Source organism: Paraliobacillus sp. JSM ZJ581, assembly GCF_044383835.1.
GTDB lineage: Bacteria > Bacillota > Bacilli > Bacillales > Amphibacillaceae > Paraliobacillus.
In genome coordinates this window covers 1-57,671 of record NZ_JBISEP010000007.1, presented here as the reverse complement: position 1 = coordinate 57,671, position 57,671 = coordinate 1, and the positions used below count along the sequence as shown (strand labels likewise).

Annotated in this window: 64 protein-coding genes and 1 pseudogene (1 of these 65 running past the window's edge); 60 read left to right on the top strand and 5 right to left on the bottom strand. The window is 35.7% G+C overall.

Annotation, left to right across the window (positions count from 1 at the left end; all coding sequences use genetic code 11):
- Nucleotides 1-659 carry the 5' portion of a hypothetical protein gene (locus ACH6CY_RS06315; protein ID WP_374066437.1) on the bottom strand. The gene continues 532 nt to the left of window position 1, outside the view, so 659 of the gene's 1,191 nt are visible here — the first part of the coding sequence; the start codon lies at nt 657-659; the stop codon falls past the left edge of the window.
- Nucleotides 660-1,061: 402 nt separating this feature from the next.
- Between ACH6CY_RS06315 and ACH6CY_RS06310 the strand changes: the two genes are divergently transcribed.
- The 43 genes and pseudogenes from ACH6CY_RS06310 to ACH6CY_RS06100 all read left to right on the top strand — a co-directional run bounded on the left by ACH6CY_RS06310 (nt 1,062) and on the right by ACH6CY_RS06100 (nt 38,289).
- Nucleotides 1,062-1,565 carry a sigma-70 family RNA polymerase sigma factor gene (locus ACH6CY_RS06310; RefSeq protein WP_374066436.1) on the top strand — a complete coding sequence of 168 codons (504 nt, stop codon included), beginning with the start codon at nt 1,062-1,064 and terminating at the stop codon, nt 1,563-1,565.
- A gap of 101 nt (nt 1,566-1,666) precedes the next feature.
- The gene (locus ACH6CY_RS06305; protein ID WP_374066435.1) at nt 1,667-1,870 is read left to right on the top strand and encodes a hypothetical protein; all 204 of its coding nucleotides are present in this window, start codon (nt 1,667-1,669) and stop codon (nt 1,868-1,870) included.
- A gap of 1 nt (nt 1,871) precedes the next feature.
- Nucleotides 1,872-2,189: an rRNA biogenesis protein rrp5 gene (locus ACH6CY_RS06300; protein ID WP_374066434.1), complete on the top strand. Its 318-nt coding sequence runs from the start codon at nt 1,872-1,874 to the stop codon at nt 2,187-2,189.
- On the top strand, nt 2,186-3,316 hold the full coding sequence (locus tag ACH6CY_RS06295) for a DUF2800 domain-containing protein (RefSeq protein WP_374066433.1): 1,131 nt from the start codon (nt 2,186-2,188) through the stop codon (nt 3,314-3,316). The genes ACH6CY_RS06300 and ACH6CY_RS06295 overlap by 4 nt, the downstream gene beginning before the upstream one ends.
- Nucleotides 3,317-3,318: 2 nt before the next feature.
- Entirely contained in the window at nt 3,319-3,873 is a 555-nt protein-coding gene (locus ACH6CY_RS06290) for a DUF2815 family protein (RefSeq protein ID WP_374066432.1), read from the top strand.
- Nucleotides 3,870-5,804, top strand: coding sequence for a DNA polymerase (locus ACH6CY_RS06285; protein ID WP_374066430.1), 1,935 nt, complete (start codon nt 3,870-3,872; stop codon nt 5,802-5,804). The genes ACH6CY_RS06290 and ACH6CY_RS06285 overlap by 4 nt, the downstream gene beginning before the upstream one ends.
- Before the next feature lie 89 nt (nt 5,805-5,893).
- Nucleotides 5,894-6,673 (top strand): phage antirepressor, encoded by a 780-nt coding sequence (locus ACH6CY_RS06280; RefSeq protein ID WP_483874860.1) that lies wholly within the window; start codon nt 5,894-5,896, stop codon nt 6,671-6,673.
- 18 nt (nt 6,674-6,691) lie between these two features.
- A complete protein-coding gene (locus ACH6CY_RS06275) occupies nt 6,692-9,037 on the top strand; it encodes a virulence-associated E family protein (protein ID WP_374066428.1) in 2,346 nt (781 codons plus the stop codon).
- A gap of 259 nt (nt 9,038-9,296) precedes the next feature.
- Nucleotides 9,297-9,587 (top strand): VRR-NUC domain-containing protein, encoded by a 291-nt coding sequence (locus tag ACH6CY_RS06270; protein WP_374066427.1) that lies wholly within the window; start codon nt 9,297-9,299, stop codon nt 9,585-9,587.
- A pseudogene (locus ACH6CY_RS06265) lies at nt 9,584-10,947 on the top strand (SNF2-related protein). Before ACH6CY_RS06270 ends, ACH6CY_RS06265 begins: the two are co-directional and overlap by 4 nt.
- Entirely contained in the window at nt 10,944-11,402 is a 459-nt protein-coding gene (locus ACH6CY_RS06260; RefSeq protein ID WP_374066426.1) for a hypothetical protein, read from the top strand. The pseudogene ACH6CY_RS06265 and the gene ACH6CY_RS06260 overlap by 4 nt, the downstream one beginning before the upstream one ends.
- Nucleotides 11,403-11,616: 214 nt before the next feature.
- Nucleotides 11,617-11,982: an HNH endonuclease gene (locus tag ACH6CY_RS06255; RefSeq protein WP_374066424.1), complete on the top strand. Its 366-nt coding sequence runs from the start codon at nt 11,617-11,619 to the stop codon at nt 11,980-11,982.
- A gap of 105 nt (nt 11,983-12,087) precedes the next feature.
- Nucleotides 12,088-12,639: a P27 family phage terminase small subunit gene (locus ACH6CY_RS06250; protein ID WP_374066423.1), complete on the top strand. Its 552-nt coding sequence runs from the start codon at nt 12,088-12,090 to the stop codon at nt 12,637-12,639.
- Nucleotides 12,640-13,833: a methionine adenosyltransferase gene (gene metK / locus ACH6CY_RS06245; protein WP_374066422.1), complete on the top strand. Its 1,194-nt coding sequence runs from the start codon at nt 12,640-12,642 to the stop codon at nt 13,831-13,833.
- The gene (locus ACH6CY_RS06240) at nt 13,814-15,052 is read left to right on the top strand and encodes a site-specific DNA-methyltransferase (protein ID WP_374066421.1); all 1,239 of its coding nucleotides are present in this window, start codon (nt 13,814-13,816) and stop codon (nt 15,050-15,052) included. The genes metK and ACH6CY_RS06240 overlap by 20 nt, the downstream gene beginning before the upstream one ends.
- Nucleotides 15,045-16,541 (top strand): DNA cytosine methyltransferase, encoded by a 1,497-nt coding sequence (locus tag ACH6CY_RS06235; protein ID WP_374066419.1) that lies wholly within the window; start codon nt 15,045-15,047, stop codon nt 16,539-16,541. The genes ACH6CY_RS06240 and ACH6CY_RS06235 overlap by 8 nt, the downstream gene beginning before the upstream one ends.
- A 93-nt stretch (nt 16,542-16,634) precedes the next feature.
- Nucleotides 16,635-17,285: a virulence protein gene (locus ACH6CY_RS06230; protein ID WP_374066418.1), complete on the top strand. Its 651-nt coding sequence runs from the start codon at nt 16,635-16,637 to the stop codon at nt 17,283-17,285.
- Nucleotides 17,282-17,509, top strand: a complete 228-nt coding sequence (locus tag ACH6CY_RS06225) for a DUF4314 domain-containing protein (protein WP_374066416.1) — start codon at nt 17,282-17,284, stop codon at nt 17,507-17,509. Before ACH6CY_RS06230 ends, ACH6CY_RS06225 begins: the two co-directional genes overlap by 4 nt.
- Nucleotides 17,510-17,612: 103 nt before the next feature.
- Nucleotides 17,613-18,512, top strand: a complete 900-nt coding sequence (locus ACH6CY_RS06220; protein WP_374066414.1) for an amidoligase family protein — start codon at nt 17,613-17,615, stop codon at nt 18,510-18,512.
- 43 nt (nt 18,513-18,555) lie between these two features.
- Entirely contained in the window at nt 18,556-19,017 is a 462-nt protein-coding gene (locus ACH6CY_RS06215; RefSeq protein WP_374066413.1) for a gamma-glutamylcyclotransferase family protein, read from the top strand.
- Complete coding sequence (locus tag ACH6CY_RS06210) at nt 19,010-19,183, top strand: DUF5049 domain-containing protein (RefSeq protein WP_374066412.1); 174 nt, start codon at nt 19,010-19,012, stop codon at nt 19,181-19,183. The genes ACH6CY_RS06215 and ACH6CY_RS06210 overlap by 8 nt, the downstream gene beginning before the upstream one ends.
- Before the next feature lie 47 nt (nt 19,184-19,230).
- Complete coding sequence (locus tag ACH6CY_RS06205) at nt 19,231-20,829, top strand: terminase large subunit (protein WP_374066503.1); 1,599 nt, start codon at nt 19,231-19,233, stop codon at nt 20,827-20,829.
- Between the two features lie 80 nt (nt 20,830-20,909).
- Nucleotides 20,910-21,239, top strand: coding sequence for a hypothetical protein (locus ACH6CY_RS06200; RefSeq protein ID WP_374066411.1), 330 nt, complete (start codon nt 20,910-20,912; stop codon nt 21,237-21,239).
- A gap of 68 nt (nt 21,240-21,307) precedes the next feature.
- Complete coding sequence (locus ACH6CY_RS06195) at nt 21,308-22,591, top strand: phage portal protein (RefSeq protein WP_374066409.1); 1,284 nt, start codon at nt 21,308-21,310, stop codon at nt 22,589-22,591.
- A complete protein-coding gene (locus ACH6CY_RS06190; RefSeq protein WP_374066408.1) occupies nt 22,560-23,246 on the top strand; it encodes a head maturation protease, ClpP-related in 687 nt (228 codons plus the stop codon). Before ACH6CY_RS06195 ends, ACH6CY_RS06190 begins: the two co-directional genes overlap by 32 nt.
- 11 nt (nt 23,247-23,257) lie before the next feature.
- A complete protein-coding gene (locus tag ACH6CY_RS06185; protein WP_374066407.1) occupies nt 23,258-24,454 on the top strand; it encodes a phage major capsid protein in 1,197 nt (398 codons plus the stop codon).
- An 18-nt stretch (nt 24,455-24,472) separates the two neighbouring features.
- Entirely contained in the window at nt 24,473-24,700 is a 228-nt protein-coding gene (locus tag ACH6CY_RS06180; protein WP_374066405.1) for a Head fiber protein, read from the top strand.
- A gap of 14 nt (nt 24,701-24,714) precedes the next feature.
- On the top strand, nt 24,715-25,023 hold the full coding sequence (locus tag ACH6CY_RS06175) for a head-tail connector protein (protein ID WP_061114369.1): 309 nt from the start codon (nt 24,715-24,717) through the stop codon (nt 25,021-25,023).
- Nucleotides 25,024-25,026: 3 nt separating this feature from the next.
- Nucleotides 25,027-25,362 carry a head-tail adaptor protein gene (locus ACH6CY_RS06170; protein WP_317944103.1) on the top strand — a complete coding sequence of 112 codons (336 nt, stop codon included), beginning with the start codon at nt 25,027-25,029 and terminating at the stop codon, nt 25,360-25,362.
- On the top strand, nt 25,355-25,786 hold the full coding sequence (locus ACH6CY_RS06165) for an HK97-gp10 family putative phage morphogenesis protein (protein WP_061114367.1): 432 nt from the start codon (nt 25,355-25,357) through the stop codon (nt 25,784-25,786). The genes ACH6CY_RS06170 and ACH6CY_RS06165 overlap by 8 nt, the downstream gene beginning before the upstream one ends.
- Nucleotides 25,783-26,130, top strand: coding sequence for a hypothetical protein (locus ACH6CY_RS06160; protein ID WP_123317344.1), 348 nt, complete (start codon nt 25,783-25,785; stop codon nt 26,128-26,130). The genes ACH6CY_RS06165 and ACH6CY_RS06160 overlap by 4 nt, the downstream gene beginning before the upstream one ends.
- Before the next feature lie 3 nt (nt 26,131-26,133).
- Nucleotides 26,134-26,730: a major tail protein gene (locus tag ACH6CY_RS06155; protein WP_374066404.1), complete on the top strand. Its 597-nt coding sequence runs from the start codon at nt 26,134-26,136 to the stop codon at nt 26,728-26,730.
- Between the two features lie 15 nt (nt 26,731-26,745).
- On the top strand, nt 26,746-27,129 hold the full coding sequence (locus ACH6CY_RS06150) for a hypothetical protein (protein WP_342293148.1): 384 nt from the start codon (nt 26,746-26,748) through the stop codon (nt 27,127-27,129).
- Between the two features lie 11 nt (nt 27,130-27,140).
- Complete coding sequence (locus tag ACH6CY_RS06145; RefSeq protein ID WP_320378185.1) at nt 27,141-27,317, top strand: hypothetical protein; 177 nt, start codon at nt 27,141-27,143, stop codon at nt 27,315-27,317.
- A gap of 50 nt (nt 27,318-27,367) precedes the next feature.
- Complete coding sequence (locus ACH6CY_RS06140; protein ID WP_374066403.1) at nt 27,368-27,823, top strand: hypothetical protein; 456 nt, start codon at nt 27,368-27,370, stop codon at nt 27,821-27,823.
- Between the two features lie 72 nt (nt 27,824-27,895).
- Nucleotides 27,896-30,517 carry a phage tail tape measure protein gene (locus ACH6CY_RS06135; protein WP_374066402.1) on the top strand — a complete coding sequence of 874 codons (2,622 nt, stop codon included), beginning with the start codon at nt 27,896-27,898 and terminating at the stop codon, nt 30,515-30,517.
- Between the two features lie 15 nt (nt 30,518-30,532).
- The gene (locus tag ACH6CY_RS06130; RefSeq protein ID WP_211651040.1) at nt 30,533-31,306 is read left to right on the top strand and encodes a distal tail protein Dit; all 774 of its coding nucleotides are present in this window, start codon (nt 30,533-30,535) and stop codon (nt 31,304-31,306) included.
- A gap of 7 nt (nt 31,307-31,313) precedes the next feature.
- Nucleotides 31,314-33,833, top strand: coding sequence for a phage tail spike protein (locus ACH6CY_RS06125; protein WP_374066401.1), 2,520 nt, complete (start codon nt 31,314-31,316; stop codon nt 33,831-33,833).
- An 11-nt stretch (nt 33,834-33,844) separates the two neighbouring features.
- Entirely contained in the window at nt 33,845-34,039 is a 195-nt protein-coding gene (locus ACH6CY_RS06120; RefSeq protein WP_057995379.1) for a hypothetical protein, read from the top strand.
- A gap of 9 nt (nt 34,040-34,048) precedes the next feature.
- Complete coding sequence (locus ACH6CY_RS06115) at nt 34,049-34,630, top strand: hypothetical protein (RefSeq protein ID WP_374066400.1); 582 nt, start codon at nt 34,049-34,051, stop codon at nt 34,628-34,630.
- Entirely contained in the window at nt 34,627-37,098 is a 2,472-nt protein-coding gene (locus ACH6CY_RS06110) for a glycosyl hydrolase family 18 protein (protein ID WP_374066399.1), read from the top strand. Before ACH6CY_RS06115 ends, ACH6CY_RS06110 begins: the two co-directional genes overlap by 4 nt.
- Before the next feature lie 76 nt (nt 37,099-37,174).
- Nucleotides 37,175-37,585: a phage holin family protein gene (locus tag ACH6CY_RS06105; RefSeq protein ID WP_374066398.1), complete on the top strand. Its 411-nt coding sequence runs from the start codon at nt 37,175-37,177 to the stop codon at nt 37,583-37,585.
- Nucleotides 37,582-38,289: an N-acetylmuramoyl-L-alanine amidase gene (locus tag ACH6CY_RS06100; RefSeq protein ID WP_374066397.1), complete on the top strand. Its 708-nt coding sequence runs from the start codon at nt 37,582-37,584 to the stop codon at nt 38,287-38,289. The genes ACH6CY_RS06105 and ACH6CY_RS06100 overlap by 4 nt, the downstream gene beginning before the upstream one ends.
- Nucleotides 38,290-38,387: 98 nt before the next feature.
- Here ACH6CY_RS06100 and ACH6CY_RS06095 read toward each other — a convergent pair whose 3' ends face one another.
- Nucleotides 38,388-39,074, bottom strand: coding sequence for a hypothetical protein (locus ACH6CY_RS06095; RefSeq protein WP_374066396.1), 687 nt, complete (start codon nt 39,072-39,074; stop codon nt 38,388-38,390).
- A complete protein-coding gene (locus tag ACH6CY_RS06090; protein WP_374066395.1) occupies nt 39,071-39,850 on the bottom strand; it encodes a phospholipase D-like domain-containing protein in 780 nt (259 codons plus the stop codon). Before ACH6CY_RS06090 ends, ACH6CY_RS06095 begins: the two co-directional genes overlap by 4 nt.
- 175 nt (nt 39,851-40,025) lie before the next feature.
- Between ACH6CY_RS06090 and ACH6CY_RS06085 the strand changes: the two genes are divergently transcribed.
- The 17 genes from ACH6CY_RS06085 to ACH6CY_RS06005 all read left to right on the top strand — a co-directional run bounded on the left by ACH6CY_RS06085 (nt 40,026) and on the right by ACH6CY_RS06005 (nt 55,895).
- Nucleotides 40,026-40,253 (top strand): SHOCT domain-containing protein, encoded by a 228-nt coding sequence (locus ACH6CY_RS06085; protein ID WP_374066394.1) that lies wholly within the window; start codon nt 40,026-40,028, stop codon nt 40,251-40,253.
- Between the two features lie 53 nt (nt 40,254-40,306).
- Complete coding sequence (locus ACH6CY_RS06080) at nt 40,307-41,869, top strand: recombinase family protein (RefSeq protein WP_374066393.1); 1,563 nt, start codon at nt 40,307-40,309, stop codon at nt 41,867-41,869.
- Nucleotides 41,869-42,285, top strand: coding sequence for a recombinase (locus ACH6CY_RS06075; RefSeq protein ID WP_374066392.1), 417 nt, complete (start codon nt 41,869-41,871; stop codon nt 42,283-42,285). Before ACH6CY_RS06080 ends, ACH6CY_RS06075 begins: the two co-directional genes overlap by 1 nt.
- Before the next feature lies 1 nt (nt 42,286).
- Nucleotides 42,287-43,855 (top strand): recombinase family protein, encoded by a 1,569-nt coding sequence (locus tag ACH6CY_RS06070; RefSeq protein WP_374066391.1) that lies wholly within the window; start codon nt 42,287-42,289, stop codon nt 43,853-43,855.
- Between the two features lie 256 nt (nt 43,856-44,111).
- Complete coding sequence (locus ACH6CY_RS06065; RefSeq protein WP_374066390.1) at nt 44,112-44,786, top strand: response regulator transcription factor; 675 nt, start codon at nt 44,112-44,114, stop codon at nt 44,784-44,786.
- Nucleotides 44,774-45,937: a HAMP domain-containing sensor histidine kinase gene (locus tag ACH6CY_RS06060; RefSeq protein ID WP_374066389.1), complete on the top strand. Its 1,164-nt coding sequence runs from the start codon at nt 44,774-44,776 to the stop codon at nt 45,935-45,937. Before ACH6CY_RS06065 ends, ACH6CY_RS06060 begins: the two co-directional genes overlap by 13 nt.
- Before the next feature lie 124 nt (nt 45,938-46,061).
- Nucleotides 46,062-48,155 carry a hypothetical protein gene (locus ACH6CY_RS06055; RefSeq protein WP_374066388.1) on the top strand — a complete coding sequence of 698 codons (2,094 nt, stop codon included), beginning with the start codon at nt 46,062-46,064 and terminating at the stop codon, nt 48,153-48,155.
- Between the two features lie 20 nt (nt 48,156-48,175).
- Nucleotides 48,176-49,045, top strand: coding sequence for an ABC transporter ATP-binding protein (locus ACH6CY_RS06050; RefSeq protein ID WP_374066387.1), 870 nt, complete (start codon nt 48,176-48,178; stop codon nt 49,043-49,045).
- Nucleotides 49,038-49,682, top strand: a complete 645-nt coding sequence (locus ACH6CY_RS06045; RefSeq protein ID WP_374066386.1) for a hypothetical protein — start codon at nt 49,038-49,040, stop codon at nt 49,680-49,682. The genes ACH6CY_RS06050 and ACH6CY_RS06045 overlap by 8 nt, the downstream gene beginning before the upstream one ends.
- A gap of 395 nt (nt 49,683-50,077) precedes the next feature.
- Nucleotides 50,078-51,139 (top strand): DNA cytosine methyltransferase, encoded by a 1,062-nt coding sequence (locus ACH6CY_RS06040; RefSeq protein WP_374066385.1) that lies wholly within the window; start codon nt 50,078-50,080, stop codon nt 51,137-51,139.
- A 316-nt stretch (nt 51,140-51,455) separates the two neighbouring features.
- Nucleotides 51,456-51,692 (top strand): single-stranded DNA-binding protein, encoded by a 237-nt coding sequence (locus ACH6CY_RS06035; protein WP_374066384.1) that lies wholly within the window; start codon nt 51,456-51,458, stop codon nt 51,690-51,692.
- Between the two features lie 15 nt (nt 51,693-51,707).
- Entirely contained in the window at nt 51,708-52,862 is a 1,155-nt protein-coding gene (locus ACH6CY_RS06030; protein WP_374066382.1) for a hypothetical protein, read from the top strand.
- Nucleotides 52,849-53,286: a hypothetical protein gene (locus tag ACH6CY_RS06025; protein ID WP_374066381.1), complete on the top strand. Its 438-nt coding sequence runs from the start codon at nt 52,849-52,851 to the stop codon at nt 53,284-53,286. Before ACH6CY_RS06030 ends, ACH6CY_RS06025 begins: the two co-directional genes overlap by 14 nt.
- On the top strand, nt 53,279-53,821 hold the full coding sequence (locus tag ACH6CY_RS06020; protein WP_374066380.1) for a hypothetical protein: 543 nt from the start codon (nt 53,279-53,281) through the stop codon (nt 53,819-53,821). Before ACH6CY_RS06025 ends, ACH6CY_RS06020 begins: the two co-directional genes overlap by 8 nt.
- A 51-nt stretch (nt 53,822-53,872) precedes the next feature.
- Nucleotides 53,873-55,045, top strand: coding sequence for a hypothetical protein (locus ACH6CY_RS06015; RefSeq protein WP_374066379.1), 1,173 nt, complete (start codon nt 53,873-53,875; stop codon nt 55,043-55,045).
- Between the two features lie 302 nt (nt 55,046-55,347).
- On the top strand, nt 55,348-55,521 hold the full coding sequence (locus ACH6CY_RS06010) for a hypothetical protein (RefSeq protein ID WP_374066378.1): 174 nt from the start codon (nt 55,348-55,350) through the stop codon (nt 55,519-55,521).
- A 134-nt stretch (nt 55,522-55,655) separates the two neighbouring features.
- The gene (locus ACH6CY_RS06005) at nt 55,656-55,895 is read left to right on the top strand and encodes a DUF961 family protein (protein WP_483874859.1); all 240 of its coding nucleotides are present in this window, start codon (nt 55,656-55,658) and stop codon (nt 55,893-55,895) included.
- Nucleotides 55,896-55,977: 82 nt separating this feature from the next.
- Here ACH6CY_RS06005 and istB read toward each other — a convergent pair whose 3' ends face one another.
- Nucleotides 55,978-56,736: an IS21-like element helper ATPase IstB gene (istB, locus tag ACH6CY_RS06000; protein ID WP_374066377.1), complete on the bottom strand. Its 759-nt coding sequence runs from the start codon at nt 56,734-56,736 to the stop codon at nt 55,978-55,980.
- Nucleotides 56,729-57,671 (bottom strand): IS21 family transposase (gene istA, locus ACH6CY_RS05995; RefSeq protein WP_374066376.1); only part of this gene is annotated, 943 nt, incomplete at its 5' end. The genes istA and istB, both read right to left, overlap by 8 nt.

Here is a 57,671-nt window from a genome sequence, read left to right as displayed (position 1 = left end):
TCATATTCATCTATAATTACTTCATTTATTCCTTCATCTAATAAGTAATCCTTAACCCTATAGGCAGGTATTGTACCACCATCAGTTCTAGGAATTTGCACAACGTTATCTTTGTTATCAAATCTTATTTTATTTGCATTAACTATGTTATGTAGTAAATCGTTATTTGAAGAACTGTAACAGATATTGTCTTCAATTATTATATCCTTTTTTTCATTTAACAAAAGAAAGAGTACAGAATCTAATAAAGATTTATAATTGATGTTGTCTGTGTCTTGAGCATTAAAAATGTTTATTAAAGCTTCTAGATTGTCTTTTATATAATCTACATCGTCTATTTGGAAAGTTACAAATTGCTCGTAACTATTTAATGGGAATAAAAATCCATATTTTTTAAAAAATGACATCATTGAATTTAAGCCATTCTTCTCAATGCCTATAAACTCTCCTAATATGTTGTTTTTTTCACCGCTTTTTTCTCTGCTAATTTCTTTTAAGCCTTCCCCATAAAGATATGCTGCGCGGAAATTTTCATTATTATTTCGTAAAACAAGTTCCTTTGTTTTATCCCCGGTATATGGATCTACAATTCCATTAAAACTAACTTCACATTTAAAACTTTCAAATGTAAATGCACTCATAAAAGCATCTTTTGTCATTTCACTCCACTACTTTCATTTGATAATTGGTAATATCTATAAAATTAATTACTTTATATATTAATAAGCTTAATAACATTATATCACTCATTACTTTTAATTAAAGTAATGAGTGATTTTTCATATTCTAATTATTTTTTTAAAAAGAGATAATAAAGTTAATAGAAATTTAGTTTTTTCTTTAAATTAGATTTCTATTAAAAAAATATCAAATGCCTGATTTGCAATAAGGGCAAAGGATACATATTGAAGTACGCAATTCACACCAGGATTGTAGTGTCTCAATATTAGTACCCTTACCTTGTTGCGCACTTTTTTAAGTAAAGGTCAGGTTACTAAAGGACAAGTTCTTCATTGTTTGCATCCTTTGCCCCTGCAAATTGGCGGAGAGGATGCCAAACAATGACAAAAAAGTACAAAACAAGCCAAAAGAACAGAGAATCTTATATTTACTATTCAGGAGGTAAAAAGATAGCAACTATCGTGCCAGGTGAAAATGGTGTAACAGAAGTTGATATTGAGATTTTACATTCTGAAGATAATCGAGAAGTAGATGAAGGTCGCCGCTATGATTACCGAATTGCTTGTAATCTTGATTCTTATGTAGATGAAAATGGAGAATCAAAAGCTGAGAACAATAAATTTTTAGCAGATTGGGATGCAAATCCGTTCAATGAAATTTTAAAAATAGAGAATAGCGAAGAGAAACAAAAATTAATCGAACAATTACATGAAGCAATGAAAAATTTAACAGATAAACAACTGAGAACGGTACAAAAGAAGTTTTATGAACAAAAAACAAATGTTGAGATTGCTGCCGAAGAAGGCGTGACCGAAGCGGCTATCAGAAATCGTTTAAATAAAATATACAGAAGATTAGCAAAACTGATAACAAAGGGCTCTTAATGAGCCTTTTAAATATAATTTCAAAAAAGGGGTTCGAAAAGGCAATATTTCTCGCTTACTACTAAGGGACGAAATCCCCCCCTAGAAAGGAGTGTTTCCAGATGAGTTTAAAACACAAAGTGATCATCAATGTTAAAGATGAAGAAGGTGGAAAAACGAGAGTGGTTGAAGGTAAGCGCAAAACAGTGCGTAGCCGAATACTAGATTTACTGTTTGGTAAGAAAGTAAATCTACTCGTGATAACACCTGGAGACTCAGTAGAAACAGTGGAAATAAAAGAGACTCGAAAAGGCGGTGAAGCTTAATATGAGTAGAACAAAATTACTTCTTGATTTGGTCACTGATTTACAGAATTTAGCTGGCTCACTTCAGACGATTGCTCAAGTGTTAGCGAGTAATGAAGAATCACCACGAACGGAAGAAAAAGCACGAGTTAAAAAAGCGAAGCCGAAAAAGAAAAAAATATCGCTTGAAGAAGTTCGTACGTTACTTGCACAAAAGAGCCAAGCAGGTTTTACAGCTGACATTAAAAAGTTACTTGAAAAGTACGGTGCATCAAAGCTAAGCGAAATTGATGCAAAAGATTATGAAGCATTGATGAAAGATGCGGAGGAATTTCAATGATGAAACATGCTATTTTATCCGCTTCAGGGGCACATCGTTGGATGAATTGTACACCATCTGCTCGGCTTGAATTAGAGTTTGAAGAATCTAGTGGTGAAGCGGCTAAGGAAGGGACAGCCGCTCATGAACTGGGAGAACATAAGCTTAGAGCCGCATTAAAGATCCCAACGAATAAACCAACATCTGTTTATGATTCTGAAGAGATGGAGCGTTATACCGATGAGTATGTTCAGTTTATTTTAGAAGAACTAGCGGCAGTAAAACAAATAACGAAAGATCCACTTCTTCTTATTGAACAACGATTGGACTTTTCAAATTATGTACCAGAGGGCTTTGGAACAGGTGACTGTGTGATTGTTGCAGATGATGTGGTTCATGTTATTGATTTTAAATATGGACAAGGTGTTTTAGTTGAGGCGGAAAATAATCCGCAAATGATGCTTTATGCACTTGGAGCACTAAATCTATTTGATGCGATTTATGACATCAATGCAGTAAAAATGACCATCTATCAACCGAGACGTGAAAACATCTCAACCTTTGAAATATCCAAATCAAGTCTAATAGATTGGGCAGAAAGCACACTTAAACCAAAAGCTGAATTAGCTTTTAAAGGTGAGGGTGAATTTAAGCCGGGTGATTGGTGTAGATTTTGTAGGGCATCTGTGGAGTGCAGGGCAAGGGCGGAAGAAAATTTGAAAGTAGCAAAATTCGAGTTTAAAAAGCCACCTTTATTAACAGATGATGAAATATCAGAAACCTTGCTTCATGTAAATGACCTTACTAAATGGGCGAATGAAATATTTGCTTATGCAACGAATGCTGCTGTTCAGCAAGGAAAACAGTGGGCAGGTTTTAAGGTTGTAGAAGGTAGGTCTAATCGTAAATACACAGATGAAGAAGCGGTAGCTGAAGCTGCAAAGAAAGCAGGCTATGAAGATATTTATAAGCAAAGTCTGCTGACGATAACCAATATGGAAAAATTGATGGGTAAAAAGAAGTTTAATGAAATACTTGGTGATTTCATTACTAAGCGAAGAGGGAAACCAACGCTTGTTCCAGTAACGGATAAGCGTCCAGAAATAAATATATCAACAGCAAAAAATGAATTTATGGAGGAAAAATAATTATGTCGAAAACAGTTAAAAATCCAACAAAGGTAATTACAGGGGTAGTGCGTTTATCTTATGCAAATGTGTGGGAGCCGAAGTCAATCAATGGTGGAAAAGAAAAATATAGCGTGAGTGTTATTATTCCGAAAAGTGATTCGAAAACATTAGAAGCAATTGAAAAAGCTGTAGATGCCGCAATTGAAGAAGGTCGCGGTAAATTTGGTGGGAAAATCCCAAACAAGCAGTCGTTAAAATTACCACTTCGTGATGGAGATATTGATCGTTCAGATGATGAAGCATATGCAGATAGTTTCTTTGTTAATGCAAACAGCATTACGCCACCACAGATTGTAGATGCCGATATTAATCCGATTTTAGAACGTTCGGAAGTTTACTCTGGTGTTTATGCTCGCGTAAGTGTTAACTTCTATGCCTTTAACTCAAATGGTAACCGAGGGATTGCCTGCGGTCTTGGTAACATCCAAAAGATTCGTGATGGGGAGCCATTAGGCGGAAGAACTGATGCATCGGTAGACTTTGCTACTGATGTGGATGATGACTTTTTATCATGAAAACATTAAATATTGATATTGAAACGTATAGTAGTGTGGACCTCGCTAAAAGCGGGGTCTATCGCTATGCGGAGGCAGATGATTTCGAGGTGATGTTATTTGCTTACAGTGTGGATAGTGGACCTGTTCATGTCATTGATTTAGCGAGCGGTGAGTCTATTCCATCTGAAGTTGAACAAGCAATATTTAATAAAGAGATAACGAAATGGGCCTTTAATGCTCAGTTCGAACGAGTCTGTTTAAGTAGGCATTTCAATGAACATCTTTCTCCTGACGATTGGCGTTGCACCATGGTGTGGTCTGCTTATTTAGGCTTACCATTATCTTTAGAAGGTGCTGCAATGGTAACGGGAGCAGATAAACAAAAGCTGTCAGAAGGGAAAGATTTAATTCGTTTTTTCTCTATTCCTTGTAGACCAACAAAAACAAATGGCGGCCGAACAAGAAATCTAAAAGAACATGATCCTAATCGATGGGAAAGATTTAAAGCATACAACAAACGTGATGTAGAAACTGAAATAGCGATACAAGAAAAGTTATCTAAATTTCCAATGCCTGAAGCGGAGTGGGATAACTATTATTTGGATCAATTAATTAATGATAGAGGGATAATGCTAGATTTAGAGTTAGTTGCACAAGCGATTAAGTGCGATGACTTAATTCGCGGTGAATTAATCAGTCGAATGAAAGAAATTACAAAGCTAGAAAATCCGAATTCTGTTAAACAAATGCGTGAGTGGTTACAAACAAAAGGTGTTGAAACAGATAGTTTAAATAAAGCAGCTGTAACTCATTTAATTGAAACCAGTGAAGGTGAAATTAAAGAAGTACTTCAACTGAGAAAACAACTCGCAAAATCGAGTGTGAAAAAATACGCGGCGATGGAAAATGTTGTTTGTCGTGATGAACGGGCGCGGGGCTTAATTCAGTTTTATGGGGCGAATCGTACAGGGAGATTTGCAGGAAGGTTAATTCAAGTTCAGAATCTACCGCAAAATCATCTCCCGGACTTAGACGAGGCTCGTGCATTATTGAAACAAGGAAACTTTGAAGCTTTGCAAATATTATATGATTCAGTTCCGAGTGTACTTTCCCAGCTTATAAGGACCGCATTTGTTCCTATTCGGAACAATCGCTTCATAATCGTTGACTTTAGTGCCATTGAAGCACGTGTGATTGCCTGGATTGCAGGGGAAACATGGCGAAATGAAGTGTTTGCATCGCATGGGAAAATCTATGAAGCCTCGGCTGCACAGATGTTTAAAGTGCCAATGAATGAGATTACAAAGGATAGTCCACTTAGACAAAAAGGGAAAATTGCTGAATTAGCACTTGGTTATGGAGGTTCTTTCGGTGCATTGAAATCAATGGGCGCTCTTAGCATGGGACTTGAAGAACATGAACTAAAACCACTTGTCGATGTGTGGCGGCAGTCGAATTCTAAAATTGTGAAGTTTTGGTGGGATGTTGATCGTGCTGCAAAAGAAACAGTTAAGCAACGAAAATCACATATGACGCATGGTATAAAGTTTGAATATCAAAGTGGAATGTTGCTGATTGGTCTACCTTCAGGAAGATGGCTTTCCTATGTAAAACCACGTATTGGGATAAACAGCTTTGGCAATGAGTCTGTTTTGTATGAAGGTATTGGTGCGACAAAGAAGTGGGAGCGAATATTTAGTTATGGTCCAAAGTTTGTCGAGAATATTGTGCAGGCAGTTTCGAGGGATTTATTATGTTTTGCTTTACAACGTGTTCATGATGAAGGTTTTCGAATTGTCATGCACGTACATGATGAAATTGTGATTGAAGCACCAGGCGATGTAACAGTCGATTATATTAGCGACTTAATGAGTGAAGCACCTCCTTGGGCAGAAACGCTAGAATTACGTGCAGATGGATTTGAAACAAACTTTTATAAAAAAGATTAATAAAAGGGGGTTCGAAATCCCCTTTTTCTTCGCATATAGGTGAGGGTAAATTTATTTACTCTACAACTATTTGTAGGAGGTTCATTAATATGATGAACAATATTAAAGTTTTTAACTTCGAAGGAAATGAAGTAAGAACATCTTTTAAAGACGGTAATATTTGGTGGGTTGCAAAAGATGTGTGCGATGTTTTAGGAATTAAAAATAATCGTGATGTTATCGCTCGTTTAGATACAGATGAAAAGGGTGTAGATACTATCGACACCCTTGGCGGACAACAGGAAGTATCAGTTATAAACGAGAGTGGGTTATACAATATTATCTTACTCTCAAGAAAACCAGAAGCAAAAAAATTCAGAAGATGGGTTACACATGACGTTCTACCCTCCATTCGAAAAAATGGATTGTATGCAGTAGATGAAGTGTTAGCTAATCCAGATATTTTGATTAAAGCGTTGGAAGAACTAAAAGCCGAGCGACTAAAAAGCAATCGACTATCAGAAACAGTGAAAGTCCAAGAACAGCAAATTATCGAAATGAAACCAAAAGCGAGTTATTACGATGTTGTTCTTAATTGTAAAGATGCAGTTGCGATTTCAGTGATAGCAAAAGATTATGGAAAGTCTGCCCGTTGGTTAAATAAATATTTACACGAACAAGGGGTTCAATATAAACAAGGGAAGATTTGGTTGTTATATCAAAACCATGCTGAGTTTGGATATACAACAACAAAAACTCACACATATAAAGATAGCAATGGCTATGATCGTTCAAAAGTTCATACGTACTGGACGCAAAAAGGTCGACTGTTTATTTATGACTTACTAAAAGCAAAAGGCATCTTACCTAAAATTGAAATGGACAGTTAAGCATTGGAGGTTATCAATATGAAAATAGCTGTCGGTAATAGTCGAATGGACAGAAAGTGGAAGAACAAAGATGTAACGTGGGACGAGTTTATTAATCTTGTAAATCAGACAATCCGTACAACTGAAACGGTAGATGAATATAGAAAAATGAATCGTGCAAAACAAGATGCAACAAAAGATGTTGGCGGCTTTGTTGGCGGTGCTTTAAAGCAAGGAAAAAGAAGGAACGGACATGTTTTGTCTCGTTCACTTCTTACCCTTGATATGGACTACGCAGTGCCTGGCATTTGGGATCAAATTGAACTTCTTTATGATTTTAAATGCTGCATATATTCAACGCATAAACACACTCCTGAAAAACCAAGGCTACGTTTAATTATTCTGTTTAAGCGTGATGTTTCGGAAGATGAATATCCAGCAGTAGCAAGAATGGTCGCAAAAGAAATCGGTATTGATTATTTTGATGACACAACATATGAACCTTCAAGATTAATGTACTGGCCATCGACACCATCAAATGGTGAGTTCTTTTTCGAGAAAAAAGATGGTGAATTATTAGATCCTGATTTCTATTTGTCGAAATATGACGATTGGAGAGATACGACAACGTGGCCTGTATCGTCAAGGCAATCCGAAGTAGTACACAGAAATATTAAAAAACAAGCTGATCCACTAGAGAAGGATGGTATTATAGGTGCTTTTTGTAGAGCGTATTCTATTGAAGAAGCGATTGATACTTTTTTATATAACGTCTATGAGCCCAGTTTGATGGAAGGAAGGTTTGATTACATTCCAGCTGATTCGTCTGCGGGGGTCGTCGTATATAACGGAAAGTTTGCTTATAGCCATCATGCAACAGATCCTGCTTCAGGGAACTTACTGAATGCGTTTGACCTCGTTCGATTGCATTTGTTTCAAGATTTAGATGATAAAACATCTTATTCAACCGCAGTAACAAAACTTCCATCCTTTAAGGCTATGACTGAGTTTGCTTTAAAGGATGAGCAGGTAAAGGTGCAGTTTGCGGAAGAACGTAAAGAACAAGCGGAGATTGAGTTTACAGAAGATGACTGGGAAGGTCAATTGGACCTTGATAAAACAGGTGCAGTTAAAAATACACTTAGAAATCTTACCTTAATATTGGAACATGATGAAAACCTTCAAGGTATTGTTTTTAATGAGCTATCAGACAACTTGGAGATTGTTAGTCCTGTTCCTTGGTCGCACCCATCTAAATATTGGCGAGATGCGGATGATGCTCAGCTTGTTAGTTATATCGATGCGCACTATGGAACGTTTTCAGCTAGAAATTATGATATCGCCATTGCGAAGGTTGCTGATGACAGATCCTATCATCCGATTCGTGATTATCTTGATGATTTGCCCGAGTGGGATAAAGTGCCACGTGTTGATACTTTGCTAGTTGATTACTTGGGAGCAGAGGATAACGCATATGTTCGAGCAGTAACAAGAAAAACATTATGTGCAGCTATTTTAAGAGTGCTAACACCTGGAGTTAAGTTTGATTCGATGCTTGTTTTAAATGGTCCGCAAGGAGTCGGTAAAAGTACGCTTATTGCAAGGCTTGGTGGTGAATGGTTTTCAGACAGCTTAAGTTTATCAGACACAAAAGATAAGACAGCTGCTGAGAAATTACAAGGTTACTGGATCATTGAGATCGGAGAACTCGCTGGACTTAAAAAAGCAGAAGTAGAAACACTGAGGAGTTTCCTTTCACGACAAAACGACATTTATCGAGCGAGTTTTGCAAAAAGAGTTACACCGCATTTAAGGCAATGTGTATTTTTTGGAACGACTAATGCTGAGAAGGGTTACTTAAGGGATACGACAGGTAACAGACGATTTTGGCCTGTGAAAACTCCAGGCGATGGAGTAAAGAAATCATGGGAAGTAACTGAAGAAGAAGTGCTGCAAATATGGGCAGAAGCACTTGAATATGTGAAACAAGGTGAAAAGCTATATCTCGAGCATGACATTGATCAGCTGGCAAAAGAAGAACAGCGAATGGCGATGGAATCGGACGAGCGAGAAGGGTTGGTTCGTGAATATTTAGAAACGCTACTTCCTGATGATTGGGACGATATGGACTTGTTTGAACGTAGGGCATTTATCAATGGAACTGAATTTGGAGATAGTCCAAAACAAGGCGTATGGAAACGAGAGTATGTTTCTAATATGGAGATTTGGTGCGAATGTTTCCAAAAGGAACGTTCCAATTTAAGACGGGTAGATGGAAACGAAATATCCACGATTATGGCAAGTATTGGTGGCTGGACAGGCTTATCCAAGAAAAAGAGACTTCCCATTTACGGAACGCAGTGGGTGTATGAATTGAAAAAATAACGTTCCAAAAAATCTAGTTTGGAACAAAAAGATGACTTTGGAACACGTGAAATTGTTCCTGGAACAAAAATAAAAGAGTTCGTCACATAGTTAGGAACAGTAATCAATCTATGTCATATAGAGGTTCGTGGAAAAGTTGTTCCAATGTTCCAAGAAAAATATGATATTAAGAAAATATAAGAATATCAGGTTAAATCACGCAAATACGCATATACGCGCGTAAGAAAGTTTAAAAACGTTTGGAACAGGAGAGTTTGGAATGCGAGAGAAAACAATTGAGTCGAAATTAACCGAGGCAGTAAAACATAGGAAAGGGTTATCTATCAAACTAGTCTCTCCGAGTTTTGATGGATTGCCCGATCGATTAATCTTATTACCAAATGGAAAAATAGGCTTTATTGAAGTGAAGGCACCTGGGAAGAAACTGAGACCGCTGCAAAAGAAAAGAAAGGAACAACTGGAGTTGTTAGGTTTTCAAGCCTTTGTTTTAGATAGTGAGCAGCAAATAGAAAAAATCATTGATGAAATTATTGGAGGTGATGCCGAATGAAGTTCATACCACATGATTATCAGAGATATGCAATCAGCTACATTGAGGAAAATCCTATCTCCGCTATCTTTTTGGATATGGGCTTAGGTTAGGAAAAACGATTATAACATTAAGTGCTATATACGAATTGGTATTAGAGCGATTTGAAGTTCACCGGGTTTTAGTTATCGCACCACTTCGAGTTGCTAGAAATACATGGCCAGAAGAAATCGAAAAATGGAGTCATTTGAAAGGATTAACTTATGCAGTTGCTGTTGGAACAGAAAAAGAGCGCTTAGATGCACTATATTCAGATGCCCACATTTATATCATTAATCGTGAAAATGTAGAATGGTTGATTGCTAGAAGCGGTATCGATTTTAATTTTGATATGGTCGTTATTGATGAATTATCATCGTTTAAATCTCATCAATCAAAACGATTTAAAAGTTTGATGAAGGTAAGACCTAACATTAAAAGAATAGTTGGTTTAACAGGAACACCTTCATCGAATGGCTTAATGGACTTATGGGCAGAGTACAGATTACTTGATATGGGTGAGAGATTAGGTAAATTCATCGGACGTTTCAGAGAATCATACTTTGATCCTGACAAAAGAAATCAACATATGATTTTTTCTTATAAACCAAAACCAGGGGCAGAAGAAGCGATATATGAAAAAATAAGCGATATCACTATCAGCATGAAAGGGACGGACTATTTAAAACTACCCAAGTTAATCATGAATGAAGTGCCTGTTTCGTTAAACCAGAGAGAAAAAGAAACACTTGATGTCATGAAACGTGATTTGATTACAACGATAAAAGGCGAGGATATAACCGCTTCAAATGCAGCAGCCTTATCAAACAAACTTCTTCAGATGGCAAATGGTGCAGTTTACGATGATAACGGTTCTGTCACTCAAATACATGATCGAAAACTCGAAAAGCTAGAAGATATCATTGAAGCGGCTAACGGAAAACCTGTATTAATTGCTTATTGGTTTAAACACGACTTGCTCCGAATACAAAACCAATTTAAGGTAGAAGTTTTAACAAGTAGTGATTCGATTAAGAAATGGAACGGAGGAAAGATTCAAATTGCAGCCATTCATCCCGCATCCGCTGGTCATGGATTGAATTTACAAGCAGGTGGTTCAACACTCGTATGGTTTGGACTAACTTGGAGTTTGGAACTTTATCAACAAACAAATGCAAGATTGTACAGGCAAGGACAAACAGACACAGTGATTATCCATCATTTAATCGCTAAAGATACAATGGACGAACGAGTGATGGATGCTTTAAATAAAAAGAATAATACGCAGTCAGCGCTCATTGATGCGGTGAAAGCAACGTTAAAAGGGGGAATTCCTGTATGAATATTGTATGGCACTACCTAGATAAACGAGCAGCAACAATTGATGTGATAAAAGATTATAATAGTATGAAACACATTATAGATAATACTGATGACGATATTGCAATTCTTCATGATGGAATGATGTCCCCAAGCGCACCAGTGAATGATGGCCTGCCTTCTGTACACAATCCAAAAGCCAATGAAAGTCGTATTGCTTATAGCATCGATAAAATTGATGTGTTGAAAGAAAGGTTAAGACAAGCCATTGAATATATGAATTGGTTCCAGCCAGCTTGGAATGAGCTAACCGAAGATGAACAATTTGTTCTGTATGAATTTTATATGGTAGAAAATCAAAGACGAACAGATGCTGTGCATACGATTTGTGATTACTTTAAGATTGAAAGGTCATCTGCCTACAACAAAAAGAATAGAGCGTTGGAGCGTCTAACACTTTTACTTTATGGCAAGTGAGTAATATCGCGTATGCATTTGCAATCTAAGCGGGTTATAGTGTTAGTATGGAAAAAGTATCAAAGGGAAACAAAATAGTCCTTTGAATTTTCAAGTGAGTAATATTGCGGACGCTTTTTGACATTGAGCCTGTTAAGGTATTAATATAGACAAAATATCGCGAGCCTTCGTGGGAGAAATCCTTCGGGGGCTTTTTTATTTGGGGGTGAAAGTTATGCCGAGAAAACCAAAGCGACCTTGTTCACAGCCTGGTTGTCCTGAGTTGACACACGAACGCTTTTGTGATCAACACCGAAAGGCTGAGGCAAGAAGATATGAAAAGTATCAGCGGGATCCAAACACTGCTAAGCGTTACGGACGCGCTTGGAAAAGGATACGTGACCGTTACGTTTCAAAGAACCCGCTCTGCGAAGAGTGTAAGCGAAATGGAAAGCTAACTCCAGTGCAAGAAGTACATCACATCCTACCACTGTCACGTGGTGGAACGCATGATGAAAGCAATCTAATGTCTGTTTGTACGCCTTGTCACTCATCCATCACCGCTCGAGATGGTGATCGTTGGCGAAGGGATAGGGGGTAATGAATCCCTACAACTTATGACGTGGACAACGGGCGGGGAACGTCACGCAAAAAGTCGCGATTTCAAACAAGGTATATAGGGGGCGAGAAGAAATGAGGTGTTGAAATGGCCAAGGATGGAACAAATAGAGGCGGCGCACGGGTCGGTTCTGGACGAAAAAGAAAGCCATTATACGAAAAGTTAGAAGATGGTAATCCAGGTAGACGAAAATTAGAAGTGCTCGAATTTACACATGCGCCTGACCTTCAAGGACAAGAAATGCCACAGCCTAGAGAAATGCTATCTGCTACTGAGAAGGACGGAACCACACTTGAGGCGGCTGAAATATTTGAAGAAACGTGGAACTGGTTAAATGAAAGAGATGTTGCCCATTTAATTAACCCCCAGATATTGGAAAGATATGCAATGAGTGCTGCTAGGTGGATGCAATGTGAAGCGGCGGTGACGGAGTTTGGTTTTTTAGCAAAGCATCCAACAACAGGAAATGCCATGCAAAGTCCTTATGTTGCTATGAGTCAAAACTTTATGACACAAACCAATCGGCTCTGGCTGGAAATTTATCAAATTATAAGAGAAAACAGTGCAACAGAATTCATAGGTGCGAATCCACAAGATGATATGATGGAGCGATTATTAACGATGCGTAAAGGAAAATAAATGAAACGAGGTAATGTGATGACGATTAAATATTTAACTGCAGAAAGTGTATGTGCAGGACACCCAGACAAATTGTGTGATTTTATTTCAGACAGCATTTTAGATGCTTGTTTACTGAAAGATAAATCTTCACGTGTAGCTTGTGAAGTATTAGCAACGAAAGGAAGAATTATCGTGGCGGGCGAAATCTCCTGTAGCGAAAAGATTAATATTAAAGAAGTTGTAAAAAGTGTATTAGTAGATGTTGGTTATAAACCTTCAAACTTTAAAATATCTGTATATGTACAGAAGCAAAGTACAGATATTGCTGAAGCTGTAGATACAGCACTTGAAGTACGACAAAGAATCAAAGAGCCTTACGGAACGATTGGTGCAGGTGACCAAGGAACAATGTATGGTTATGCAACAAATGAAACAAAGGAAATGTTGCCTTTACCATTAGTTCTTTCACATAAAATTGTAAAACGTTTAGATGAAGTACGCAAAGGAAAAATTATTAAAGGATATTATCCAGATGGGAAAGCGCAAGTCACGATTGAATATAAAAATAATCAGCCAGTCAGAGTAAAAACAATCGTTGTATCTGTTCAGCATCAAGCTTATAAAAGACAACCAGAAATAGAACAGGATATTATTGAAAATGTTTTATGGCAGGTTTTTGAAGATTTCCCGTTTGATGAAGATACAGATATTTTAATCAATCCTTCAGGTCGATTTGTTGTTGGAGGACCGGCAGCTGATACAGGATTAACTGGAAGAAAACTAATGGTTGACACATACGGAGGTTTTACATCGCATGGTGGTGGGGCATTTTCAGGAAAGGATCCTACCAAAGTTGATAGAAGCGGTGCTTATATGGCAAGGCATATTGCAAAGCATATCGTGTGGTGTGACTATGCAGAGAAATGTGAAGTAAACATTTCATATGCTATCGGAAAGGCGAATCCTGTCGCATTTTCAATAAATACATTTGGGACGGGAAATATCTCTGATTCAATACTTGAACAAGCAGCACTTGATGTATTTAACTTGAAACCAGCAGCGATTATTGAATGCTTACAGTTGCGAGATGTTCACTATGCAGATACAGCAGCTTACGGACATTTTAATAGTTGGTTATATCCATGGGAAGACGTGAAAAGATATAAAGAATTTAATCAGGCGGTGACCAAACATGATCATAGAAAAAATTAAAGTGGAACAACTTATTCCCGCCGATTATAACCCACGAAAAGATTTACAACCAGGCGATAGTGAATATGAAAAAATTAAACGTTCACTTGAGGAGTTTGGATATGTTGACCCTGTCATTTGGAACAAGACAACTGGCAGAGTAGTTGGTGGACATCAACGTTTAAAAGTTCTAGCAAGTATGGGAAGAACTGAAGTCGAATGTGTCGTGGTCGAATTAAACGAAGAAAAAGAGAAAGCATTGAACGTAGCATTAAATAAAATTAGCGGTGATTGGGATAAAGAAAAACTAGCTGTACTTATGACAGACCTAGATGCAGCTGACTTTGACGTTTCACTCACAGGTTTTGATGCAGCTGAAATTGATGATTTGTTTAAAGATACATTACGAGATGGAGTAGAAGATGATGACTTTGATGTCGAGGAAGAACTTCAAAATCCGCCGATAACCATGCAAGGCGATGTGTGGCTCCTAGGTAGACACCGCCTTGTATGCGGGGATAGTACGAAAAAGGAAACGTTTGATAAGTTAATGGAGGAAAAGAAAGCAAACTTAGTTGTCACCGATCCACCTTATAATGTTGATTATGAAGGTAGTGCAGGGAAAATTAAAAACGACAACATGAATAACAATACATTTTACCAGTTTCTATTGGATGCTTTTACGAACACAGAAGATGCACTTGCGAAAGACGGTAGCATTTATGTGTTTCATGCGGATACAGAAGGGTTGAACTTCCGCAAGGCATTTGAAGAAGCTGGTTTTTATTTATCGGGAACTTGTATTTGGAAGAAACAATCGCTTGTACTTGGCCGCTCACCGTATCAATGGAAACATGAGCCGATATTATTTGGATGGAAAAAGAAAGGTAGACACCGCTGGTATTCGGATAGAAAACAATCAACCATTTGGGAGTTTGATAAACCCAAACGAAATGCCGACCATCCAACGATGAAACCAATTGCTTTAATTGCCTATCCTATTATGAATTCAAGTTTAACAAATAGTATTGTACTCGATCCGTTTGGTGGTTCTGGTTCAACATTAATAGCATCGGAACAAACAGACCGAATATGTTACATGATTGAATTAGATGAAAAATATTGTGATGTTATTGCGAAAAGATACATTGAACAAGTTGGAACAGATGAAGATGTGTATGTCATTCGAAACAATAAAAAGATTGCTTATAGCGAACTTGAGGTGAGTGAAAGTGCGTAAACTTACTTTAGGTTCGCTTTTTGATGGTTCAGGTGGGTTTCCACTCGCAGGTTTAATAAGTGGCATTGAACCGAAATGGGCATCTGAGATTGAACCGTTTCCTATTCGGGTTACATCAAAACGAATTCCACAAATGAGACATTTAGGGGACATCAGTTCAATTGATGGAGCTGAAATTGAACCAGTAGATATTATCACTTTTGGTTCACCATGTACTGATTTATCAATTGCAGGAAAACGTGCAGGACTTGACGGAAGTCAGTCCTCTTTATTTTATGAAGCGATGCGAATTATGAAGGAAATGAGGTGTAAAACAAATGGCGAATATCCAAGATATGCAGTGTGGGAAAACGTCTGTGGTGCCTTCTCCTCAAACAAGGGAGAAGACTTCAAAAGTGTCATCGAAGAATTCTGTAAGGTCAAGACAGAGGAAGTTGATATCCCTAAACCAAGTAAATGGGGAAATGCGGGAGAAGTGCTGGGAGATAACTACTCAATTGCCTGGCGAGTTCTTGATGCACAATATTGGGGAGTACCCCAGCGAAGAAAACGAATCTTTCTTGTCGCAGATTTTAATGGAACAAGTGCATCCAAAATATTATTTGAGTCAGAGAGCTTGCAAGGGTATTTTACGCAGAGCAAAAAAGCGCGGCAAGGAACTACCAGAAATACTTCAGAAAGTTCTAGAGAAACAAGCGACATCTGCTTAAATGACCAAGGTGGTAGTCGAATGGATGTTACAGAAGGGGTAACCGCAACTTTACGTGCGAAATCAAATCATCCACCACTTGTATTTGATAACCACGGAAGAGATGCAAGAATTAAAGGACCAGTTGATGTTGCCCAGACCGTGGTGTCGTTATATGGAACTGGCGGAAATAATCAGTCATTTGTTTTAGAGAAACCGAGAACCTTTGATATTCGCTTAACATCTGAGGGAACGGTAAATGTTCGAGCAAATATTTATGAAAGTGATGTATCAAGAACAATAGACACATCGGGCAACTCTCCGAATAGTAATCAAGGCGGGATTGCAATTGTTAGTAGTAAAGATGAATCAAGTAAGGAAAAGCAACCAACGTATTCATCTAGTAAAAACTCACATTTCACAAGTGCAGAAAAGGAACTTGCTAGTACGCTAGTTGCTACTGATTATAAGGATCCGCCACTAGTAAATGTAGAAGATTTAATTGTGAGAAGGCTTACCCCAATGGAATGTGGTAGATTGCAAGGTTTCCCAGACGGATGGTGCGACAACTTAGAAGAAGAAAACCCATCGGATGATGAAGTTCATTTTTGGGAGAAAGTGTGGGAAACGCACCGTCAATTGATTAGTAAAAATAAGCGACCTAAAACTCGAAAGCAAATCGTCAAATGGTTAAGTCAACCACATTCTGATACGGCTGAATATAAAATGTGGGGAAATGGAGTCGCATTACCTTGTGTTATTTACGTTTTATCTGGAATTACCATGCAATTAAACAAGTAGTAGATAATTGAATGAAATCTGTTCAAAACACTTGATATAAACACCTTTTAGAGTGATATATGTATGTACCAAAATTGAAAGGTGGAATAAAAAATGATTGTAAAATTTAATGTGAAGGGAAAAGAACGGAAAAAGTTAGTGGAAGCAATAAGCGAACATTTGAATATTCCTTTTGATTACAAAGGAACACCAAGCTTTGCATATCAGATTGGAGATTATGTAGTTGATAGGGTTGGCACATTGGAAGGACCGCCTAATGATGACTTAATCCAAACGTTGCAAAGTGAACATGACTTTGAAGTACCGCAAGATGAGCTATCAGAAACTTATACACTTTCCATTGAATACCCGCGGGACCCTTTCGATGAACGAACAACGGAAAATTTAGAAAAGCTAATACAAAGTAAAAACACTTTAATTAAACAGGCATTAGCTATTGGAACAACTAGGTTTGAACTAGAAGATGATCGTATAAGCTTTCCTTGGTTTGAAAGAGAATTGACGCCAGAGGAACTAGAAACATACACAAAATTCATTGTCGCATTATGCGAAACAGCCCTAAAACAAAAACGAGTGACGGCAGTTGAAAAACAAGTCGAAAACGAAAAATATGCATTTCGCTGCTTTTTGTTAAAGTTAAATTTTATCGGTGATGAATATAAAGCAGATAGAAAGATTCTGATGTCAAAACTTTCAGGTGATTCTTCATTTAAAAGAACAAAAAAGATGGAGGAAGCTTCATGAACAACATAACGAAAGAATCGCTGGCCAAGTTGAAGAAACAATATAAGCCGGGAACAAGGGTACGTTTAATTGAAATGGATGATCCTTATTCAAATCTAATTCCAGGGGATGAAGGAACAGTTTCTTTCGTTGATGATATTGGAACCATACAGATAAAATGGGATAAAAGAAGTTCACTGGGGATTGTGTTTGGAGTCGATAAGTGTCTAATCATCGAACAATAAAAATACATCCGAATAAGTGTAGATAACACTTGCTATATAAGGCTTTTAGAGTGATATATGTATGTAACAAAAACACACATACACTCTAAAAGGGGATGGGGAAATGTTAACAGCAAAGTTTGGAATTGAAATTGAGTTTACAGGAATCACAAGAGAAAATGCAGCGAAGGTTGCGGCAGAATTTCTTGAGGGCGAATACATCGAAGGTGGAACATACTACGATGTAAAGAAAGTGAAAGCTTCAGACGGACGGATATGGGAATTTGTTTATGACGGAAGTATTCGGACGCAAGTTAGTAGAAACGGTAGAAGGGTTAACGCAAGCAGAGATTATAGCGTTGAGATTGTAAGCCCAATTCTAACCTACCGAAAAGACATTGACACTTTACAGGAGCTTGTTCGAAGGATACGAAAAGCCGGCGCCTTTACAAATTCATCCTGCGGCATTCACATTCATTTAGATGGAAGCCCACATACACCAAGAAGCATTAGAAATTTTATAAACATCATCGTTAGTAGAAACGATTTGTTTTACAAGGCACTAGAAATTAAGAATGAGAGAATGCGCTATTGCAAAAGAATGGACAACCTTTTAGTAGAAAAGATGAATCGGAAAAAGCCGAAGACGATGCGAGAAATTGAAGATCTCTGGTACGAAGGCTATAACGAAAGTAGAAGCAGACACTACCATAACAGCAGATATCACTTTTTAAACCTACACAGTTTTTTCAGAAGAAACAGAACGGTAGAGTTAAGGGGATTTAATAGTGTGCTTCACGCGGGAAAAATAAGAAGCTTCATCGTTTTATCGCTAGCAATCAACAACCAAGCATTAACTCAGAAAAGCGCTTCATCGAAAAAGCCACAAATTGAAAATGAAAAGTTTGCCATGCGAACGTACTTAAACCGAATCGGACTGATAGGTGAAGAGTTTGCGAATTGTAGGGCTCATTTAACAAAAGCACTTTCGGGATCATCAGCCTGGAGACACCGGGTAGGTTAAACCTACCTAGGAGTCTTAATTTAAAGAGAAGGGAAAAAAGGAAATGAGTAAATTATATTTAGCATATGGATCCAATTTGAACTTGGAACAAATGGCGCATCGATGTCCGACAGCTATAGTCGTTGGTGCAAGTGAAATAAAGGGGTACAAACTCGTTTTTAGGGGGCCACACGGGCATGCAGTTGCAACCATCGAACCGTTCAAGGGGGAAAGCGTACCGGTGCTTGTGTGGCAGATTACAGCCGAAGACGAAGTGGCACTTGACCGTTATGAAGGCTGGCCTTACCTTTACCGAAAAGAAACGATGAAAGTTAGATTGTATAACAAACAAGTGGATGCGATGGTTTATATCATGAATGAAGGAAGACCAATAAATCAACCGAGTTGTTATTACTATTCGACTATTTTAGAAGGTTACAAATCTGCGGGATTTGATATTGAGCTCCTGAGGAAATCTAGAGATAATGAAGAAGAACTTGTAACGGATGATGCGCAAGATGAATGAAGTAATTAAACAACAGATTATTGCAATACGAGACAGTGGCGAAACAAATATGTTTGATGTTCCAGTTGTCATGAAAATTGCCTATAGAGATGGATTTACCGAACTGTTAGATTACATTCAAAATAAAAAGCTTGATTATATCCATTTCATTTTAACAGGACCTTAAAAGGGTTCTTTTTTTTATTGAGTTTTTATTTAAAGGGGGTGGTGGCAATTCGAAGATTAGAAGTATATAAACCAACAATTTTTACAGCTGAACAATCGTACTATGATAAGGATGCGGCTGATATGGCATTGAATTTTATTAATTGTTTAAAACACACTAAAGGTGAATGGTTCGGAAAAAACTTTGATTTGATTGATTGGCAAGAACAAATTATCCGAGATATTTTTGGGACGATGAAGCCGAATGGTTTTAGACAATTTAATACTGCTTATGTAGAAATTGCGAAGAAACAAGGAAAATCAGAACTTGCCGCTGCGGTTGCCTTACTTCTAACATGTGGGGACTTTGAACATGGTGGAGAAGTGTATGGATGTGCTGCGGACAGGCAACAAGCATCAATTGTTTTTGATGTGGCGGTTGATATGGTAGAACAATCACCCGCACTAAAAGCACGATTTAAACCAGTTCTGTCACAGAAACGATTAATTTATAAACCTTTAGGAAGTTTCTATCAAGTGCTATCAGCAGAAGCATACACAAAACATGGATTAAACGTACATGGTGTTGTGTTTGATGAACTTCATGCTCAGCCGAACCGAAGGCTATACGATGTTATGACCCATGGTTCCGGGGATGCACGAAAGCAACCACTGTATTTTTTAATCACAACAGCTGGAAATGACCAACATTCTATTTGTTATGAAGTGCACCAAAGAGCAAAAGATGTCTTAGAAGGTCGTAGAATAGACCCGACATTTTATCCAGTCATTTACGGCGCAGAAGAAGATGACGATTGGACAGATCCAGAAGTTTGGAAGAAAGCAAATCCATCCCTTGGAATTACGGTTGATATCGAAAAGGTCGAACAGGCGTGTGAAAGTGCAAAACAAAACCCAGCAGAAGAAAACTTGTTCAGGCAACTAAGGTTAAATCAATGGGTGAAACAATCGGTACGTTGGATGCCGATGGAAAAGTGGGATAAGTGTGCATTACCAGTTGACCCTGAAAGTTTAATTGGAAGAGAGTGCTACGCGGGACTCGATTTATCATCGACAACAGACATCACAGCGTTTGTACTAATATTCCCACCTGAATACGAAGATGATAAGTATGTTATCTTACCTTACTTTTGGATACCAGAAGAAAATATTAGGCAACGTGTTGATAGAGACCGAGTGCCGTATGATGTTTGGGAGCAGCAAGGGCATATGCAAACAACGGAAGGAAATGTTGTTCATTATGCGTATATTGAAAAGTTTATCGAAGAATTGGGTCATAAATACAATATAAGAGAAATTGCATTTGATAGATGGGGTGCAGTTCAAATGACACAAAACCTTGAGGGGTTAGGTTTTACGGTTGTTCCATTTGGGCAGGGTTTTAAAGACATGAGTCCATCGTCAAAAGAATTGATGAAATTAACACTTGAAGAAAAGCTAGCACATGGTGGGCACCCAGTTTTACGTTGGATGATGGACAACATTCATGTCCGAACAGATCCCGCAGGAAATATTAAACCAGATAAAGAAAAATCTACTGAAAAAATTGATGGTGCGGTTGCAACAGTAATGGCATTGGACCGTGCGATAAGAAGAAGTGGTTATAGCAATTCTGTATATGATGACAGAGGTTTAATTGTATTTTAAAATTGACTTTTTTACAGTTTAGAAACATAATAGACTTATGAACAGGGGTCTGAACATAGGTCTGTTATGGAGGTGAAATTATGTCTTTTAGGGTGCAATTTACAATTAGTGACGCTGAGTTTAAAGAGTTATCAATCCAAGCAGCAAATGAAGGCTTTCCCAATGTAGCTGAAATGTGTAAAACACGTTCTCTACTAGGTAAGAATACATATGCTGAAATGTATAAAAGAATGGTGGAAATAATTAATAATAAACAATCAGGTGAAGAGTTTTATTTAAGGGATATTATCGATACTCCGCCAGCATTACTTGGAAGATGGCTATTTGACAATGTAGCTAATGGAAAAATCCAGAACGTTGAACATTTGGGAAATGACGGAACAAATCCTGAGCGATATCTAAAGAAATAATAAAGAATAAGGCATCTATCGGAAGATGGGTGCTTTTTTTGTGTTTAACTTAAGGAGGTGAGGCCTATATGAGATGGATTACAAATCTATTTAAACCAAGGGATAAATTACAGAATAGTATGTTTGGTAGTAGTTATAGTTTCTTTTTTGGTAATTCATCAAGTGGAAAGACAGTCAATGAGTTTACAGCAATGCAAATGACAGCTGTTTATTCGTGTGTCCGAATATTAGCTGAAGCGGTAGCGGGGTTACCCCTACATTTATTCGAATATACAGCTACAGGTGGAAAAGAAAAAGCAATTGATCATTCACTTTATTTTCTTCTTCATGACGAACCTAACCCTGAGATGAGTTCATTTGTGTTTAGAGAAACATTAATGACTCATCTTTTATTATGGGGGAATGCCTATGCACAGATTATACGAAATGGGAAAGGTGAAGTGCTAGCTTTATATCCGCTTATGCCTAATAAAATGCAGGTTGAAAGGGATACACGGGGTAAATTGTATTATTTATACACGAAAGAATCTGATGGTTTGGGTTCTACTGATAATAACACCGTAGTATTGAATGCCGAAGATGTACTTCATATACCAGGCTTGGGTTTTGATGGGTTAGTAGGTTATTCACCGATTGCAATGGCAAAAAATGCAGTAGGTCTAGCGATGGCTACTGAAGAGTATGGAGCCAAGTTCTTCGCAAATGGAGCTGCACCTGGTGGGGTGTTAGAACATCCTGGAACAATAAAAGACCCGCAAAGGGTAAAAGACAGTTGGAATAAAGCATACCAAGGAACGAGCAATGCCCACCGAGTTGCAGTGCTTGAAGAAGGTATGAAATATCAACAAATTGCAATTGCACCAGACCAGGCTCAGTTTTTAGAAACAAGAAAGTTTCAGATTAACGAGATAGCTCGAATTTTCCGGGTCCCACCTCATATGGTCGGTGACTTGGAGAAATCGAGCTTTTCTAATATAGAGCAACAATCATTAGAATTCGTTAAATATACACTCGACCCCTGGGTTATTCGGTGGGAACAGGCAATCAGTCGCGCATTATTCTCGAAGAATGAGAAAAAAGATTACTTTGTGAAATTTAATGTAGATGGACTCCTTCGTGGTGATTATGCCTCACGAATGAGTGGGTATGCAACCGCAAGGCAGAATGGTTGGATGAGTGCTAATGATATCCGTGAATTGGAGAATCTTGACCGGATACCTGAAGAACTTGGTGGTGATTCGTATTTAATCAATGGAAATATGACGAAACTTGAAGACGCAGGTGTATTTGCAAAGAAATATGAAAAGGAGGAAAGCCAAAATGAAGAAGTTTTGGAATTGGATAAAGAATGAGGACACAAATAAAAGGTCACTTCATTTATATGGAGCAATAGCAGAAGAGAGCTGGTTTGACGATGAGGTGACACCGGCTGAATTCAGAGAAGAACTTATGCAAGGTTCTGGTGATATTGAGGTGTGGATTAACTCGCCAGGAGGTGATTGTATAGCGGCGGCACAGATTTACAACATGCTAATGGAATATCCAAGCGATGTACTTGTCAAAATTGATGGCATTGCTGCATCGGCAGCTTCAGTTATTGCCATGGCAGGTACAGAAGTTCAAATGTCACCAACTTCATTAATGATGATCCACAATCCATTTACTATTGCGATTGGCGATAGTGAAGAAATGAAGAAAACCGTCCATATGTTAGATGAAGTAAAGGAAAGCATTATCAATGCATATGAAATAAAAACTAGTCTATCACGACAGAAATTATCGAATCTTATGGATGCAGAAACATGGCTGAATGCACATAAAGCTATTGAATTAGGATTTGCCGATACATTGATGTTTGTTAATGAAAATCAAGATAGTCCAGTAGAGAATAGTTTTGTTTTTAGCAGGAAAGCTGTAACAAATTCACTGTTAAATAAAATGAAAAAACCACAAATAAAACAATCAGTTGAGCCGCTTTATGAGCGGCTTAATTTATTGAAATATTAGGAGGAAATAAGATGAATAAAATTTTAGAATTACGTGAGAAAAGAGCAAAAGCATGGGAGGCAGCAAAGGCATTTTTAGATACAAAACGAGGAAGTGATGGTTTAGTATCAGCTGAAGATGCACAGATGTACGATCGTATGGAAGAAGATATTATGAATCTAGGTAAAGAAATCCAACGATTAGAAAGGCAAGAAGCATTAGATGCAGAGTTAAATCGACCATTAAACACACCTATTATCAGTAAACCTTCTGTGCCAGGTATGAAATCAAAAGAAGGACGAGCATCAGATGAATATAAAAACGCATTTTGGAATGCAATGAGAAGTAAAGCACCGACACAAGAAGTTATGAACTCACTTTCCGTAGGAACTGATTCGGAAGGTGGTTTTTTAGTTCCAGATGAATTTGAACGTACACTCGTTCAAACGTTAGAAGAAGAGAACGTATTTCGTCAATTAGCAAAAGTAGTTAAAACATCGAGTGGTGATAGGAAGATTCCGGTTGTAACTACGAAAGGGTCTGCTGCATGGCTCGATGAGGGAGAAGAGTTTGGAGAAAGTGACTCAGCATTTGGACAAACATCTATCGGAGCATACAAGCTTGGTACAATGTTAAAGGTTTCAGATGAGTTGTTAAATGATAGTGTGTTTAATTTAGAGAACTATATCTCAACTGAGTTTGCTCGAAGAATTGGTGCTAAAGAAGAAGAGGCGTTCCTTGTAGGTAATGGAGAAGGAAAGCCGACTGGAATCTTTAATGCTACTGGCGGTGCTGAACTTGGGGTAACAGCTGGATCAGCTACAGCTATTACTGCAGACGAGATTATTGATTTAGTGTTTTCTTTGAAGGCACCATATCGTAAGAATGCAGTATTCATTATGAATGATGCTACTGTAAAAGCGATTAGAAAATTAAAAGATGGACAAGGACAATATTTATGGCAACCATCATTAACAGCGGGTACACCAGATACTTTATTGAATCGTCCTATCTATACATCAGCTTATGCACCAACGATTGCAAGTGGCGTGAAGTCGATTGCTTTTGGTGACTTTGGTTACTACTGGATTGCAGATCGTCAAGGACGTTCATTCAAACGATTAAACGAACTTTTTGCAACAACAGGTCAAGTCGGCTTCTTAGCAAGTCAACGTGTCGATGGAAAGTTGATTTTGCCAGAAGCAATTAAAGTCTTACAACAAAAATAAATAAAGGAGTAGAATGCGATGGGGTATAACGCTAAGAATTATACGGAACAAGGCGGAGAAAAAACGGTGATTGGCGGGGAACTTGTTATTGAAGAAGGGGCGAAGGTCACTGGCCTTCCTTCTTCTTCAAATGAAAAAATGGCAAATCAATCGGATAGTACAGCAGAAACAATAGAAGACTTAGTTGCGGATTTTAATGCATTACTATCGAAATTAAAAATATCTGGTTATATGTCAGAAGAATAAAGGTGGCGAAAGTGATGACATTACTAGAAAAAGTAAAGGCTAATTTAATACTCCAACATGATAAAGATGATGCTTTAATAGAAATGTACATCACTGCCGCCATTTCTTATGCAGAGAGTTATCAACATATTAAAGAAGGCACATATTTAGATGAGAATATGCCCGCGACAACGGAACAAGCGGTTATCATGTTGGCATCACACTTTTACGAAAGTCGAGATGGCAGTACAGGTGGATTTTTCGCAGATAGCGCACTTGCTGGAGAGCAAGTTTGGAAAACAGTCAACCTTTTATTAAGGCTAGATAGAGATTGGAAGGTATAGCGTATGAGTTTTGGTAAAATGCGTACATTTATCGATATCGTAACACGTGAAATTGTAAAAGATGAAGAGTCTTTCAGTGAAGAAACCGATAGAATCCTAGCATCTGTGACAGCATACAAAGAAGAACGCTTTGGTAGTAAGACTTGGGCAAATAGGGCAGCCTTTTCTGAAGCAAATGCGTTATTTCGTTTTAGAAACATTCCCGATTTAACCATTAAACCGAAAATGTTTATTGTATGTGATGACGGACGGTATGAAATAGTAAGCGTTGATAATGTGAAAAATAGAAATATGTATATCGAGGTTTTAACAAAAAAGGTGGTGGCATCAGATGGCTAAAGTTAATATTAAAATGCCAGAAGAATTCTTGATGAAGATTTCAAGATTGGGAAGTAAAACAGATGAAATCGTTCCGAGGGTTCTTGAAGCAGGTGGAGAAATTGTATTAGATAAAATGAAGTCTAATTTAAGCTCGGTTATTGGGAAGGACACAAAACTTCCGAGTAGATCAACTGGTGAGTTGGTATCTGCATTAGGAGTATCACCTGCCTTAGTTGACCGAAGAGGAAATCATAATGTTAAAGTAGGGTTTAATGAACCACGTAAAGATGGGGTTAGCAACGCTAAATTAGCTAATATAATCGAATACGGAAAATCGGGTCAACCTGCAAAGCCATTTTTAAAACCAGCAAGAAGAACATCAAGGCAACCTTGTATGGATGCGATGATTAAAAAATTGGAAGAAGAAGTGGAAAGCATATGAATGTATTAGCCGAAGTAACTCAAATTGCGGAACAATGTGGTATTCCAGTTGAAACAGGTATCTTTTCAGATACTGCTCCTGATTTATACATTGTAATCACACCAATCGTTGATATGTTTGAATTACATGCAGATAATATTCCAAAGTATGATGTACAAGAAGTTAGGGTTTCGTTGTTTTCAAAAAAGAATTATACATCAATTAAAAATAGTTTAGTCCGTACTCTTTTGGGTGCGGACTTTGTTATTACGGATAGAAGGTATATTGGTCATGAAGATGATACAGGTTACCATCATTTAGCCATTGATGTAGCAAAATATTATGAATTTGAAATGGAGGAATAATTTATGGCGACAATTGGTCTTGATAGGCTTTATTATGCAAAAATAACAGAAGGGGAAAACGGAGATGAAACCTATGAAACTCCTAGTCCTTTAGCAAAGGCGATTAGTGCTGAATTATCTGTTGAATTAGCTGAGGCAACTTTATATGCAGATGATGGTACGGCTGAAGTAATTAAAGAATTTCAAAGTGGAACACTATCGCTTGGTATTGATGATATTGGTGTGGCTGCGGCTAGTGATTTAACAGGTGCAACAATTGACGATAATCATGTACTGATATCCACAAGTGAAGATGGCGGTGATCCAGTTGCAATTGGTTTTAGGGCGAAAAAGGCAAATGGAAAATACCGATATTTTTGGCTATACCGAGTGAAATTTGGTATTCCAGCAACAAACCTTGCAACAAAAGGGGACAGTATTACTTTCTCTACACCAACCATTGAAGGTACAGTTTTACGTAGAAATAAACTTGATGGCCAAGGAAAGCATCCATGGAAGGCTGAAGTAAGTGAAGGTGACGATGGTGTGAATCAAGAAATAATTACTGGTTGGTATAGCGAAGTGTATGAACCTGTGTTTGCTGCGGGAACCGAAGGATAAAAGGAGCGATCAATTATGACGAATGAAAGAAGTGCGAAGATTTCGATTGGTGGTTCAGAATATGAATTAATTTTAACAACAAAAGCGACGAAGGAAATTGCTAAACGTTATGGTGGTTTAGAAGACTTGGGTGAAAAGTTAATGAAAGCTGAAAACTTTGAGATGGCCTTAGATGAAATTGTCTGGCTCATCACCCTGCTCGCAAACCAAAGTATCCATATTCATAATCGATTAAATGAAGAAAAGAAGGAATTGTTAACAGAGGATGATGTGGAACTGTTAACTTCACCTGTTGAAATGGCAACTTTTAAAGATGCTATTATGGAAGCAATGTTTAAAGGAACAAAACGACATATCGAATCGGAGGAAACCGATACAAAAAACGAAGTGGTCGAGTAAACGATGAAGAAATGTTTGCTCGACTTATTTATTATGGCGTGACACAGCTAAAAAGGACTGAACAGGAAGTTTGGTTGATGCCTATCGGTCATTTACTTGATCAATGGGAAATCCACAAACAATTCTCAGGTCTCACAAAACCTAAAAATGAACTATCGATTGATGATGTTATTCCGTTAGGTATTTAAATATTCTGATACAATAGTATTCAGAATATCTGAATGTGGGGGAATATTGAATGGAACTAATCAACGAGATTGATTCATTAATACAGGATGTGAGTAAAACGATAGGTAAACCTATTGTAGTAGAAGGATATGAAATTATTGATAGAGGTTTACCACATAAACCAAAATCGTTTCCTATTGGAATGATGGGAGTATATGCATTTTGGTATAATGACAGATTTTTAAAAATAGGCAAAGCCGGCTCTAAGAGTGGTCCTAGATTCTTAAGTCAACATTACAATCCGAAATCAGCCCAAAGCACGTTAGCCGCATCAATATTAAGGGATCCGGATATGTTGCAATTTGGTATAACTGAGGAAAACGTTGGTGTGTGGATAAAAGAGAATTGCAGAAGGATTGACATTTTAGTGAATGTTGAGCTTGGCATATTTACATTGGGCTTGATTGAAGCGGTACTTCATTACAAATATGAACCAAAGTACGAAGGCTTTGCAACACAGCGTTAATATAAGGACATGATTTGAGAGCAATCAATAGATTGTTCTATTTTTATGTCTATTTTAGGAGGAGGTGGCAGTATGGCAGACAATTTTGGTCTTAAAATTGGTGTTGATGGGGAACGAGAATTTAAGAAATCTCTACGGGATATTAACCAAAGTTTCAGAGTGTTAGGTTCTGAAATGAAGTTAGTGACATCAGAATTCGATAGAAATGATAAATCTATTAAAGCAATAACCGCAAGAAATGCAGTATTGAATAAAGAAATTGATGCACAAAAGGAAAAAATATCAACGCTAGAAAAGGCCCTTGCCAATGCTGCTGAATCCTTTGGAGAAAATGATAGAAGAACACTGTCTTGGCAAACACAGTTAAATAATGCGAATGCAGAGTTAAATAACTTAGAACGTGAACTGAAGGACTCACAAGAGGAAGTAAAGAATCTTAACCGAGAAAAAGTAGAAAAACTTGTGAATGGTTTAAAAACAGCGGGTGAAATTGCGGGTAAAGTATTGGTGGCAGGTTTAAAAGCAGCGGCTGCGGCAATGGCTGCAATCGGAACAGGAGCAGTTGCATCAGGTAAGTTTATAAAGGACTCTTTAAATGTTTATGGCGAATATGAAGACGCCATGAAGCAAGTTCAGGCAACGATGGGACTAGCCGGTGAAGAAGGGGAAGAAGCCTTCAATAAATTATCTCAAGCAGCAAAAGATGCTGGAGCAAGTACACGTTTCTCAGCATCAGAATCAGCTGAGGCATTAAATTATCTTGCTTTAGCGGGATATGATACAGAACAGGCGATAGGAGCACTTCCAGGTGTGCTTACACTTGCTGCCGCGGGAGATATGGATTTAGCAAGAGCATCCGATTTAGTGACAGACTCCATGGCTGCTTTAGGCCTTGAAATCGCTGATATGGACATGTACATGGACAAAATGGCGAAGACGTCACAAAAGTCAAACACAGATGTACAGCAATTAGGTGAAGGAATACTTGTTGCGGGAGCGACAATGAAAAATGCTGGGCAAGATTTAGATACTTTGAATGTGATGTTGGGAGTCCTAGCGAACCGCGGGATAAAAGGCGCAGAAGGTGGAACGAAACTTAGAAACATCATTATGTCTTTGACATCTCCCACATCGGCTGCTGCAAAAGAGTTAGAAAGTTTAGGTATAAGCGTCACTGATTCATCAGGGAATATTCGAGATATGAACGACATATTTACTGATTTAAATAAAGAACTAGATGGTTTGTCAGAAGCAGATAAGATGAATGCATTAAGTAATATTTTTAATAAACAGGATCTAGCAGGTGTGAATGCATTATTATCTGGAACAGGCGATGAGATGAATAATCTTTATAAGGAACTTGAGAATGCTGATGGTGCCGCACAACAAATGTCAGATACGATGGAAAGTGGACTAGCAGGTTCGGTTCGAAGTTTAAAGTCAGCATATGAGGGGTTACAAATCGTTATTGGTGAACAGTTTGCAGAAATGGCTCAGGGAGCAGTTGGTGATGTAACAGAATTAGTTCGAGATATAACTGAAATATTAAATGATGGATTTCAAGAAGGTGATATTACTGCTATAGGCGAGAGAATATCATCTTTTTTAATTCAAGGAATTAATCGAATTACAGAGTATATCCCGGGTGCCATTGATATGATAGCCACAATGCTAACAGAGCTGGTGAATGTATTGGTAGAACTTTTGCCTACTTTATTGCCACCTTTATTAGAAGGTGCGATTGCTTTATTAACAGGAATTATTGAAGCGATTGTAGGGAATATCGAGCCGTTAGTTGAAATGGTCGTATATTTAGTAACAACTGTTGCGGAGTTTATCATTGAAAATTTACCTATTTTAATTAATGCGGCTATCCAAATTGTTATCGCATTAGCGAATGGGATAGCAGGTGCCTTGCCACAGCTAATTCCAGCGGTTATAGATGCAATCATTTTAATTGTAGATACGTTAATCAATAATTTAGGACAAATATTAAATGCGGCTCTTCGAATTATTATGGCTTTAGCTGAAGGTATTGTTGCAGCTTTACCTAGATTGATAGCTGCCTTACCACAAATAATAAATTCAATTATTAACTTTATTACCTCAAACTTACCGATGATTATCGATATGGGGGTCCGTATCATTTTGCAATTAGTAGTTGGCATAATTAAAGCTATACCTTCCCTGGTCGCTGCTTTACCACAAATTGTGATGGCATTAATTACGGGAATAGGAAAAGCAGCAATTGCAATTGTCGAAATCGGTCGAAATATTGTACGTGGTCTTTGGGATGGAATTGCCTCCATGGTTACTTGGATCAAAGATAAAATCAGTAATTTTGTAGGTGGAATTGTAAGTGGAGTAAAAGGTTTACTTGGTATTAAATCTCCATCAACTGTATTTGCTGGTATTGGTGATGATATGGCTCAAGGTTTAGGGGTTGGTTTTGATAAGGCAATGAGTCAAGTTTCTGAGGATATACAAGATGCAGTTCCGACAGATTTCGACATTCAATCAAACGTGAATCTAGGGGCAAACGGTATTACAACAAGTCAAGATGGATATGGATCATTAATTACGATCCAACAAATGATTGTCAGAAGTGAAGATGATATTAGAAAAGTTTCACAAGAATTATATAACTTAATTCAAACAGGGTCTCGAGCACAAGGGAGGTTCGTGCCAAGTTAGAAAGGAGTGGGATGAATGGGGTTTACATTTGATGGCGTTCATTCGAAAAACATGAAAATCACCGCAAGAATTGTTAGTTGGCAAGTTTCTCCCGCTCCTAGAAATGCATTTGAAGTTATACCTGGTCGAATGGGAATTGCCGATCTAGGTTCAGATACATCAGAAAAATATATCAAAGTCATTTGTAATATTTTTCCGCAGCATTCATTTACCGAAGTAATTCATCTATTGGATGATGTAGCTGAATGGTTGAACCCTAATTTAGGATTAAAACAATTAGTGCTAGACGATATTCCAAACAGATATTTTTTAGCACGTTTAGTAGAGGAAGTGGATTGTGAACGAATATTAAGAAGTGCAGGTTCCTTTGAACTTACATTTGTTTGTCCAGACCCTTATGGTTATGCGATTACAGATGAGCAATTTACGATTAATTCTACTGGTAGCCATGTAGTTGAAAGGGAGTTAGGCAATATAGAATCTTTCCCGATATATCGAATGAAAGGAAATATCAGTAGTTCAAGTTCAACATTTTTAACGGTTACCACAAATGGCGAAAGTTTAAAAGTTAATGGACCATTATCATCAAATGAAATATTAATCGTTGATAGTGGATTACTAACTGCAAAAATAACAGATACAAGTGGAAATACGGTTCGGAATGGTTTATCTGTTTTAGATGAGTTAAATTTTCCAGTTTTATATCCTGGTAGTAATGAAATAAAAGTAAATAGTACAGGAGCAGCATTTACGGAACTTCACATATTAAGTCAAAGTAGATGGAGGTGATTTTATTATGGCGATTAAATCGGTTGTAACATCTCAAACAGATTTTACTGGTGAGTTTCCGATTCATGATGAAACAGTTGCATTATGGCGTTTTAATGAATCACAACCAAATGAAAGTCAGCTGATAGATAGTGGCACAAATAATCATCATTTTACTATATCAAATTGGTCTGGAACATCTGCCAGTTTAGTGGCAGGGAAGTTTGGGCGATTTTTTAGGCAGAATATTGTCAATCCAACAAGTGAGAAGACGTATCTCACCGCTACCAATGATGGTAGCTTTTTTACTGATTTAGGGGAGAAAATTGTTGTCGGTGGCTGGATAAATCCAACAACCTATTCAATCGGTCAAACATTTATTCCTATATTTAGTACAAGAAATGGACCAGGACAACCAATTTTCTATATATCTTTATATCAAGGTAGACTACGATTAATGCTTTATAACAACGTGGGGACATTAATTTATGATACATCCGAGACACCAAGTATTAGCTTTGTAAATAATGGTTGGTATTTTATCACAACCGTTATTAATAGGACTGATAAAACAATTCAAAACTTTATCGGTGACAGGTCGAACGGGGCAACTTGGCAATCACCTGTAAGAAATTATACAGGTGTATTGAATGAAGAATGTACCGCTGACATTGTCGTGGGTATGTTACAAGATACGTATTACTATGCTGGAGGTTTTGATGATTGGTTTTTTGAGAAAGATTCAAAGTTAACAATGGAAGATATACACTTATATTTTAAATCTTCTATTCAAGCAAATGGTGCAGATAGTGCATCCCAAGTAGATGCATTAACGGAACCAGGTGCTGTTATTTTAAAGCAAGAAGATAACAAGTATCCAGGTAGTGGTGTGCTCTATACAATACCTAAAAAGTGTAGTTTAGGTGGCAATGGTAGAGTTTCAGTAACTAGTGAATATATTGCTGGAACAACTGCGATTAGTTTAGTAGAAACATCCACATCAGATGACCTTGAGGATTGGACTTCGTGGCAAACAATTGGACCAACAGGTGAATTAATTTCACCTAATAGAGCCTATATCCGCTATCGCATTACTTTAACGACAGAAGATGAAACGAAAACACCGAAACTAATAGAAGTTATATTGCATGATATCCCAAAACCTGCCTATGAAAAACTTGGATTTGCTAGGCCTGTCGTTTTGGATAGTAATGGAGCATGGGATGCAGTTTTAGAAAATGCGTTTGATGTCATTGTTACAAGTGACATTAATGGTGCTGACATCTTAGAGTTTAAGATTCCTTTTCATGATTTAAAAAGGGAAAGTATTGAAAACGAAAAACAAATTCAAATCGTAGACGATGTGTATCGCATACGAACGATAACGGATGAAAAAAGCCAAGAAGGTAATATCATCACTCACGTATATGCAGAAGCAGATTTTTATGACTTAGCTTTTAGTACGGACAAACAGCCTATTGAATTTAATGCAGATACTGCTGATGTCCCGATGAAATATGCGTTAGAAGGAACGGAGTGGTCTGTTGGAAATGTGAATGTAACTACAAAGCGGACGTGGGAATCAGAGGAGAAAAATGCATTATCTATATTACGAGAAGTGCAAAATATCCATGGTGGAGATTTAATTTTTGATAGTGCGAATCGTTTAGTTCATTTACTGACATTTGGCGGTAAAGATAGTGGTGCGTTATTTAGCTATAGAAAGAATATGAAAAGTATTCAAAGAACAGTGGATACAAGAAGTTTAGTGACAAGATTATACGCATACGGTAAAGATGGCATGACATTTTCATCTATCAATAATAACAAAGCATATGTAGAAGATTATAGTTTTACATCGGAAGTTCGAATTGCAACACTTGATGCCTCATCATTTAGCAATCCTTATCAAATGTTAGAGTTTGCAAATATGAGGTTAGGTCAATACGCAAAGCCAAGAGTGTCTTATGTTTTAACTGCTATGGACTTATCCGTACTAACAGGTTATGAACATGAAGAGTGGGATCTAGGAGATATTGTTACTGTTAACGATAAAGAATTAAATTTACAAGTGAAGACTCGTATCGTACGCAGGCAGTACAATTTGCAAGAACCATGGAAAACAGTGATTGAATTATCGACAAAATTAAAAGAATTAGGTGATTCATCAGCCCAGTGGGATAAGGCTGCAGATATGCTACATGACACAGATGTGCTTGATCGGCAGGAAATAAAAGATTTAGTACCGTTTAACCATTTAAGAAACTCCAGAGCAGATGATGGATTTACTTACTGGGTGAATTCTGGTTTTAATGTTGATACGAATAATGGTGCAAGCGGTGATGCATCTTTTAAAGCAGAAGGTGTTTTGGGAATGACGAAATCTATGTATCAAACCGTATATCCAGCAAATCGAAAGAATTATACTATATCCGCACAAATTGGTTCTGAAAATCTAGAGAAAGGGCCAAATGGGCAAGTAGGGATTGAAGTGGAAATTGAATACGAAGATGGATCGATTAAAAAGAGAATTATTGATTTATATTAGAGGTGTTTGAAATGGTTTTTTTAACTCAAACTGCACATGCAATTACTCCAAAAGGATCTGGGAAAATTAAGAAATTAACAATTCGATTATTTGTAAAAGATTGCACTGGGACAGTGTATTTTACAGATATTCTTTTGCAAGGTGGCTCAATCGCTACTGGATGGGTTGGGCATGTATCAGAAATAAAGTGGACTCTTGATGGTTAGGTGATTCGAATGGCGATACAATTTACTCGATTTAGTGAAACGATACGTGTGAAAGAAGATAAAAGAGTCGTAAATGTAACTTTGAAATTGTTCGTTACAGACTGTACGGGGACGATTTATTATACAGATATACAACTTCAAGAAGGCGATAAGCTAACGGGATATGTCTTAAACACAGAAACCTCACTTGAAAAATATAGAGAAGAAAGCGGGGTTCTCCCAGTTCGTTTCTATAATGGAGTGGTTAGAAGTAAAGAAACGATTGTCATATTTAATCTGGGAACAACATCTGCAGGACTGGATTGTCATATCACACCCCTTCAATCAATGAAAGCAGGAAGTATTAAACTTTCGCAAGGATATGGATCCCACCATATGAAATTTAAAGCTGTAGCAAATCCAGATGACACATTTTCATTATTGGCTTCAAGTAGACAAGCGTTGCGAAATCAAAGTAAAACAAAAAAAGAAGGATTTTATCAATATACCGCAGCATCTGATAGTAAGCACATTGTAGAACTCGAAGAAGGAAAAGCAGCACGAGTTTTATTTAAATTCCAGGAAATGCAAGAAGGAAGTGGCAAGCAATGAGTCAATATCTAGAAGGCAAAAAGACAATGGTGTGGAGTTTCATGGGAAACGCAAGAATGTATGAGGCTTTAAACAAATACGGGGATAGGCTTGATACGGTAGGTATATTTACATTTGAGGTAGATATTACAGGTACTATTAAAGAAACAGGGACAAGTATATCGAGCATGATGCCGTATATTAATAAATGGCCTCATATAAAGTGGCTGCTAACAATCATGAATCATGGAACGGCATCTATATTTACAGCAATCAGAAATAACACAAATGGTGCAAAGGATAAGTTTTTATCTGAAATCGTTCGAATCATGAATAAGTATCCATGGTGTGATGGTGTTGATATTGATTTGGAACGTGGTGGTGGTTATGAAAATAAAGATGCTGCGAACCTCCTGTTTAAAGATATCTATCAAACTGTCAAACAACATGACTCATCAAAACTAGTCAATATCTGCTTACCTGGAATGACAGGGGTTCAAGGTTCTGTTGGTGGAGAAAACTGGTGTGTTTATGAAGACTTAGATCCTTATTGTGATACGGCTGCGATTATGAGTTATGGGATGGCTTGGGCGGGTTCCGCTCCTGGTCCTGTTTCCCCGCGAGATTGGTTGGAAGGTATTTATAATTATGCAACAAGCGTCATGTCACCTAAGAAGATATTTTTAGGTCTTCCTGGTTATGGTTGGAACTGGCGAATTGATGATACTCCACAAAACTTAAATAGGGTTTATCGTGGTACATCTAATACGTATTATGCAGCACAGCTTTGGATGACAGGTGGTTATAACTTTACAAATGATGCACCACCGCAACCGATGATTCCTATCATTGCTTATTGGGATAATTACGATAAAGTCCCATGGGCATTGCCGCATGTCTATGATTACATGGAAGGTCCAGATGCAATCACACGAACAAATCCATTAATTGCAGAAGATTATAACCGAAGAAGCTTTTTAACAGCATATAGTAAACAACAAAAGACAGCGTTTGGAAGTGTGTTTATTGATCGTCTAGGTAGTAGTTATGATAGTCATGCAGGAATTATATCCGATTCTTCTCAGATGGTTACTCTCGGTGAAAACGGTGAAACGACATATAATTTCACCTTACAATCTAGTGGAACTTATGACATTGCAGTAAGAATTGGTTTTCCATTTTGGGATAAGAATTCTATTAAGATATCAATTGATAATGATGAAACAACTATTAAAGAGAGTAGGCTATGGTGGCCTTATTGGAGAACAACTTGTTGGTTAACGTTAAAGAAGAATATATCCTTAACAGCAGGTGCACATACCATCAAAGTTAAAGCAGGAATACCTGGTGTACAGTTTTATGGTTTTAGAGTTTGCTCATACTTCAGGCAATCATCTAGCGCGGGTGAAGCAGAGTTCTTACTTGCACCTAGAAAGTTTAAAGGGGTAAATGGTCAAATGGTAAAACCTGATCGGGCATTTAAATTAACGACCGAAGTATTGAGAAGAAAACCAGACTCAGCTCTTATTTGGTACGAAGACTTCAGGGATGAAAATCCGCTACCTAGCAATTATTGGACAACCCTAAGCGGTGAATGGGAAGTATGGAAAAAAGATGATTTTAACAATCCACGTCCTTATGCACAGCTTGATGGAAAAGGTGAATTGACATGGAGGTATTCTGATTTTAAAAATATACACATTAGAGCAAGAATTGGATTCCCACAAAACGGGAACGGGCGAGCGGGAGTATTCTGTGGTGATTTATTTTGTTGTTTAAACTATAGTACCCAGCGTTTGGAACTGTATAAAGGTAGCTCCTTATTAGGCAGTTATAATGTTCAAATAGAACGCACTCCAAATGCCAATTTACGAACCGCACCTAATCTTTATACGATTGAAATGCAAATACGAAATAATTCAGTCAGGGTATATTCTGGGGCAGCAAACACATTCAGATTTAAAGTGGATATAAACGATTTCAGTGGAGGCTATGCAGGAATTCGTTCAGATAACCGCATGATATCTGACTTACTCCGTTTAGGAGATGCATGGACATACGAACCATATGAAAGTGTAGATATAACTTTTCCAAATGGAAACACTGTGGAATTTGGAAGAATCTCAAGAACAAATGTTACTTGGGACAACGAGTTTCAGGTCTTTAAAGTAAATAATGATGTGGACGAGATAAGCACAAGAAGTGATGATATATCAATGGATTATGATTTCTTCCATTCACAAGAATTACCACTGATTGCTGGAAATGATTATACCGTCAAAATAAAACCAAAGGATATTAACCTTTGGATATCCCGCTTATTTCTAGGAGATGCGGATGGTTTTTCAATTCTTTATTATCAAGATGTTGATAGTTTGGTTTATTGGGCAAACGAGGCAGCTTACAAATGGAAGTTACGTGGCATTGCCATTTGGTCATTAGGACAGGAGGACATGCGGGTTTGGGAAGCCTTACCAAAACAAATATAAACAAATCAAGGGTGTCTACAAAGTGTGGATGCCCTTTTTATATAGATGTTTTTAAAATTGAAGGGGGAAATATTCAATGAAGGACGTATGGAACTGGATACAAATCATCGTTACAGCACTAGGTGGATTTATTGGTTGGTTTTTAGGAGGGCTAGATGGCTTTTTGTATGCCTTGATCATATTGGTTGTTGCTGATTATGTGACAGGTATTATGTGTGCAATTGTCGATAAAGAACTATCTAGTGAAATTGGTTACCGAGGGATATTTAAAAAAGTATTAATTTTTATATTAGTAGGTGTCGCACATATGATTGATACACATTTGATAGGGGATGGCAGCGTTCTTAGAACGGCAGTCATCTTTTTTTATTGTTCAAATGAAGGTATTTCCATGCTAGAAAATGCTTCACGATTAGGTTTACCAATACCTGAGAAGTTGAAAAATGTACTTGCTCAACTGCATAATAAAGGAGGAAACGAATCATGAATTTAAAAAAGTTATATTTAACGAAGAATGAATGTTACAAGGTAGGAAGGAAAATTACACCAAAAGGAATCATGGTCCATAGCACAGGGGCAAACAATCCCAATTTAAAACGTTACGTTGGCCCAGATGATGGTTTGTTAGGGAAAAACCAATACAACAATCATTGGAATCAACCGCGTCCAGATGGTAGGCAAGTGTGTGTTCATGCTTTTATCGGAAAGTTAAAAGATGGATTGATTGCCACTTACCAAACGTTACCCTGGAATCATCGTGGATGGCATGCGGGTGGAGATGCGAATAATACGCATATTGGTTTTGAAATTTGTGAAGATAATTTAACAGATAAAACTTACTTTAATAAAGTTTATAAAGAAGCGGTTGAACTCTGTGCTTATCTTTGTAAACAGTGCAAGTTAACAGAGAAAAATATCATCGGTCATTATGAAGGCTATCAAAAGAAGATCGCTAGTAATCATGGCGACCCACGTCATTGGTTTTCCAAACATGGCAAGTCAATGGATACATTTCGAGCGGATGTGAAGAAGGAATTAGCGAAAGGTACGTCAACCTCAAAGCCATCAACTGGTGGAAAGAAACTGTATCGTGTGCAGATTGGTGCGTATAGTGTTAAAAAGAGTGCAGATAAGCAACTAGAAAAAGCAAAGAAAGCTGGCTTTAAAGATGCGTTTGTGAAATATGATTAGACTAAAAGGCATCCGATGAAATAGTCGGATGCTATTGCTTTTTAATAATTACAAGTTTTACTATTTTATACAACTGGGTCTGGTCTTTAAATGAGTTACTACTCTAAATAATTTTTGAAAATAGTTGATGCAATATTTGTTACCATTCTTACATCGCTAGAATTTTCAACAATCCTATATTTATCTGATTCATTTAGTTCTTCCCAATTAGGAATTATGGAAACATCAATGCCTTTAAATTCCATTAATTTTTCTGGTGTAAACTTTTTAATCTTGATTTTAACATTATTAATTTTATCATCGAGATCTATATTGAGCGGCTCAATAGTATCGGTGCTTATTATCCTTAGCATTAAATTAAAAAGAATATCGGAAATCATATCATACATCTTTAGGCAAGTTTCATTCTCTGTTAATGGATAGTAAATTTCAGTACCATCTTCAGTAAAAATTAAATTATACTTAGACAAGTTACTATGTGATAAAAGATTGCGAATCATTCTTATACCATTATTTTTATTATTAAGAAAATTATGTTCTATTTCTGTTATAGTGCCATTATCTCTCAAGATATCTATAACATCGATAAGTCTTGCATCATAATTTTTCAAGTTGCTTTTGAATATATTTTCCATTAGATTAAATAAAAAAATGAGTGCGACAAATCCATTTCCAGAATCCTCCTCTGCTACATCTTTGCAATAGCTTAATAGATTACCGTAATATTTCGAGTATTGCCAAACATAATCTATTGTTTCTGTTTTTGAAAAAAATTCTTTATTCATAAGTTCCTCCCATACGAATTTTGAAATATTACCTTAAAATTATTTGTGTATTGTTTTGCTAATTGTCTATCTACAGAAATTGTTAAGTGTTCTTCGTTTTGAGAAGCCGTTGGCGTCCAATTAAAAGAACCATGTAAAACAATAGAGTAATCAATGATACAGTATTTTGAGTGGAGTCGATTATAATTATTAAATCCCCATTTTTGTACAATGATTGTTTCAAACTGTTCTTTTAATTTGGATATCATTCTTTGGTTAGATTCTTCGTCAGATATTAGGACGCGTATATTAACACCATTTAATTTTTGATCACATAATTCTTGAAATAAATTATCATCAGTAAACCAAGCAATGTTTATCCATATCGAATGTTTGGCCATTCTTATGCTTTGTATAACTTCTTCTCGAATGTTATTAAATGAAGCTGTGTGAGATTTGATTTCTAGGTTATCCAAATCATTTAGATTAGCTATTTGTTTTGGACGAATAAGGATGTTTCTTAACTCATACTGTTCATCTCCAGAGTAACAATCGTTAATTAACGCTTCAAAACTTTTGAGCAATAGCCTGGTTTCTTTAATCAAAGGTATTTTTACACGAACACTTACGTCTTCCCAAAAATGATAACTCTTATTCGAAAAAATTCTAGTGTCTAGTAACTCTATCTCTGAGTATTCTAATATTGTGCTAAGTTTTTCTGCGTTTTTATAATTTTCGGAATCATATTTTAATGTCGCAACCATTGTTGAATAAAGTTTCATTTCACGTTCATTCATTTGTATCACTCCAATTTCACCTCTATTTTAATTAGGTATGCTTTTGAATGTTTAGTCTCCTATATCATACTTGAATCAAATAGATCAAACAAAGAAAATATAGTTTTTTATATTAGGGTTCGAATCACCACTATTTTTCGCATATAGGTAGAAGACTATTTAGGAGGAAAACTATATGCGAATGACACAACTCTCGCCTAACAATCAAACATCAAATAATAAATTATCAAAACCAACTGAAGAACAACTTCAAAATGAACTTCATTTTCATCTTGTTGAAAACATGCTCATGAAACTACGTGAAGAGGAGCTGATTTCTCAGGAAGAATTCAATCAAATAAGTAAATTAAATCGACAAAAATTCAATCCTTTATTAGGCCCCTTAATGTGCGATAAACCTTGATATAACAACGTTCTAACGCTAATATGTCACATGCGAGAGGGGAGGTTGAGTGGATGAGAAAGATAACAACACTTGATGTGACAACATCTTCAGCAGTAAAACAGAAACTAAAGGTCGCTGCATATATACGGGTATCAACATCAAACGAGGAACAACTGATTAGCTTAGAAGCCCAAAGACGACACTACAAAACTTTAATCGAAAAGAATGATGAATGGCAGCTCGTGGATATTTATAGTGATGAGGGTATCACAGGAACGAAAAAGGATAGACGACCAGAATTGCTTCGCATAATATCTGATTGTGAAAAAGGAAAGATTGACTTCATTTTAACGAAATCAATTAGTCGATTTGCGAGAAACACAATTGACTGCTTGCAACTGGTTAGAAAATTGATGGACTTAGGTGTGCACATTTATTTTGAAAAAGAAAACATCAATACAAATTCGATGGAAAGTGAACTCATGCTTTCAATCTTAAGTAGCCTTGCAGAAAATGAATCAGTGTCACTTTCCGAAAATAGTAAATGGTCGATTAGACAACGATTCAAACGTGGAACTTATAAATTATCATATCCACCATACGGTTACGATTATATCGATGAACAAATAGTTGTAAATAAAGAACAAGCACAAGTGGTCAAGCGAATATTCAATAGTGTACTTGAAGGAGTGGGAACTGAACGAATCGCAAGGCAACTGAATAAAGAAAAAATACCAACAAAGCGAAATGGCAATTGGACAGGCTCAACGACACGTGGGATTGTTAAGAATGAAAAATACACAGGAGATGTGCTACTTCAAAAGACTTTTACTGATGAGCATTATAATCGAAAAGTAAATCAAGGTGAATTGGATCAATACCTAATTGAAAATCATCATGAAGCAATCATTACACATGATGATTTTGAAACAGCTAATCAAATGCTGGAATACCAAGCACGTCAAAAGAATGTAGTAGCTGGGAGTAGAAAATATTTAAACCGTTATCCTTTCTCAGGAAAGATTGAATGTGCGGAATGTGGCGATACATTTAAAAGAAGAATTCATACTTCCACCCATAAAAAATATATCGCCTGGTGTTGTTCAACACATATCAAAGATAAGGATGAATGTTCGATGCTTTTTATAAGAGAAGAACGTATTCATCAGGCATTTATTACGATGATGAATAAACTAAAGTTTGGTTATAGTTATGTATTTATCCCGCTATTAAAACAACTCGAAGTGACAAATCAAGATGAAAACTATCAAATGATTTCTGAAATAGAAGAACAACTCGAAGTTACAAAAGACGAACTGAATACATTAATTCAATTAATGACAAAAGGGTTTTTAGAACCAGCAATTTTTAATGAACAGAAAATCGAATTGACTCAAAAGCATATGAAGTTAAAAGGAGAAAGAGACCAGTTACTGTATTTAATCAATGACGGTTCAAATCAGCTAAGTGAAGTGAAGCGGCTCATTAAATATTTTAAGCAAGGAAAATTCAGAGATGCATTTGATAAAGAATCTTTTCAAGACATTGTAAAAAAGATAATCGTATATTCATCTAATGAGATAGGATTTCATTTGAGGTGTGGGATTACACTTAGGGAAAGGATTGAACGCTGATGGCACACACACCTTTTGGATATGAAATAGTAAACGGCAAAATTGAAACTCATGCCAGAGAATCTGAGCAATTAAAGCTTTTAATCCAGTCATACTTATCTGGCAAATCTTTAGCTAATGTAGCAAAAGATTCTGGTATTAATCATTCACATGGTGGAATCACTAGAATATTAACAGATGAAAGGTATCTGGGAAATGGAACGTTTCCTAGATTAATTTCAAAAGAGCAATTTGAACAATTGAAAGAAGAAAGGTTTAAACGAGCGAAAAAACTAGGGCGTTTAAATAGAACAAAAGAGGAAAAAACATTTACACCGAGGTTTAAATTTACAATCGGAAAAGTGGTAAACAAATACGACAATCCAATTAAACAAGCAGAATATGTATACAGCTTAATAAAAGAAGAGGTGACTTAAAATGGCCCTAGCAAGAAGCGTAACAGTTATCCCAGCGAGAAGAAGAACAAGAAATGTTGATACAGAGGAAAAGAAAAAATTAAAAGTGGCAGCTTATTGTCGGGTATCAACAGATAGCGAAGAACAAGCAACTAGTTATGAAGTTCAAGTGGAACACTACACCACCTATATTCAGAACAATCCTGAATGGGAGTTGGCCGGCATTTATGCTGATGATGGCATATCTGGAACAAACACCAAAAAACGTGAGCAGTTTAATAAAATGATTGAAGATAGTATGAATGGGAAAATCGACATGATTATTACAAAATCCATCAGCCGATTTGCAAGAAACACGCTGGATTGTTTAAAGTATATTAGGCAATTGAAAGATAAAGAAATACCAGTCTTTTTTGAAAAAGAAAACATAAATACGATGGATGCTAAGGGGGAGATTATGCTTACCATCATGGCATCCCTAGCACAACAAGAAAGTCAGTCGCTAAGTCAGAACGTAAAACTAGGCATACAATATCGTTATCAACAAGGTGAAGTGCAGGTGAATCACAATCGTTTTCTAGGCTATACAAAAGACGAAAACAATAAACTTGTCATCAATCCAGAACAAGCAAAAGTTGTTAAACGAATTTACCGAGAATATTTAGAAGGAGCAAGTTTAGTTCAAATCGCACGAGGACTAGAAGCGGATAAAATACTTACCGCTGCTAAACGATCCAAGTGGCGACCAGAGTCGATTAAAAAGATTCTTCAAAACGAAAAATATATCGGGGACGCATTACTCCAAAAAACATATACTGTAGATTTTTTAACAAAGAAACGAGTTGTCAATAACGGTCATGTTCCTCAATATTATGTCGAAAACAACCACGAAGCCATCATTCCAAGAGAGATTTATCTACAAGTCCAAGAAGAAATGATGCGAAGAGCAAATATTCGAAACGGAAAAACAGGAAAGAAACGAGTCTATAGCAGCAAGTATGCCTTGTCGAGCATTGTCTTTTGCAAAGAATGTGAAGATGTTTTTCGAAGGGTACATTGGAATAACCGCGGATACAGATCCATCGTGTGGCGCTGCGTCAGTAGACTAGAAAGAAAAACACATCTTTGCAGTGCAGAAACAATTAGGGAAGATGAACTTCACCAAGCTGTAGTACAAGCGATTAATGAAGTGTTGGGAAACAAAGACGACTATTTAAATATATTAATAGAAAATATTGAAACAGTATTAAATGAAAATGCAGATAAACCAACAACTCATATTGACGAAAAGTTAGAAGAACTCCAAGTGGAACTGCTAAGACTTGCAAATTCAAAAGAAGATTACGATGATGTAGCTGAAGAAATATACCGTTTGCGGGAACTGAAGCAAGAAGTCATGATGAAAAATGCAGCAAGAGAAGGACTCAGGCAGCGGATTGAAGAAATGACAAAGTTTTTAAAAGAGCAACCGAGTCTGCTAGAAGAGTATGACGATTTACTTGTAAGACGATTGATTGAGAAAATAGCGATTCACAAAAGACAATTAACAATTGAATTTAAGTCGGGGATTAATAAGAAGGTTGATATATGACAGCTCAAGCCCATGTTGATATAGATGTGGGCTTGTTTTTAATAGGACAAAAAATTGGTGAATGAAATAGACATATCTATAAAGAAGTTATAGATTAAAAGGCAGAAGTTCTCTGACTCGCTTAATTCAATTTTATTAAGTATTCTTGCTGTATAAATGCCTATTTAAATTACCAATGTAATTAATCATTTCATTTGTTGATGAAAAATAGATAATTGGATTGTAGGATAGATGATAAAATGAGGAGTTGAATTGATTGAAACATAAGATCCTGATAGTAGATGATGAAAGTGATGTAGTGCAGTTATTAAAAGATTATTTTGAAATGAACGGATACGATACGCTGTCGGCTTATAACGGAATCGAAGCGATAAAACAAGTAAATAAAAATCCAGATCTCATATTACTTGATATTAATATGCCTGATACGAATGGTTATGAAGTTTGTTCTAAAATTAGAGACGTAATCTCTTGTCCAATTATTTTTTTAAGTGCAAGAATAGAAGACATAGATAAAATTAAAGGTTTTTCTGTTGGGGGAGACGATTATGTGATGAAACCTTTTAGTATCGATGAACTTGGTGCAAGAGTTCAAGCGCATTTAAGAAGAGAACATCGTCAAAGTGTTCATCGTCACTTTACCTTTGCAGGGAGTCTAACAATTGATTATTCAAGCAAAGAAGTGAAATATAAAGATCGAATAATAGAGTTTACGAAAAAGGAATACGAAATTATAGAATTACTTTCTACGCATCCAGGACAAATCTTTGATAAAGAAAGAATTTATGAAAAGTTATGGGGATGGGATAGTGAAGGGGATAGTTCGGTCGTCGCTGAACACGTACGAAGAATTCGATCGAAATTAATACAACTTGACCATGATCCATATATTGAAACTGTATGGGGGATGGGCTATAAATGGATAAAATAAAAAACTTTTTTAAAAATATGCCTATATTAGTTAGTTTTATGCTTTTCCTACTTCCATCGGTTATCTTAGCTACTGTAATTGCTATAAGTGGCAATCCATATTTCTACGATAAAGCGATGCAACTTTTATACTCCTACAATGAAACAACAGCAGACGGGACTCTTTTATATAGTGCTGCTGAACTGGTAGAAATCCTACCTTTACAAGATAAAATTTATTATTATATGTTCATCATTTTATCTCATGCAATGTGGGTAATCCCTATTTTAATTTCTGTTATCGTTGTTCCTTATATCTTTTATACAATTAAAATAAAAAAACCGATGCAGATTATGTTAGTTAGTGCTGAAAAAATCTCAAATGAAAATTTAGATTTTATGGTTGATTACGAGGCAAAAGATGAAATGGGAGAACTATGTGCAGCCTTTGAAAAAATGCGTTTTACCTTAGAAAAAAATAATAAAGAAACATGGAGAATACTAGAAGAACGGAAAAAGTTAAATGCTATTTTTGCACATGATTTACGAACTCCCTTAACTGTCTTACATGGCTATTCCGATTATTTATTAAAATATATTCCAGAGGAAAGAGTGACAAAAGAAAAATTACTCAAAACAATTGGAACGATGAATCAACACATTGTACGAATTGAAAATTATGTGCAGCATATGAATACAATTCAACGATTTGAAGATATTCAAGTAAATTGTAAACCTGTTTCGTTTTTCTTACTCGTTGAAAAATTACAAGAAAATACTGAAATGATGAAACAAAAGCAAAAAGTTGAATTTCAAGTGTTAGCTGATGATCGAATGATAGCGATTGATGAACACTTAGTACATCAAGTGTTTGAAAATCTTATATCGAATGCCATTGAATATACCAACCACCAAATCTCCATTGTATACAACTTGAAAGAAGATTTTCTGCTATTGACCGTTTCAGATGATGGTATTGGTTTCTCAAAAGAAGATTTACCTTCTATTACTCAACCGTTTTATCGTTCTGACAAAGATTTTACAGAACAACATTTTGGATTAGGTCTTTACACATCAAAAAAGATTTGCGAAAAACACGGTGGAAATCTCATTCTAGACAATAATTATAAAGGTGGAGCTTCCATTACAGCATCCTTTCAATTTAAAAGTTGATAGAAAGTAGATAATTGTATTTTAAACTCTTCTCTAAGCAAAAGATTTTTTGCGAAAGGGGAGAGTTTTATTTTTATTTCAATGAAGTCTCTGAGAAGTAGTAAAAAAGATGGGAGGGATAAAAATGCAAGAGATAAAAAACTCGTTTGCATTATATTGGAAGATTGCTAAAAGCAAAAAAATCACTTTGTTGTTATTTTTATTATCATTTTTCTATAACATTTACTTTTTTTATTTTTTTATTGTTGGTGATCGTGATCCAGCGGAAGCTTTAGTAAGGTCAAGTTTTATTGTACAAGGTGGAATTCTTGCATCCATGATGATTGGTGTCTATTTATCGAATTTAGAAAGGAAAGTGGGATTAGAAGAATTAATTGAAACTATCAGTCATGCGAAAACAACTAAAAATATAGGCAAAGTGTTATTTTTTTTAAGTTTTTTGTTTTTATATTTAATGGTGAATATCGGTACTATAATTCTTATGTTTATTGTGACGGATGTTCCTTATTCTCCTTTCTATGTCCAATCTTTTCTATACATTATATTATATTGGGGATTTAGTTTTGTGCTTGGCGGATTGATTGGAACAGTCCTTGCGATGTGGATTAAGGGGAGAATGATATACGTACTATCATTGGTTATCTGGTTATTTATAAGTCCTTTAAATTATCCATTTGTGATTCAGTTAGGAATTTTATTTCAATGGTCGCATGTAGACGAAATCGAGAACTTTTTAAACATCGGTCAAAACAACCCACATCATTCCTATCAGCCTTTTTACGGATTTGCTTTAGAAAACTATCAATGGTTAAAAAGAACGCTGTTTGTTCTATTCCTTTTATTATTAATTGTAGGAAGTCTAATGATTCAAAGAAGAGTATGGAAAAAATACCTTCCTGTCTTTCTAATTCTATTTGCTATAACATCCTACACAGCATTCGGAGTTTTTGGAAAGCATCAAGTATTACATTTGAATAGTGAAGAAGATGGGATTTTAAAAAAGGATTCTACTTATTACCAAGATGTTGTATTGAAAGACAATGCCTCGAATCAATATCAAATAACAAGTTATGATATTGACTTAGATATTCGAAAATATTTAAAAGCAGATGTCGTTATGGAGGTCAGGAACTCAACTAGCACAGAGATGAATACCTTTGATTTTTTACTCTATCATGACTTAAAAGTGGATAAAATTTTAGATGAAAATGGTGACAAACTTGAATTTAGTCAAAAGAAAGACATGGTTAAGGTTACAACAAAAGAGTCTGTTCAACCTAATGAATTTTTTCAGATGAAGTTTCAATATGAAGGAATTAGTTCACCTTTTTTCTTTGCTAATCACCAAGCAATCAACTTGTTAAATCATTTTCCTTGGTTACCTTCCAAAAGTCATTTTAATTCAGCGATGGTTACAATCGAAGATGAAGCCTTTAGATTGCCAAATCAACCCAATCAAGAAATTAAGTATGAAGTGAAATTAAAAGGTAACTCTAGCACGACTTCAAATTTAGAGAAGGTTGGAAAGAATGAATGGTCAGGTGTATCTTCAGATGGTATCTACTTAATTGCGGGTAGTGTTGGAGAACAAAACATAAATGGAAAAAGTGTGGTTTATCCATACACATGGGAGAAAATGCTTGCAGGTTTTACTTCATTTGAAGATTTGACTCAAAATAAAATAGATAAAATTAATGAGGAATTACAACTCCAAAGAAAGATTAAGATTGATCGGTATGTACTTTTAGATCAATCGTTAAGTACAGAAATGCCAGAACAACATGTTTGGATTTATGGAAATTCATTCTTTATGTCTCCTGCAGGTTTCTTATTTAATGATGAATCTGGCTTATTAATTAATATCGATTACATGACGTATGGCATTGTGCCTGCTATGACTTGGAAATACGATCGTTTTTTTTCGCAAGATATAGCTGAATTACATTTATTTAATATTGCTTATTCTCACTTTTTAAATATGAGAGAAAGTGAAGATATCAAAGAAAAATATAGTAACTTTGCTTATTTTGAATTCAGAGTGAAGGAACTACAAGAACAAGAATCAGAGCTTGGATCTCTAGCAGCTGAATTGAAAACCTATATTGATAATGAAAATATATCTGAAATAACAAAAGTGTACTTTTTCAGAGAATGGTATCGAAGTATTTTATCTGAAAGTACAGGTTTTAATATCGCAGATGAAATGAGTAAAAAATAAAGAACGGGAAGGTGGATGTTATGAGTGTTTTAAAAATTAATAATTTAACTAAGAAATTTTCTAAAAAGACGATATTAAATGAAATAAATTTAAATATCACAGGAACATATGGACTTCTTGGACCAAATGGAGCAGGAAAAACAACGTTAATGAGAGTGATTGCGACTATTATTGAACAGAATAGTGGAACAATCACATATGGAAATTTAGATTGGAAGAATCCAAACGAAGTAAGAAAAGTGATTGGGTATTTGCCACAACACTTTTCAATTTATCCGACCTTGTCCGTCTATGATTGCTTAAATCATTTAGCTATTTTGAAAGGAATTAAAGATGCTAAGAAAAGAAATATAGAAATTGATTATTTATTAGCTGAAACAAATCTTGTTGAAGCAAAGCACAAAAAGATCAATCAATTATCTGGTGGGATGTTAAGGAGAGTAGGTATTGCACAAGCATTATTAGGAAATCCCAAAATCCTTATCATTGATGAACCAACAGCAGGTCTGGATATTGAAGAAAGAGTAAGGTTTAGAAGTCTATTACGCAAAATCGGAAAAGACAAAATTGTTATTATCTCCACTCACATTGTAGAAGACTTGGAATCGGTATGTGACCATTTGTGTGTCTTGAAAAATGGTGAAATTTTAGTTGATGGTACAATTCAAGAAGTATGTCATTACGCAGAAGGCTATGTGTGGGAAACCGAAACGACTTTAGAAAATATGAAAGAATCCACTCATATCATTTCGCAAAAGTCTTCTCAAAAAGGATCGGATGTTTTTAGAATCCTATCAGCTCATCAACCTGTATCTGATGCAATTCAAGTGCAACCAAATTTAGAGGACGCTTATTTATACTGGATAAAGGGAGAGGGTAAGATTGAGTAAGTTACACATCTCTTTTGAAATTAAAAGTATGAGAGGAATGTTTTGGGTTCCTCTCATCGCAATCATTCTTTGTTTTCTTTATTTTATCTATCTGACTTCCAATCAAACGTTAGATGTTCTTTTAGCATTACCTACGTTTGAATTTATCATCGTACCTTTGTCTAGTTGGTGGATTACTTATTTATTTTATGATTATTACGAAAACCATGCATTAGAAGTCCTTTTGAGCTATCCAGTTTCAGAAGCTGAACATGGGTTCTTTCGAATTCTTTTCTTTATATTGCTCTACACGTTGTCCACTCTTTTCTTAATTGGTTATATTGTTATGTTTTCCGATGCGAGCCTTTCTTTATTATTATTGCAATACGTACCGCAGTACTTGTTCTTTGCAGGATTAAGTTTTTTGTGTATGACATTATTTCAAAATATCGGTGTTGCATTAACAGTTTTAGCTTTTTATACAGCAACAGAATTTCTAACTGGTGGACAGTTAATTCCCTGGTACCATGTATTTTTTTATAATGAAGATTTTCTCGATTTTAGCCAAATTGTAAATAAGAGTGTTTTTACGTTGGCAATTGGATTAATATTAATTAAGTTAGGAGGCTACTTTTTAAAGAATATTAGACATTCTTAAAGTATTAAAGATAAAATTACTGGAGATTATTTATCATCACGTGACTTTGATATGTTCCCACGAACGTACAAAATAGTCGATATGTTCCCGCATACGAACGTTTTGCTATAAATCGTAAATACATCAATTCTATCAACTCGTCCCATGTTGAGTGTGTATCGTTGCTACAAAGAGAAACTATATAGAAATCCTTAATTTTAAACACTTTCACAAGCATTTCGTGTTTGTAGGAGAAGGTGAAAAAACGAGAAATAAAGTACTGAAAAACCACATTACCGTTTCAGTGGTAATTGATCTGGGGTGTGGGAACACAATAGAATAAAAACATTGTAAGGCGTTCAAATAAATTGAACGTCTTTTTTTTACGCCTAAAAACGGAGGATTGAAGGTGGAATATGACAAAACTAACTTTAGGAAGTTTATTTGATGGGATTGGTGTATTTCCATTAGCTGCTTCTCGTTATGGGATTCAACCAATATGGGCAAGTGAAATTGAAAAAGCTCCCATATCTATTAAGAAACGACATTTTCCTAATATACATCATTTAGGAGATATTACCAAAGTAAATGGTGGAGAGATATCACCTGTTCATATCATTACATTTGGCTCACCTTGTCAGAATTTATCCAATATCGGTAAACGAGAAGGTCTTACAGGAAGTCAATCTAGTTTATTTTATCATGCAATAAGAATTATTGAAGAAATGAGGTGTGCAACGAATGGAACATATCCAGTTATCGCTGTTTGGGAAAACGTCATGGGAGCTTTTTCATCAAATAACAGGCTGGATTTTAAGGCCGTGCTTGAATCGTTCACAAACACCGAAATTTCAATGCCTAATTCTGTAGTCTGGGCAAACGCTGGAATGGTCCGAGGGAATGATGTTGATATCGCTTGGCGATTGTTGGATACCCGATATTGGGGAAAGCCCACACTCGCTCAAAGAAGAAGACGTATCTTCCTCGTGGCAGATTTTGGAGGATCACGTGCCACAGAAATATTATTTAAAGCCCGTGATTTGCAATCGGTTTTTACGTCTTGCGGAAAGAGCAGGTTGTCCTCCTCCATTACCAGTAGAATATCTACTCAAAAAGCAAGGGGGAGAATACCTATCGTCCGACCCTTTCAAGAAAGACGTATGCGAAGTACAGCGAAGGAAAGAAACGAAAAAGGATTTCATGGAAGTTTCGGAAGAACAGGAGATCCTTTTCCCACTTTACTCGCAGGATCCGTAAATTATTTTACATTTTGGTACGAAGGAGAAGAGAAAGAAGGATTTATTCGCCAACTTACTCCATTAGAATGTGAACGTTTGATGGGATTACCAGAGGGATGGACAGCTCTTGGAAATGAAAATGAATCGATAAGTGATTATGCTAGATATAAAGCAATTGGAAATGCGATTGCTGTACCATGTGCCGAATATATTATGGCTGGTATTGCGGAAACTATATAGATAAATTAATTTTTGAGCATGTTGGATTATTCTTATCTGACGTGCTTTTTTATGGGCGAAATAGTAGAAACGAGAAATGTGTATGATAGCCTTGAATGAACAAGAAATATATGAAAAAAAGTGAAGGAGTACATTGATGAAATTATTTTTTCCATATTAGCTATCGGGGCTTATTCATTGATATATTTAAGATATTATTCAAAGAAATATGTGAACTACTAGGTCGATAATGATTTGTCATTGAAAAACTATTAAAAAGATATACAATTATAATAACAACTTTATTTATAACGTTATTATAATTAGGAGGTATATCGTGTCTACAGTAAATGAATTATTGGAAATTGCTAAAAATGAGTTAGATAAAGTTAAGCCAGGCGAAATATTTTTAGTACGTGATTTGTTCAAAGAATATGAATGGAATCGTATTTCTCGCAGTAACCGATTATTATTGGGCACAATATTTCTTAATTTTATTAGAAATGTTGATACAGATGTGGACATTATTGAAAAAACTTCTTCCGGTCAGCAAAAGTATAAAATGAAGATATAATAGGGGGTGTCTTAAATGACTTTTCAACTGGATCAAAGTGGTATTAATAGTTTAGCAGGATTTGCTTATCAAATTAAAGTATTTGGCTATTACGCCTTTGACCTAGGGGAGGATATGCAAGTAGAATTTGAAACCATTGAAGATGTAAACTTAAAAGCATCTACGCCTGACCAAATAGACAAACATAGTCAAAAATTTGTTTGTAAGATTACTAAGGGGGGAGTTAATAAAGCTATTCAAGTTAAACATACATCTATTAGTAATGCAGTTGCTCAACAAATGCTTCTTAATTGGATATTATTAGAACATAGCTCATATAATGTGGAAAAATATATACTATTTACGGATAAAAGTTATCAAAATGACGGTAATATATTCAGTAAGGATGCTAAATCATTACATAAAATCGTGGTGGAGTCTAATATGCAAAAAAATGCTACTATTTCTAAAGTTAAGAGTTTATACGAAACAGATTATAAAGAGTTTGAAAAGGTATATAACCAAATTCAATATAAATTTCAATTTATTAATTTGGAAGATATTGACGTTAAAACAGATGATAAAGCCTCGCTTCATTTTAGAAAAGCTGCAAACCTAATCGTATTTAGGCAAAGACTGAATGAGTTTTTGCAACATATAACACTTAAAATCTTGAATGCTATTGAAAATAAAGAACCATATATTTTAACATATCAAGAATTTATAAATATGGTAGAGGACATATCCAAGCGATTTACACAAGAAGTTACGGTTCCCTCCTACTCTAATTTTAAGAAAGTTAATAGAATTGATTTAAAAGATAGTAAACTATCAACTTCAAGAGAGTTTATACAATTAAAATCGTGTGGATTGCCAGATCATTTATTAAAGCAGAATCTGTTATATGGCATGTATTATTATGAAACCGCATTAAAATATATGGAAAACAACAGAGTAAATAAGATTGAAGAAATCGAAGAAACTACATTTGAAGGCTTTCAAAATGTGAAGTTTTCTTTGATGCAAAATAAAAACGATACACCATATAATAGACTGGAAAAAACAAAAAAACACCCCAATTCTCATGCGCAAAATGACCAAATAAAATATGGATCCTCAATTCATCTGACTAAAGAAGATATAGAAGAAAATCAAATTTCATGGGAGGATGATGAGAATGCGCAATATTAGAGTACAAGCAGAATCTATTCAATTAAGTATATATTGTAATATTATCTGCCAAACATTACAGCGACATGAAAAATTAAGCATATGTAAAATAGTGACTTTTTCTTATTTGATTAAGCAAAATCGCTTCTTGGGTGGAACAATATATACCGCCAGGAACACACAAGATGTTATTTATAAGGGAATCTCTCTTTTATCAGGGGATTTTGAAGGCTTTTGTAATAGCGTACCATATATTTTAAAATCGCTACATTTGTTAATAAGCAAAGGAATAGTTGAGTTTGACAATGATATATTGTATCTAACCACCAAACAATTAGAACTTGATTCAATATATGAAGAAAGTAATTTCATGAAAAAAGTCATTGAAGAAAGTAAGACTATGACAGATAAGCAGTTTATGAAAGAGGTGACTTACAATGTTTAAAATAACAAAACTCACAATGTTTGATATGAATAGTAAAAGCTATATATATAAGTTTAGTGAAGGTATAAATTACTTTAAGGGTAAGAATAGTTCGGGTAAAACAGAATTCTATTTATTCATTGACTTTATGTTTGGTTCTTCAGATGATATTGTAAAGAAGCCTTGGTACAAAGATTCATTAAGTAAGGCAACCATGGACATTAAATATAATGGAAATACTTTTAGTATCACACGTACAAGGAACCCAGACCAAAATTATTTGCATTATGCTGATGAAGAAAACCCAGAAACAATTAATTTACGGGAGTACAAAAGTAAATTAAATTCCATTTTTGCTCAAGATATTCAATTATTAAAGGAAATTAGGGATTTCACTGATGAAGAACTAACATACAGAACGTTTACGATGTTTAACTTTCTTGGGGAAAAAGGACAAGGTAAGATTCAAGACTTCTTGGATAAGTGCAGTGATATAAAATATTCTGTAAAACTTAATCCGATTTTAAACTTTATTTTCAATAAAAATCTTGAATAAATATATAACTTACAGAATGAATTAGATGGTCTGCAAAAAGAAGTTAAAAATTTGGAAAGAGACTCTCAAAAGTATGAATTTATTATCGATCAAGTAAATGCTAATTTACAAAAGTTAGGCGGTAAGATTTGGTATACAGGTAGTAATCCTGATGATGTTAAGGCGTATATTTCTTCTTTAGTCGAAATGCAAAATGAAGAAAGAAGTCCAGATAAAAGGAATATTGCAGATTTAGAAGTTATGTATAATAATCTGTCAGAACAAATAAAGGTTTATGAAAATAACACAGCTGATGCAAAGCAATTTGAAAGTGGTAACAAAAATAGGAGAAAGCTCCTTTTGAAATTGCAGGAATTAGTTGATGAGAATATTGATTTTGATTACTTAGTTCAACCTTTGCAAAATCTACTTGAAGATGTCGATAATACTATTTTCTTTAGTAATTATCTGATTAATGATAATACTATAAAAGAGCTGAAGAAACAACGTGAACAAATTAAGACAGAAATACGTAGAAATGATGCAAGGTTTAAAATTTATAATTTAGAGGAAAAGTCTAAATCTATTGCACTTATTAAAGAATATCTATCTCTTGAAGTTGTTTCTAATGATGATATAATCACAGAAAAGAAGAAGAGAGTCAAAAGGATACGAGAAGAGTTAAAGGCTTTACGGAACTCTGATGATTTGCATAAAATTGATGATTTATCTAACTTTGTAACAAAGCTATACTATTCTGCTAAAGATATATCTTCTGTTGTATCTGACGATATTCAGCAAAATGGATTTGAAATTAAATATTTAAAAAAAGGAAATATCCTACAACCTATGATATTTTCTGATGATAGTGAAGCTTCAAGATCTCAAAAACGTGTAAATTACTATATCGGAAGTATGGCTAGACATACTTTAATTCAATTGTGTGGTTATTTAGCGTTTTTAAAAATGCTACTAGAGAATAATAGGTATCCTATCATACCAATTTTAGTAATCGATCATGTCTCAAAGCCGTTTGATGCAAAAAATAGTAAGGCTATCGGAAAAATTTTATCGACAGCATATGAAACAATAGGTAAAGAAAATTTACAAACATTTATCTTTGATGATGAAGATTTTGAAAAACTGGACATAAAACCTGATTATTCTGAAAATCTTTTTACAGATTCTAAAACAGGATTTAATCCATTTTTCTTTTCATCTACAGAGGAAGATCAAACTGAATAACTTATTCCAAGCCGTTTGCTGAACAGTAGAAACTTATTTTCTATCTGTGCGCCAAATAAAGTAATAAATAAAAATAGAGTTTTCTTGAAAGACAATTACTAGAGGCTAAAGGGTAATGTGAAACTGAATTTGGAGAAAGCTGCTTTGCTTTCTTGTTACTTTACTCTAGCACTTAAATTCAGTAGTGATGGATCTAAGACTTGGGAATACAACCAAAAAATATAAAATAGATTCTGTTTTTTTATAGACGTTCAATAAAAAGAGCGTCTATTTTTTAATGTCTAAAAATAAGAGATTTAAGAATGAAGGAGCTGGTTTTATTCAAGGAAAATGAAGCAAAAGTGATGGATTGGATTGATGATCATTTTGTTTTGAATGAGATAGAGATTGAAGACTTTCCGTTTTTTCCTGATGGGAAATTGATACGTGATAAAAAAGGTGAAAGCATGGTTGTCTTTTGGTGTGTGATTTATTGACGTGTGGATTATCGAATACAGGAAGCATAGGAGTGATTGATAAATGAAAAAGAAGTGTTTTTCTCGTTCCCCTCCCATCTCCCCTTGCTTACTTATAAAAAACAAAAATTAAAACAAGAAGAGAGGTTTATATAATGGAGTTAAAACATGTCATTCCAAATATGGAAAAAACGTTTGGAAATTTAGAATATGCTGGTGAAGGTAAGGTGGAACAACGCCGTATTAATGGACGCATGACAACATTGTCACGTAGTTATAATTTGTACTCCGATATTCAACGGGCAGATGATATTGAGGTAATCTTGCCACAAGAAGCTGGAGAGAAATTCTTTGAACATGAGTATAAATGTCAACATAAGAATGTACATTTTTGATTATTTAGTAATGTACAATTTTGACTCTGTATTGCATATGGTTTAGCTTACGCAAAACCATATGCAATCATTCTGAATGAGCTTACGACTTTTTGTTTTCGATTTGTATATGATCTTTCAAACGATAGGAATCTCCTACAATATTAATCACAGTTGCGTGATGTAGAACTCTATCTAAAATTTCGTTTGCTATCTTTGGATCCTGAAATATATCCCCCCATGATTTAAAATTGGCGTTTGTAGTTAATATAGTACTTTTTGCTTCATACCTTAAATCAATTAGTTGGAAGAATAACTTGGCATCCTCTGCATCAATTGGTAGGTAACCAATTTCATCAATAATAAGTAATTTATATTTTGCGTAATGTTTCAATCTAGCTTCCAGCCTGTTTTCTAATTTAGCCTTCTTTAAATTTAAGATCAAATCGTTACACTTTATGAAGTATGTACTTGTCCTTTTTTTAGCTGCCGCAATACCTATTGAGGTCGCTAAGTGAGTCTTTCCCACTCCACTGGATCCTAAGAAAACGATGTTTTCTTTTCGTTCAATAAACCTTAAAGTGGTAAAATCTAAAATTTGTTCTTTATTGATAGAAGGTTGAAAGAGAAAATCGAAATCTTTTACCTCTTTCAAATGTGGAAATGCTGCAACCTTTACCATTGATTTGACCATATTAATTTGTTTCATATCGATTTCATAATCTGTTAACTTAATTAGCGTTTCCGCAAATGACAATTGATTGTGATTCATAAAATCAATCGTTTCATCTAAATGCGTGATCATTTGACTCAACTTCAAGTACTCAAGATTCTCTATGAGTTTGGAATAACTACTATTCATTTTTATACACCTCATTAATTGCCATCAAATTTTTCATTGCCAGTTCCTCAACATTATCTTTATAGGGTAGTTGCTTGGAAAGTGTGTCTATATAGTGACTTTTCTTGTAATTCAACTTCTGTTGGTTTAGGTGATGTTTTGCGATTAAATCCGTGTTATAATAAACATGAATTTGGCTATCGTATACTTGTAAACCTACGGTTTTTCCGATGTATCCTGCTGGTACAGAGTACATGTTGGATTTGTAGGAGAACATATTTGATGTGTTCACCTTTACAGGAGTATGGTCAATCTTGTAATAATCTCTTATTCGCTTGCTAGGAAGTGGCGATAAGAGATTTTTTTCTTTTTGTAAATGTAATATTGGGATCTTCCCTGTCCCTTGATGATATGCATTATTAATTCGATTACAGAGTTTCTGGACAAAGTCATGAAGCTCTTCATAGTTAAATTTCCCCTGGTATGCATGTATCTCATCAAGCAGTTTCATCGGCGCTTCCACTTTCGCTTTTGTCCGTGGTCTACCTGCAATGCAAGGTTTCACTTCCATTCCACAATCTTTTGCGAATTGATAAAAGCGTTCGTTCATCTTCCCGTGTTGATACTTCGTTCTAGGTTCATCCATTACTGTTTTCATATTATCTACGAGGATTGTATTTGGAACCCCTCCAATGGCTTCAAAACTTTCCATCAAAAAGGATAATAAAATACTTTGCGATTTTGAAATAGATAATAAGTAAGTTCTAAATCGTGAATAAGAGAGAAGTAAAACACAAACATTAACGTACAAAATTTCTCCATCTTTTGTTATATATTTTATATTTTCCTTCCAATCAAGTTGTGCTTGTTCTGCTGGTGATGTTTCAAAGCGTATGACTTCTTTATCGGATTGTCGGCCTTTCCTTGAGTCAAAATACTTCTGGAACTCCGGTTTT

What these genes read in the sequence shown, in the direction of transcription:
- ACH6CY_RS06310 (WP_374066436.1), top strand. Translation starts at nt 1,062, where the DNA reads ATGACAAAAAAGTACAAAACAAGCCAAAAGAACAGAGAATCTTATATT.
- ACH6CY_RS06305 (WP_374066435.1), top strand. Translation starts at nt 1,667, where the DNA reads ATGAGTTTAAAACACAAAGTGATCATCAATGTTAAAGATGAAGAAGGT.
- ACH6CY_RS06300 (WP_374066434.1), top strand. Translation starts at nt 1,872, where the DNA reads ATGAGTAGAACAAAATTACTTCTTGATTTGGTCACTGATTTACAGAAT.
- ACH6CY_RS06295 (WP_374066433.1), top strand. Translation starts at nt 2,186, where the DNA reads ATGATGAAACATGCTATTTTATCCGCTTCAGGGGCACATCGTTGGATG.
- ACH6CY_RS06290 (WP_374066432.1), top strand. Translation starts at nt 3,319, where the DNA reads ATGTCGAAAACAGTTAAAAATCCAACAAAGGTAATTACAGGGGTAGTG.
- ACH6CY_RS06285 (WP_374066430.1), top strand. Translation starts at nt 3,870, where the DNA reads ATGAAAACATTAAATATTGATATTGAAACGTATAGTAGTGTGGACCTC.
- ACH6CY_RS06280 (WP_483874860.1), top strand. Translation starts at nt 5,894, where the DNA reads ATGATGAACAATATTAAAGTTTTTAACTTCGAAGGAAATGAAGTAAGA.
- ACH6CY_RS06275 (WP_374066428.1), top strand. Translation starts at nt 6,692, where the DNA reads ATGAAAATAGCTGTCGGTAATAGTCGAATGGACAGAAAGTGGAAGAAC.
- ACH6CY_RS06270 (WP_374066427.1), top strand. Translation starts at nt 9,297, where the DNA reads ATGCGAGAGAAAACAATTGAGTCGAAATTAACCGAGGCAGTAAAACAT.
- ACH6CY_RS06260 (WP_374066426.1), top strand. Translation starts at nt 10,944, where the DNA reads ATGAATATTGTATGGCACTACCTAGATAAACGAGCAGCAACAATTGAT.
- ACH6CY_RS06255 (WP_374066424.1), top strand. Translation starts at nt 11,617, where the DNA reads ATGCCGAGAAAACCAAAGCGACCTTGTTCACAGCCTGGTTGTCCTGAG.
- ACH6CY_RS06250 (WP_374066423.1), top strand. Translation starts at nt 12,088, where the DNA reads ATGGCCAAGGATGGAACAAATAGAGGCGGCGCACGGGTCGGTTCTGGA.
- metK (WP_374066422.1), top strand. Translation starts at nt 12,640, where the DNA reads ATGAAACGAGGTAATGTGATGACGATTAAATATTTAACTGCAGAAAGT.
- ACH6CY_RS06240 (WP_374066421.1), top strand. Translation starts at nt 13,814, where the DNA reads ATGATCATAGAAAAAATTAAAGTGGAACAACTTATTCCCGCCGATTAT.
- ACH6CY_RS06230 (WP_374066418.1), top strand. Translation starts at nt 16,635, where the DNA reads ATGATTGTAAAATTTAATGTGAAGGGAAAAGAACGGAAAAAGTTAGTG.
- ACH6CY_RS06225 (WP_374066416.1), top strand. Translation starts at nt 17,282, where the DNA reads ATGAACAACATAACGAAAGAATCGCTGGCCAAGTTGAAGAAACAATAT.
- ACH6CY_RS06220 (WP_374066414.1), top strand. Translation starts at nt 17,613, where the DNA reads ATGTTAACAGCAAAGTTTGGAATTGAAATTGAGTTTACAGGAATCACA.
- ACH6CY_RS06215 (WP_374066413.1), top strand. Translation starts at nt 18,556, where the DNA reads ATGAGTAAATTATATTTAGCATATGGATCCAATTTGAACTTGGAACAA.
- ACH6CY_RS06210 (WP_374066412.1), top strand. Translation starts at nt 19,010, where the DNA reads ATGAATGAAGTAATTAAACAACAGATTATTGCAATACGAGACAGTGGC.
- ACH6CY_RS06200 (WP_374066411.1), top strand. Translation starts at nt 20,910, where the DNA reads ATGTCTTTTAGGGTGCAATTTACAATTAGTGACGCTGAGTTTAAAGAG.
- ACH6CY_RS06195 (WP_374066409.1), top strand. Translation starts at nt 21,308, where the DNA reads ATGAGATGGATTACAAATCTATTTAAACCAAGGGATAAATTACAGAAT.
- ACH6CY_RS06190 (WP_374066408.1), top strand. Translation starts at nt 22,560, where the DNA reads ATGAAGAAGTTTTGGAATTGGATAAAGAATGAGGACACAAATAAAAGG.
- ACH6CY_RS06185 (WP_374066407.1), top strand. Translation starts at nt 23,258, where the DNA reads ATGAATAAAATTTTAGAATTACGTGAGAAAAGAGCAAAAGCATGGGAG.
- ACH6CY_RS06180 (WP_374066405.1), top strand. Translation starts at nt 24,473, where the DNA reads ATGGGGTATAACGCTAAGAATTATACGGAACAAGGCGGAGAAAAAACG.
- ACH6CY_RS06175 (WP_061114369.1), top strand. Translation starts at nt 24,715, where the DNA reads ATGACATTACTAGAAAAAGTAAAGGCTAATTTAATACTCCAACATGAT.
- ACH6CY_RS06170 (WP_317944103.1), top strand. Translation starts at nt 25,027, where the DNA reads ATGAGTTTTGGTAAAATGCGTACATTTATCGATATCGTAACACGTGAA.
- ACH6CY_RS06165 (WP_061114367.1), top strand. Translation starts at nt 25,355, where the DNA reads ATGGCTAAAGTTAATATTAAAATGCCAGAAGAATTCTTGATGAAGATT.
- ACH6CY_RS06160 (WP_123317344.1), top strand. Translation starts at nt 25,783, where the DNA reads ATGAATGTATTAGCCGAAGTAACTCAAATTGCGGAACAATGTGGTATT.
- ACH6CY_RS06155 (WP_374066404.1), top strand. Translation starts at nt 26,134, where the DNA reads ATGGCGACAATTGGTCTTGATAGGCTTTATTATGCAAAAATAACAGAA.
- ACH6CY_RS06150 (WP_342293148.1), top strand. Translation starts at nt 26,746, where the DNA reads ATGACGAATGAAAGAAGTGCGAAGATTTCGATTGGTGGTTCAGAATAT.
- ACH6CY_RS06145 (WP_320378185.1), top strand. Translation starts at nt 27,141, where the DNA reads ATGTTTGCTCGACTTATTTATTATGGCGTGACACAGCTAAAAAGGACT.
- ACH6CY_RS06140 (WP_374066403.1), top strand. Translation starts at nt 27,368, where the DNA reads ATGGAACTAATCAACGAGATTGATTCATTAATACAGGATGTGAGTAAA.
- ACH6CY_RS06135 (WP_374066402.1), top strand. Translation starts at nt 27,896, where the DNA reads ATGGCAGACAATTTTGGTCTTAAAATTGGTGTTGATGGGGAACGAGAA.
- ACH6CY_RS06130 (WP_211651040.1), top strand. Translation starts at nt 30,533, where the DNA reads ATGGGGTTTACATTTGATGGCGTTCATTCGAAAAACATGAAAATCACC.
- ACH6CY_RS06125 (WP_374066401.1), top strand. Translation starts at nt 31,314, where the DNA reads ATGGCGATTAAATCGGTTGTAACATCTCAAACAGATTTTACTGGTGAG.
- ACH6CY_RS06120 (WP_057995379.1), top strand. Translation starts at nt 33,845, where the DNA reads ATGGTTTTTTTAACTCAAACTGCACATGCAATTACTCCAAAAGGATCT.
- ACH6CY_RS06115 (WP_374066400.1), top strand. Translation starts at nt 34,049, where the DNA reads ATGGCGATACAATTTACTCGATTTAGTGAAACGATACGTGTGAAAGAA.
- ACH6CY_RS06110 (WP_374066399.1), top strand. Translation starts at nt 34,627, where the DNA reads ATGAGTCAATATCTAGAAGGCAAAAAGACAATGGTGTGGAGTTTCATG.
- ACH6CY_RS06105 (WP_374066398.1), top strand. Translation starts at nt 37,175, where the DNA reads ATGAAGGACGTATGGAACTGGATACAAATCATCGTTACAGCACTAGGT.
- ACH6CY_RS06100 (WP_374066397.1), top strand. Translation starts at nt 37,582, where the DNA reads ATGAATTTAAAAAAGTTATATTTAACGAAGAATGAATGTTACAAGGTA.
- ACH6CY_RS06095 (WP_374066396.1), bottom strand. Translation starts at nt 39,074, where the DNA reads ATGAATAAAGAATTTTTTTCAAAAACAGAAACAATAGATTATGTTTGG.
- ACH6CY_RS06090 (WP_374066395.1), bottom strand. Translation starts at nt 39,850, where the DNA reads ATGAATGAACGTGAAATGAAACTTTATTCAACAATGGTTGCGACATTA.
- ACH6CY_RS06085 (WP_374066394.1), top strand. Translation starts at nt 40,026, where the DNA reads ATGCGAATGACACAACTCTCGCCTAACAATCAAACATCAAATAATAAA.
- ACH6CY_RS06080 (WP_374066393.1), top strand. Translation starts at nt 40,307, where the DNA reads ATGAGAAAGATAACAACACTTGATGTGACAACATCTTCAGCAGTAAAA.
- ACH6CY_RS06075 (WP_374066392.1), top strand. Translation starts at nt 41,869, where the DNA reads ATGGCACACACACCTTTTGGATATGAAATAGTAAACGGCAAAATTGAA.
- ACH6CY_RS06070 (WP_374066391.1), top strand. Translation starts at nt 42,287, where the DNA reads ATGGCCCTAGCAAGAAGCGTAACAGTTATCCCAGCGAGAAGAAGAACA.
- ACH6CY_RS06060 (WP_374066389.1), top strand. Translation starts at nt 44,774, where the DNA reads ATGGATAAAATAAAAAACTTTTTTAAAAATATGCCTATATTAGTTAGT.
- ACH6CY_RS06055 (WP_374066388.1), top strand. Translation starts at nt 46,062, where the DNA reads ATGCAAGAGATAAAAAACTCGTTTGCATTATATTGGAAGATTGCTAAA.
- ACH6CY_RS06050 (WP_374066387.1), top strand. Translation starts at nt 48,176, where the DNA reads ATGAGTGTTTTAAAAATTAATAATTTAACTAAGAAATTTTCTAAAAAG.
- ACH6CY_RS06040 (WP_374066385.1), top strand. Translation starts at nt 50,078, where the DNA reads ATGACAAAACTAACTTTAGGAAGTTTATTTGATGGGATTGGTGTATTT.
- ACH6CY_RS06030 (WP_374066382.1), top strand. Translation starts at nt 51,708, where the DNA reads ATGACTTTTCAACTGGATCAAAGTGGTATTAATAGTTTAGCAGGATTT.
- ACH6CY_RS06025 (WP_374066381.1), top strand. Translation starts at nt 52,849, where the DNA reads ATGCGCAATATTAGAGTACAAGCAGAATCTATTCAATTAAGTATATAT.
- ACH6CY_RS06020 (WP_374066380.1), top strand. Translation starts at nt 53,279, where the DNA reads ATGTTTAAAATAACAAAACTCACAATGTTTGATATGAATAGTAAAAGC.
- ACH6CY_RS06010 (WP_374066378.1), top strand. Translation starts at nt 55,348, where the DNA reads ATGAAGGAGCTGGTTTTATTCAAGGAAAATGAAGCAAAAGTGATGGAT.
- ACH6CY_RS06005 (WP_483874859.1), top strand. Translation starts at nt 55,656, where the DNA reads ATGGAGTTAAAACATGTCATTCCAAATATGGAAAAAACGTTTGGAAAT.
- istB (WP_374066377.1), bottom strand. Translation starts at nt 56,736, where the DNA reads ATGAATAGTAGTTATTCCAAACTCATAGAGAATCTTGAGTACTTGAAG.